Raw genomic sequence first — 56,090 nt, 5'->3', positions numbered from 1 at the left:
CATCGGTACCCGCTCCTGAACCAACCGTAGTTGAAACTCCAAAACAGGAAGAACGAGCCACAGCCGCAAAACCGCGTTATACCCCTGAAATTCCAGTTCCCTCACGTGCGGAACGAGCCAAATATCAACGAACAATCGAACCAGCCCGTCCTCTCCGGAAATCCGGCAAATGGATCGGTGTCCTTTTCCTCCTCGCTTTACTCATAGGGGGCGGCTATATCGGGTATCCATATGTAATGGACTTGTTGGAACCAAAACAAGAAGCCAAAGTCGTCGAGGAAACACCGAAGCCGGATCCTGAACCGGTCGTTCAAGAGCCGGAGACAAACTACGTTTGGCTCGCCTTGAAAAACGTTAATCTCGTTTCAGAGCCAAACGGCACGACGGTCACCTATATAGGAGATATCGGCGACCGCTACGAGATTTTAAAGGAACAAGATGAACATGTTGAAGTAAATTTGGATGGGACGACAGCATGGGTTCCGCTCGATTCGGTCACGACCGACTGGCCGACACGCGACTTGACCGATAGCGCCCTACTCGACTGGGTGAACACGAACTTGAACAACGATTGGCTTGGCGAATCGATTCCTGACTTCTTTGCTATGAACGAAGCGGCACTCACGGAGACGATCGGCGCGCCTTACGGTCGTGAGACGGACGCGTTGAACGCCTATGCGTTCTATAACGGCGGGTTCTTCGTCATTCAAGACGACAAAGTACACGCCATTGATTGGACGAACACACAAACGACACGCGAAGCATTCGGTCCGCTCGGCGAACCCGTCCTCGAGACGGACGATGCAGTAGTTTACGAGAGTGAGACGTATTCACTCCGCTTATTTGAAGGCACAAACGGACAGACCCGGGTGCGCTTAACTGAGAAGTAATCGATAGAGGAATTTTGGAAGGGGACATTCATATGAACACGATTCTTGTCACAGGCGGTGCCGGTTATATCGGTACCCATACTGTCTTACAGTTGCTTGAAACCGATCACGACGTCATCGTTCTGGACAACTTATCGAATAGCCGCCGCGAGGCGCTCGATCGCGTCGAAGCACTGACCGGGAAATCGGTCACGTTCTATCTCGGCGACATCCTCGACCGCGAACTGCTCGAACAAATCTTTTTGACACATACGATTGACGCCGTCATCCACTTCGCCGGGCTGAAAGCCGTCGGCGAGTCGGTATCAGAGCCGCTCCGCTACTATGAAAACAACGTCGTCGGCACGACCGTCCTCCTCGAAGTGATGAACGCGTTCGACGTGAAACGAATCGTCTTCAGCTCGTCGGCGACCGTGTACGGCATGCCGGAACGGACACCGATCGACGAGTCGTTCCCGCTCAGCGCGACGAATCCGTACGGTCGGACAAAACTGATGATTGAAGACATCATGCGCGACCTCGCCGTTGCCGACCCATCATGGAGTATCGCACTCCTACGTTACTTCAACCCGATCGGTGCCCATGAGTCGGGGCAAATCGGTGAAGACCCGTTCGATATCCCGAACAACTTGATGCCATACATCACGCAAGTCGCCGTCGGTCGCTTGAACGAATTGAGCGTGTTCGGTGACGATTACGACACACCAGACGGGACTGGCGTTCGTGACTATATCCACGTCGTCGACTTGGCCGAGGGTCACTTGAAGGCGCTCGAATACGTCATGGACCACACCGGTGCCGAGGCCTTCAACTTAGGGACTGGGACTGGCTATAGTGTCCTCGACCTCGTCCATGCATTCGAGACCGAGAGTGGAAAAGCTGTTCCATACCAAGTGACCCCACGCCGTCCGGGCGACATCGCCATGTGCTTTGCTGACCCATCGAAGTCGAAACGTGTGCTCGGCTGGGAAGTGAAACACGACGTCCGTGCCATGTGCCGCGACGCTTGGAACTGGCAATCGAAAAATCCGAATGGTTACCGGACATAAGAAAAACCCCTTACCGAAGAACATCACTGTTCTTCGGTAAGGGGTTTTGTCATGTCGACTTCAATGATTTCTGGTTCTTTACCCGGTGTGACGAGCACTCCGAAGTCGAGAACGGCGATCACGATGGCGATGCCAGCGAGTGCCCACGCTGCGTCGAACGTGAACTCGCCGACGATTAATCCGAACAAGACGAACGCTGCGAACATCAAGTAGTAAAACTTGCGCCAAATCGTCCGGTGCTCGATTGCAAACTCACGGTCCCACATATAGAAAAATACGAAGCCCGCTAATGCGATGAACAACGTCGCGAACATCCAATACGAAAATGAATGGAACGTAAGGCTTAAGAAATGCATGAATAGTGACTGATTCATCGGAATTCGCTCCTTAGGTGTATGTAGGATTTTGTCATGGAAATTCCTTCTATATCCATTCTCCTACCAAATGAATCATGAGTCAATACACCTAAATCACACAATTTAAATTTGAATCAAAAGTCCTATTCAGATTTCACCCAAACAAACCCATACGCATCGAGGTCAATCGTCTCGACCGGCTCACCTGTGAACAGATTCATCCCGCTCGTCCGCACGGTCACCGGCTCATTACTGACGTTCGTATACAACATGAGTGTCTCTCCTTCACTCTTCCGTTCGACCGTGAAGACGCGTTTGTCGGACGTGTCGATGCGCTGCTCGGCGTAAGGTGAGAACGCCGAGCGTGTCCGTTTGACGTTCAATTGGCTGATGATGCCAGAGAATACCTGCAAGCGATACGGATCGGTCTTCAGCTCTTGAATCAACGCGTCATGGTCAACCGGTGTCTGGACACCGAGTAGCGTCCGGTAATCAACGGTCGGTATGCCTTGGAGCGAGAACAAGATGCTGTGAGCCGCGAGAATCATGTCGACGCTCGGATCGATCAAGTTCTTCTCGAACGGGTCGCGTTCGTGGATCGACAAGAAGTTGAAGTACGTCTTTCCTTCTCCTGGCGCCTCGATTCGATTCGCCCAGTCGGACAACTTCTTGGCATCTCCTTGCGCGAAGGCCAGCATCGTGTGCGACGCAAGATCGAAGTGACAAATCGCATCGGCGACGCTGACGTATGAGCCCAGTGCTTGGACGTCTCCTTCATAAGCGAGAATCAATTGTCCATGCGGTTTATAGTGATGGAGCACCGCGTTCCACAGTTCGATGACGCGTTGGATGCTCTCTTCCGGCATGCCGCGGAACGACTGGACGTGGACGCGCAGCTTCGTCGCGCCTTGAGCGAGCCGCTCGATGAAGGCGTCCGTCTCCTCGAGCAGATTGAACTGTAACTCGTTATAGACGTCGGGCTCGGTATCGTACATGAGCTCGAACTCGTGCTTGAAGCGTCCGAGATCCTCATATAACCGGATGCGCGGATTGATGGCCGTATCGGTCGGCTTGGCCGGATATGGGAACAGCGAGACAAGATATAAGTCGCTGATCGACGCCTGGACGTGTTCCTTCAACAGGTCATGGAGCGCGTCCAAGTCCGGACTCCCATCCTTCGTGACGGCGTTCGCGTCCATCATGAGCACGCTCGTCTTTTCGCTCACACCTTCCCCGTCGTGCCAATGATGACCGTCCCACTTGGCGAACAGCTCCTGCCAGTCCTCCGATGTATGGTCGTCCTCTAATCGATTGATGATCGGTTCAACAGTTTCCCAAAGCATGTGATCCCTCCTCAGTGTCTCTTTATCACTCCCACCGATAAACGATTTTCAAACGCAAAAAAAACCATCCCATGAGGAATGGCTTAGTTCATCAAGCGTTGCAGCTCGGCTTGGACGTCGGCGAGCGAGGCCGAATCCGGATTCCAGTAATAGATGCCGTCCGACTCGAGACCACCTGAGCCTTCGATGCGGAGCGTACTGGCGTTACGGAACGCCTTCATATAGTCTGTCGACAACGTCACGAGCTCATTGAACTCGATGTTCGTCTTGGCCCGGTTGCCGGCGACGTCGAGCAGCTTCGTCACTTTGTCGACCGAGAAATCAGAACGTCCCTTCTCGACGATAGCCGCGACGACTGCGCGTTGCCGCTCTTGGCGACCGAAGTCCCCGTTCGGATCGTCATAACGCATGCGGGCGTATGACAATGCCGAGGCGCCGTTCAAATCGACCTGTCCGACCGGATACGAGTAGCCGTCCGATGAGAACGCGAAGTTGTTCGTCACCGTGATGCCGCCGAGTGCGTCGACGACCTCGGTGAACGCCTCCATGTCCGCCTCGACGACGTAATCGATTGGGATATCGAGTAATCCTTCGACCGTGTTCATCGCCATCTCGGCCCCACCAAACGCGTAGGCATGGTTGATTTTATCGTTCACGCCTTTGCCAACGATTTCGGTCTTCGTATCGCGCGGGATGCTGAGCATCGCCCCTTCGTCCGTCGTCGGGTTGAGCGTCATGACGATGATTGAATCGCTCCGTCCCTGCTCCCCGTCACGGCGGTCAATCCCGAGTAATAACACCGATACCGATTCCTTCTGTTCAATCGTCTCGACTTGTTTCCGTTCCGGACTGATTTCGAGATTGTCGTTCACTTTCGTCACCGTCTCGTTGACGTCTCGGTACATCGACCAGACGAACAAGCCCCCGGCGACGAGGAAAATCGTCAGGACGCCGAGCGTGATCGCCAACACCTTTTTCCAGCGTGATTTCTTCTTATGTCTCGCCATGCGTGCACCTGCTTTCAAAATCGTTAGATATGGATATAATTCCCGCTTCACGTGTTGTATTATAGCACGTTGTCAAAAAATGCTAACCATATCTTTTCAATTTTTATGGGAAATGCGTCTTATAACGCGTGCGTCGCATGTGGTATGGCCAGGCCGCATTGATTTCAGCACCGAGCAACATCGTCGCCGCCGTCAAGTAGAGCCAGATTTGCAGCAAGATGACGATGCCGATTGTCCCGTACGTATCGCCGAACATCGAGAACTGGTCGACGTAGATGCTATAGCCCGTCGACAGCATCTGCCAGGAGATCACGGCGAAGATGGCACCCGGGAGCGTCTCGATGAAGCGGACGCGTTGCTGTGGGGCAATCTTATAGAACATGGAGAACGCGAAGATGAGGATGACCGTCGACACCGTATACCGGGTGAGTGTCGCTAATCGGTCGAAGTCCTCGAGCTGTGGGAACCACGTATACATGAGCTCGACGAACTCACGGCCAAAGATATGGAAAACAATCAAGATGACGGCACCGACGCTGAAGGCGAGGAGCGTCAGCAACCCAATCAACCGACGGACGACGTAGCTCCGCGCTTCCGTCTCCCCGTAGGCGAACACGGTCAGCTTGACGAGGCGGGCCGTCCCGTTCGACGCTGACCAGACGGCGATGATGGCCCCAATCGAGACGAGGCCGGCGTTGATGTTGCCGCTGACATCATAGACGATCGAAAGCATGTCACGCACACTCGAGCCCGGGATGAGAATCTCGATCTGTTCGATCAACAAGGCGTCGTCGATGCCGAACCACGCCATGACGGCGAACAAGAGGACGAATGTCGGGAAGATGGCGAGAAACCAAAAGAAGGCGAGCGTCGCGCTATAGTCGTTGATATGATGGTCCTTGAACCGATGGCGGACGTCGATGACGAGGCGGATCAGGCGGTCGAGCACTCGGGTCACTCCTTTTCTATTTATTATCGCACATATTAAAACGCCCCATCCGAATTTTGGATGAGGCGAACCGTCACTGTTCCATCAATTGTCCGAGATACGACTTCACGTCTTCGAGTGAAGTGGCGTCCGGATTCCAGTAATAGATGCCGTCGCTTTCTTTCCCGCCCGTTCCTTCGAGGCGAAGGACGTCCTGGTTTTTGAAAGCAGCCATATAGTCGCTCGAGAGCGTCCGGATGTCTTTGAACGTCATGTTCGTCTTGGCATTGTTGCCGAGCACGTCGAGCATGTTGTTGAATTTCGAGATTGAGAAGTCGTCTTTGCCTTTATTGACGAGCGCCGTGATAACGTCACGTTGGCGCTCCTGGCGACCGAAATCTCCGCTCGGGTCATCATAGCGCATGCGCGTGTAAGCGAGCGCCTCTGAACCGTTGAGCGTGAGTGCGCCCGGTTCGAACGTGTGCTCACCTGACGTGAACGCCAAGTTGTTCGTCACGTTGACGCCACCAAGCAGGTCGACCGTGTCTTGGAAGCCCTTCATGTCGACTTCAGCCACGTAATCGATTGGGATGTCGAGCAAGTTCTCGACCGTGTCGAGTGCCATCTCGGCTCCACCGAACGCGTAAGCGTGATTGATCTTATCAGACGTCTCTTTGCCGACGATTTCCGTCTTCGTGTCACGCGGGATGCTGAGCATCGCGCTTTGATCCGTGTTCGGATTGAGCGTCATGACGATAATCGAGTCGCTGCGCCCTTGCTCGTCGGCATGACGATCGACACCGAGGAGAAGGACCGAGATCGGCTTCTTGTCCTTGATGGCTTCTGTCGTCATACGTTCTGGGCTAAGGCCCGTCGACTCGTTCAACCGTTCGACGGTCGAATCGACTTGATTATATAGATATGTAGCTACCCCGACTCCGATGAGCAGGAACAACCCTACTACGATTCCCGCGATGATCGCGATGCGTTTAGCGGGCGAACTCTTTCTACGGCGTTTCTTGACTCTCTTTTTCTTTTGCTCTTCCATGACATAACACCTTTCCTCGAACCCTTGAATGAAATAGACCAGGTTTTAGTTTAGCACGCAAAACATTGCGGCTTTTTAAATTATTTGTAAAAAAGGTAAATGATTGCCGAATGATGTCGAAATATTCGTTCGTTTTTAAGTATCGGATTTCCCTCATCAAAAGTTTAGGGTTTCGTCGACATTCCTTTGTAAGAGTACCACGCTTCTGTAAAGGTGAAACCGTTATCACATTTCAGTCATACGCATAAGGTCCTGCTTTTGGATTAGGACCTGTATGAAATCGTGTCAATATTTAGTCGAATGTGCTGTTTTTTAGGTATGTTTCCTTATATTCAAAAACCTTTATGGGACAAATGGATGATTTTTTGTAATAATTGTATTGTTCGTAATGAAAATGTAAATTTAAATCCATTCATTGGTTGGAGGAATCGGCAGATGCGTTATGTCGTCACGTGCTTTTTAGAGAAAGAAGAGCCTTGTTCGTTCATCGTGTACGGGGGGTCAAAACATGAGGCTGCGTTCACGTTTGAGAAAACGTTGAAAGAGGCGAGCCCGCTCAATGACTATGTCGAATTGAGTGACGGCAAGCAAGTGAAGGTCGGTTCGATTCTCGCCTATCGAATCGATGACATCCCGCCCCTCTTTTGAAGTCCATCCATATCGGGTAACTCTTATAAGGAAACCAAATCAACGAATGGGGTGAACCGATATGGAATTAGGGATGATCGGACTTGGGAAGATGGGGTTGAACTTGGCGCTCAATTTAACGGACGGCGGGCACCGCGTCCTCGGCTACGACCCGGGCAATGTGTCGACGAGTCAGTTCGAGACGAAACAGTCACTCGAAGAAGTCGTCGACGGGCTCAAAGCGCCGCGCGTCGTCTGGGTGATGGTGCCCGCCGGTGACGTGACCGAGCATGTCTTGAACGACCTACATGCATTGTTGTCACCTGGGGATATCGTCATCGACGGCGGCAACTCGAACTATAAGGAATCGATGCGGCGGGCCGAGCACTTCAAGGACAAGCTCATCTACTTCTTTGACGTCGGGACGAGTGGCGGCATGGAAGGGGCACGACACGGCGCCTGCACGATGATCGGCGGAGATTTGGAGGCGTTCGGCAAAATCGAGGAACTTTTCCACGACGTGTCGACGGACAACGGCTATTTGTACGCCGGACCGAGTGGCAGTGGCCACTTCTTGAAGATGATTCATAACGGTATCGAGTATGGGATGATGCAAGCCATCGCCGAAGGGTTCGAGATTCTCGAGAAGAGCCCGTTCGAGTATGACCACGAGCAAGTCGCCCGCGTCTGGAATCACGGCTCGGTCGTCCGCTCGTGGCTGATGGAACTGACCGAGAGCGCGTTCCATAAAGATGCGAAGCTCGACGAGATTAAAGGGGTCATGCATGCGTCGGGTGAAGGCAAATGGACGGTCGAGACGGCGCTCGAGTACGGGGTGCCGGCACCGGTCATCGCCATGTCGCTCATGATGCGGCAGCGCTCGCTCGAAGAGGACACGTTCTCCGGGAAAGTCGTCGCTGCGTTGCGGAATGAATTTGGTGGGCATGCGGTGGAGAAAAAGTAAGGATTAGCGTCAACCCGAAGCTGGTTGACGTTTTTTATATGTCTAAGTTTGTCAACGTCCACCCATAACCTTTTTTTACGAGGCAGTTTACCTCATAATGGATATAATAAAATAAACTATTTCATTGAAGCGAGGCGATTGGATGTCAAATGCATGGGATTCAAGTTATAAGGTACGCGCAGTGTTAGATGAACAAAAACAATATCGATACCTATTTGAGTGTACGTGGGGTTTAAAAGAGCGTTACGTCACATTCATCATGTTAAATCCGAGTGTTGGAAATCAAGACCGACCTGATCCGACTTTAAAACGCTGTATCAATTTTGCTAAGGATTGGGGATATGACGGCATTAGGGTCGTTAATTTGTTTGCGGGGATTTCCACTAAGCCTCAGAACTTAAGTTCCATGCCTGATCCAATCGGTCCAGAAAATGATTACTATATCTCAACATATACAAAGGACTCAGAAATGGTCGTCCTCGCCTGGGGTCAAGCTATCACATCAAACCTTGCCCGTAGCCGTATGGAGGAAACACTATTCTTATTGCGCGACAAACCTCTATACTGTCTTGCTAAAACGAATTGTGGCACTTATCCAAAACATCCTCTGTTTTTAAGAAGAGACTTAACCCCTATCCCTTTTGTTAATCATTGAACATCCGTATTATTATTCTGCAGACCTTACTCATCTTGTTGTCTAAAACCGATTTTTTAAAGTCGGTTTTTTATTGTAGTATTTGTCACTCTTGCTCTTCATCAAAGAAACGTTGGTACCGATGGAAATCGCGTACATTTTTCCCTACAAATGTACTAATTTTTGTAAAACTCTTTTCGTTTCAGCAGACGTATGATGAAAGAGCAGCATATCTTGTGACACAGAAGGAGCCGGCATGATGCGTAAACTTCACGACTATAACGTCTACATCCCGAAAGAGCTTTATGAGCCAGGAGACAGGCCCGTGTTCCGGAGACGGAATCATAACTGGCAGGACATGGAGGCATGCTTTGACAAACTCGTCGCCCAAGCGTTCTATGCGTTCGAGCATGGCGGGTACTTCTTATGTGAGGCATACGCTCTGGTCCACACCCGCATTCACATGCTCAAGCTGAAACGAACGTGTGAGGATGGCCGCGGCGTCGAGATGCACGTGACTTATTTGCATGAAATGAAAGATATCTACGTCATGTTTTATATTGACGGTGTAGCGACCCGGGCGCGAACGGCCTGGCTGTCGAACGGGATTCTGATTCTCCAGCCGGACTCGTATTCGAATTGGCTCCACTTTGAACCATGCTGGGTCGGGGATCATTTCATCGACGACATCTCGATTTTATTGCTGAAAGAGTTCCGCAAGGTCGAGCTCCGAGCAAGGTTCTAATGTGAACAGCCCCTAGATGTCTAGGGGCTGTCGCGCTGTCCGTCACTCCATGACGTTGCCTTCCGCCGGGATTGGCGTCTGCTTCAATAGGTTCGCGAAATGGTAGAGGTTGTACGCCATGACGCGACCGTTCTTTCTCGTGAAGGCGTTGTCGCGACCGGCCTCGATATAGGAGTCACCCGGACCGGCCTCGCCGACCCAATACGTGTCGACGTTCGGCGGGACAGTGAAGCCGATATGGGATAGCCCGTACAAGATGGACGCACAGGCATGTTTCGCCCCGTCCTCGTTCCCTGTCACGACGACACCGCCGACTTTGTTGTAATAGATGGCCTGGCCTTTATCGTTCGTTAAGGCGCTTCCTCCGTATAGCCGCTCGATGACTTGCGTCGCGACGCTGCTCTTCTCACCGAGCCAAAGCGGTGTCCCGATGATGATGATATCGGCCGCCTTCACTTTCTCGAAAATTTGCGGCCACTCGTCACCGCCCCCTTCATCTTCTGTTACTCCGAACGCGACGTTGTAGTCGACGACACGGACAATCTCCGAGTCGACCCCGAGTTTGTCGAAGTGCGGGATGATATCTTTCATGAGCCCTTCCGTGTGCGAGGTCGTACCCTCGCCTTTCAATGAGCAGTTCAAGAATAAGGCTTTCATCGAATCCCTCCTTAGATGATCAACAGTTAGGTGTTCCCGGTGAGTAGGAAGCTTAATCTTGTCGACATGCCTGCCTTCACATGGGAAAATTAGGATAAACTAGCTGCAGGAGGCTTTGCTAATGACACGCTTCATCCATATTGCCGATTTACATCATGCAAGACATACTGGGAACGCCATCACCGCCGAACGGACGAGTTTTGACATTCAAGCCGATAAGCTCGCCCAGCTAGCGGAAGTCATTCGCCGAGAAAACATCAAGGCGGTGCTCATCGCCGGCGACATCGAAGTGAGCGACCCCGAAGATTTCGTCCCGTATTTGAAGACGTGGACTGCTCTCGGTGCATCCGTCTATTTGGTATATGGGGACCATGATCTCAATCGGCTCGCTTACGACGACTGTTGGCGTCAGATTGAGCACGTACATAGCTTCCTTCACCCGGGTTATCTCTACGATGAAACGCTAGGAGCCGGAATTTATGGATTAAGCTGTGAAACGAACCAAGCCGGACTGAAGGAACAATTCGCGCTTACCCCGGTCCGGGACGACCCGTATCCGAACATTTTTCTCAGCCATGGAGACCGAAAACAGTTCTTCACATCTGTCGTCACCGAACTCGGATTCAATTATTATGCCCTCGGCCACCATCATCGCTATGAATCGATCCATCGAGGTGAAGCCAATCTCGTCTATCCCGGTCACATCTTCTCCGTCTGGGACGGATGCGGCAAGGCGTGGTCGACCGGTTATATCATCGGCGAAGTCACGCCTTCTGGTATCACCCACGAGTTCCGCACGTTCGAAGGACCGGAGACGCGACGAATCAGTTTCAACTCGTTTCTCCGAGACGGCTCGCGCCTCTTGCTCACGCGCGACAATCTCGAGGGCCCGTCGGAACAATGGATTGAAGAGGACGAAACGCTGTTGCGCAAGCTCATCCGCTCCACGTTGGCCGCCTATCCCGATGACTACTTCGTCACACCGAGCCAATCGAAAGGTTACCCGACACGACGCCTCTCGATGACCGGAAGATTGCTGCTTGAAGATGACAATCGATTCGAAGAATTTTTCGCCCGTAGCTTCAAAGCGACGAAGACGACCCAATAAAAATGACCCCCGATGGTTCCATCGGGGGTCATTTTACAAACGTACGTTCGTTTTATGGTACAACGCAAACAAGCGCCTATATATTCGCTTTTTCTATTTTTAGCTTAGCAAATCCCGCAACATAAGTCTATTCTTTCTCAGCTAGACTCCCTAAAGTAGAGATAGACTCTCGAAAGGAGCACAACGATGGAATCATACCGCTGGGACCTCAATCTGAAGGTCCGCTTGTTCGGTGAAGGCCTGTTCAACCTGTTGTTTTGGATGTACTTCCCGTTCATCACCGTCTATTTTGCCCAGACGCTCGGCGTCGAGCTGGCCGGTCTGCTCATGGCCGTGCCTCCGCTGTTCCTTTTGATCGGCAGTTTGATCGGCGGTTCGCTCGCTGACGAGATCGGACGCCGGCCCGTCATGCTCGTCGGGACGTTCGCGCAAGGGGTCTTATTCCTCGCGTTCGCCTTCTCGACGAACGCCTACGTCGACTATGTCACCTATATCGGCATCGGTTTCATGGGCGCCATCTATAAACCAGCCAGCTCGGCCATGGTCGCCGACCTCGTGCCAACCGAACATTTACGGGATGTGTTCGCGACGTTCATGGCGTCGAACAATATCGGCGCCGTGCTCGGTCCGATCCTTGGGGCGGTCCTCTTCTTCGAGCATCGCCAAGCGCTCCTATTAGGCTGTGCCTTCGTCCTGTTCGGATACGGAGTGCTGCTCGCGGCGCTCACCCGTGAGACACGGCCGGACTTACCTGAGAAGACGGTCGCCAAAACATTCCGCACCCAAGGGCGTTCGTATGCGACGATTTTGCGCGATCCGTTGTTCCGCCTCTATTTGATTGCCGGCGTATTCGCCTTGATCCCCATCATGCAACTCGACGTGTATGTACCGGTCTATTTGATTGAACAGGCCCCGGCCACGTTCGACGTCTCGAACACCGTCCTGTTCGGCTGGCTCGTCGCCTATAACGGGCTCTTGTTCGTCGTCTTCATCATTCCTGTTACGCGCGTGTTCCGAGCGTGGGACGAACGACGTGTCTTCCTGTTGTCGACGTTCCTCGCCGGCTTCGGGACGTTCCTCGTCGCCTTCTCGTCGAACATCTGGTATTTGCTCGTCGTCACGACCGTGTTCACATTCGGCGAGTTGATCCGCTCCCCGGTCAGCCAGAGCTTCGTCAGCCGCTACGCCCCGACCGAATCACGCGGACAATACCTCGCGGCCGACACGCTCCAAAACACGATCGGCAAGTTCCTTGCGCCGGTGACGGTGCTCGCCTCGGGCTTCGTGTCCCCGATTGCCGTCTTTACACTCATCTTGCTGTCGGCGCTCATCGGGATGGGGCTCTATGCCAAACTGTTCCAACAGCTCACACAACAAGACGGATGACCGCGGTCATCCGTCTTTCGCCTGTCCATCGAATAATTCCTCGCCCCGCTTCACCCGACCGTCGGGATACTTGTAAGCGACATGCTCGAGCGACAGCTTCGTCGGCGTATCGAGGCCGGCCGCGGCCGTCATGTTATAGAGCCCTTCGCGGAGCGAGATGATATAGTTCGTCACGCGGTAACTTTTCTCGTCGACGACGAGGGCGTGCTGCAGTTTCGGGTCCGTCGTCGCCACGCCGACCGGGCATCGGTTCGTATGGCACACTTGCGCCTGGATGCAGCCGACGTTGAACATGAGGCCCCGAGCGATATTGATGCAGTCGGCCCCTAGTGCGAGCGCGACGGCAATTTTGTCTGCCGTGACGAGCTTGCCGGAGGCGAACAAGGTGATACGGTCACGAATCCCATATTGCAAGAGTAGTTGATGCACATACGGGAGCGCCGCCTTCAACGGCAGTCCGACCGAATCGGCGAGCTCTTGGTATGTCGCCCCGGTCCCGCCTTCCCCGCCGTCGACCGTGATGAAATCGGGATGCTGTCCGGAAGAAGCCATCTCTTGAACGAGCGCCTCGACGTCCGCGAGGCGTCCGATGACGAGCTTGATGCCGACGGGTTTGCCGCCGATGTCTCGCAGCCGTTCGATGAAGCTGAGCAGTTCTCGGTCCGTCTTGAACTCAGAGAACCGGTTCGGGCTGTCGATCGTCACACCGACCTTGACGTTCCGGATACGGGCGATCTCTTCGGTCACTTTCGCGCCATCGATATGGCCACCCCTCGTCTTCGCACCTTGGGCGAGCTTCAACTCAAAGGCACGCACTTGCGGAATCTCACTCTTCGCTTTGAACGCCGCGTCCGAGAACGAACCGTCCTCGGTCCGGACGCCGAACAGCGCCGGTCCGATTTGACAGATGAGGTCGACCCCGCCTTTCAAATGATGGTCCGACAGTCCACCCTCGCCGGTATTCATCCACGTCCCTTTGGCCCGACCGAGTCCAATCGACAGCGCCGTGATGGCGTTCTCGCCGAGCGAACCAAAACTCATCGCCGACTGACCGACGAGACCGCGGACATAGAACGGCTCCCGACACGTCTGTTTCCCGATGACGATGCTGTCCTCTTCTGTCAATAAGTACGGTCCGACGTCGCGTTCGACAATCCGCTCTTTCCGCGTGAACAGGTTGTCCTCCTCGACTTGATAGAGATGCGTCGTCACGGTCTCGCTGTTATCGATGCGGAGCTCGTTCCGGTTCGTCGGATAGAGCACGTTCTGCAGATAGAACCCGCCCCGCTCGAAGTCTCGCTCCGAGCCGAACCCGATAATGCGCGACTTATATTTCCCGGAAATAACGGCCGCCTCATAGTCGTTTCGCGAGAACGGTTTCGCCTCGTTGTCGTTCAAGAACAAGTATTGGCGCATCTCGGGCCCGACCTTCTCCAAGATGTAGCGCACCTTGCCGAGAATCGGGAAGTTCCGGAGGACGGAGTGCTCACGCTGATGGCGGTCCTTGCGCCATAGATAGAAGACGAACAGAAACGGGGCGGCAATCGTCGACACCATCAGGACGAGCACGATGGCGAGCATCGTCGTATTTACAGACATGGGTGTCTCCTCCCTCACGTATAGTCCTTATCCGATACCACGGGCCACCATTCCTGAAACGAAAAAAGACCGACGTTTCCGTCGGCCATCACTTCTTGATCAATTTGCTCGCTTTGTCGACTTTTTCTTTGTCGTGCTTCAACTGCTTTTCGATATCGTACGCCATATACATGTCGTTTTTAATCATATAGTCGGCAATCTCGGCATGATCTTCAATCGCTTGATTCAATTGCTGGATGAGCACTTTCCGGACTTCTGGTGACGCCGTCTCGGTCACAGCCACCGCATAGGCCCGAACGGCCGACTTCGCCGTGATGAGTAAATCGGTCGCAATCAGTTCGTCCCGCTGCTTACTGGCACGTTTCAAATTTTCGGTGATTCCCATATGTGTCTCCTCCTTACGCCTTATTCGGCAACAATTGTTTCAGTTCACTGATCGCTTGTTCGGTGTTCTTCAAATGCTTCCGGGCGATCTTCTGAAGCTTTTCGTCCTTGATGAGCGGTTCGCTCACATACCCTTTGACGAGCCCTGCTTGTTTCAAGGTCAACATCTCATGAATCTCTAGCACCTCATGAATCGCGAGTTTGTTTTTAGCCATCTTCCTTCCTCCTTTTCATCGTGTCGAATGGACATGCGCTTCTTCTCGTTTATGCTTGAGCAGCCATCCGTGGAAGATAAACTCGACGACGGCGGTCACAAGAGCCGTGTAAAGCGAAAGCAATACGAAACTCGTCTCGGTCCCGATATCGAAGTCGAGAATCCACAGGAAGAACCACGTCAAAAAGAAGACGAGGCCGAAATCGGCCGCTGTCGCAATCAAGTTACCGAATTTCCGTAATACGAACATGTCGCCCACCCCATAGGCGATCAGTCCGACCGCAATCGAGATCCAGGCGGCGTGGTACCACGGCACGTCAAACCCGAGCGTCAAGACCGCGATAAACACGATGAGTAATCCCCCTAGTTTGAGACTCAGTGCCTTTCCATGATTCACTTGCATCGACGTTCACCCTTTCCCCGTGATGGCGTTCGTACATGGACCATGTTTCCATTCGTCCTCCCGTTCAAACAAAAAATTTAGCGATCATTATCGGACGAACATGATGAGAGTCAAACCATCACAATGGAAAAGTGGACTGTTAAATGCTGGACCTCAAGTCGGCTTCGGTAATGACTTGACCTCATGATTTTCTAGAAATATTTACAAATTGATTTCATGCCTTGTCCGGAAGGGATTTGACGGCCGGTCCTTCAATGACTTCCCCGTTCGGTTTGAAACGCGAGCCATGACACGGACAGTCCCACGAGCGCTCGGCTTGGTTCCAATTGACCGTACAGCCCATGTGCGTACAGGCCGACCCGACCATCGAGACGTGTCCCTCGGGATCCCGGTAGGCAGCGACTTGTTCGCCATTATGTTTGACGATGGCACCTTCATCGAGACCGAGCTCATCCACTCGTTTGTCCGTCGGCTTCAATTTTCCTTTGACGAGTTCTTTGGCCACATCGGCATTCGTCTTGATGAATCGGGCCGCGTCCGCAAGCTTCCATTTCGAACGTGTCGGATCATACAGCTCCTCATAGCGGTTCGGTTGATTCGTGACCAAGTCGGCAATGAGTCGGGCCGCCACGATCCCTTGGCTCATTCCCCATTTCGAGAATCCGGCCGCGACAAAGACGTGCGGCGTATCGTTCGTCATTCGGCCGATGTACGGCACTTTGTCGAGCGTAATCAAATCTTGGGCCGACCAATGGTGGCTGAACGTCTCGGCACCGAAATGGCGGGTCCCGAACTCACCGAGCTTCTCGTAACAGGCGAGCGTCTCTTCCTTATGACCCGTCAAATGGTTCTCGCCCCCGAACATGGCCATCTTTTTGCCATTGTCGAGTTTGACGTGCCGCAGTGAACGGCTTGGTTTATCGACGCTGATGAACATGCCTTCCGGGAACGTCTCGACCTCGGCCGAGACGACGTACGAGCGCTCGACTTCCATCTTCGCAAAATAGAGACCTTTGAAGTCGTTGAACGGGAAATGGGTCGCGACGACGACATCTTGCGCCTCGATCGAGTGACCTGTGATCGTCTCGAGTCGATGTGGCGTCCCGTACTCGATTCCCGTCACCCGCGTCATCTCATAGAGCGTCCCGCCAAGTTCGAGGAAGCGGTCCATCAACCCTTGTAAGTATTTGACCGGATGGAATTGAAGCTGGTCGCGCATGACGGTCGCCTTCTTGACGTCGTATGGCAAGAGACCGTTCACTTCGTCCGTGGCGTCACCACCGTCGATTCCGAGTTTTTCATATGCCTCTTCTTCTTTCTCGAGCAGTTTCGCCGAGCTCGAGGACGAGTGGGCGTACATATAGGCGTGCTGGCGCTCGAGGTCACAGTCAATATTGAGCGTGTCGACTTGCTCCTCGAGGAAACGGAGCGCGTCCATATTGGCCTCATAATAGAGCCGCGCTTTGTCCTCCCCGAGCGATTTGACCAGTTCGGTATAGACGACGCCATGCTGGGCCGAGACTTTAGCCGTCGTATAACCGGTCGTACCGGTCGCGAAACGTGCCGCTTCCACTAAAACGACCTGCTTCCCACGTTCGACCAACTGCAAGGCGGCGAGTACGCCGACGATGCCGGCCCCGACTACGACGACCTCGGTGTTGATGTCTTCGTTGAGCGGGTTGACCGTCTTCACGACGACATCGCGCCAATACGATTTCGGAAAATCTTGTAACATACGTGTCCCTCCTTCAGGAAAATCCAACGGTTTCGAATGCATGGATGAATTACCCTTCATTTGGGAACGAGAAACAAAAAAAAGAGACCTGCTTCAGGTCTCTTGGTCGCTCGGGATGACCACCTCATCGAATTGTTGATCGCGACAGAGCGTGATCGCCTGCATCGCGAGCTGGTAATCCGGTTCAGGTAACGTAATCAGCTCGGTCGGGAGCACCCATTCTTTGTTGTTATACAAATGGATGACGAGTTTGACGAGGATGAAATCCTGCTTCTCGAACGTGTTGTCGTCGATGATGGTCGCCGTGCTGATTTTCCCTTGCTCAAGGTCCATGTACGGCAAGAGGAGGTTCCGCACCCGCTCATTCCCGGCAATCACGTATAGGGCGGAGAAATACTCTTTCTTGACGTCACCGGGATTATGGAGGCGCTGGGCCAACCGTTTGAACACGTCGTAGTGTTCGGTCGTCAAGAATTCAAGGTTGTTCATAGCTGTCGTTCCTCTCTGTATAGACGAAAATCAATCTGTTACTACTAATTCCACGATTTAATCAATTGTAACCCTCAGACGATACCCATACCCCTACTTGTATATGTAAATTTTTTTCAAATTCCAGGTTTTTATACATATTGATAGTGGAACTATACCTTTGTCGTGCATTTACCAGTTGTTCAAACAAAGGAGGAGTTCTATGTTTCGCCATCAGAAGGAATTACAGTTCGAAGTGAACGTCGACCGTCCGGATCCGCAGCTCGCCCGTCAAATCCAAGAAGTGCTCGGCGGTCAATTCGGGGAAATGACCGTCATGATGCAGTACTTGTTCCAAGGCTTCAACTGTCGCGGGGAAGAGAAGTATAAGGACATGCTTATGGATATCGGGACCGAGGAAATCGGCCACGTCGAGATGCTCTGTGCCCTCATCTCGCAACTGCTCGACGGGGCGTCACCGGACGACCAGGCCGAGGCGGCTAAAGACCCGGCGACGGCAGCCATCCTTGGCGGGATGAACCCCCAGCATTTGATTGTCAGCGGGCTCGGCGGACTGCCGACGAACTCGAACGGGGTGCCGTGGAACGGGTCGTATATCGTCGCGAGTGGGAACTTGCTCGCCGACATGCGCTCGAACTTGCATGCCGAGACGCAAGGACGACTCCAAGTCGCCCGTCTCTATCATATGACGAAAGATGAAGGGGTCCGGAAAGTATTCCGCAAGATGCTCGCCCGTGATCGCTATCACCAATATCAATGGATGGCGGCCATCGATGAGCTCGAACAGAAGAACGGCGTCATCGTACCAGCAACCTTCTCTGCCAAGGATGAGTTAGAGGCTGAGCCACACGGTCTCGAGTTTTGGGACTTGTCGGAAGGCAATGAGTCGAGCCAAGGCAAATGGGCGACCGGCAGCGCGCCGGATGGTGCCGGCGACTTCGTCTATTTGAGCGACCCGGCCCCGCAAGGCCAGAAGCCGGTCATGGAAATTCCGGACAAATCGCTCTATCATGACTTGGATGCCCCGGGTGGTGTCGAGAAAGTTGTCAAAAAAGTCGCCGACCAAATCAAACGGAAAATCGAGTAGGAGGGAGTGATTAACTCCCGACCTCTCACACCACCGTACGTACCGTTCGGTATACGGCGGTTCAATTAAGATGTATGACGCAAAGTTTCATAACGTGATACCAGACTTTTGAGCCCTCGGGAACTCCAGTAGGAGTTCCCGAGGGCTTTGTGCAGTATCGGACTTTTTGAAATCCGCCAGTAACCCTTCCGTGAGTTGCCCCATTCATGGGCCTTCCCTTTCGGGATGCCCAGTCCGGTGAGCTTTCTCACTTTTGTGCTCGGCTTCTTCCAACTCTTCCACACGCACATGCGTAGCCTTCTTCGAATCCACGACTCGAGGGTCTTGAACACACTCGGTGTGTCTGCCAACGCAAAGTATCCGCACCATCCCATCAGGTATTGGTTCAGCTTTTGGATACGGACCTCCATCGAGTATGGTCTCTTTCGCGATGTGATGTCGCGGATTTTATCTTTCATCCGGTTCACACTGGCTTTGGCAATCCGTATTTTCGGTTCTCTGTGCTTCGTGAAGCTGAACCCAAGGAACTTTCGTCTCCATGGGCGGTCTACGGCGGACTTGTTGCCGTTCACTTTCAGCTTCAGCTTCCCTTCGATATAGGAGGTCACCGACCTCATGACCCGATTTCCCGCTTTTGGTGTTTTCACATAGATGTTGCAGTCATCGGCGTAGCGGACGAACTGATGTCCACGTTTCTCGAGTTCCTTGTCCAGTTCGTCTAGGACGATGTTCGAGAGCAGTGGGCTGAGTGGGCCTCCTTGCGGAGTGCCTTCCTCGTTGTCCGTCACGACTCCGTTTATCATGATTCCGGTTTTCAGATACTTGTGGATGAGCTTGAGCAGACACTTGTCCTCGATTCGCTTCGCCAGAAGCCCCATGAGCTTGTCATGGTTCACCCGGTCGAAGAATTTCTCCAGGTCGATATCGACCACCCAGCGATTTCCCTCTGCGATGTACCCTTTTGCTTTCTTGACCGCCCCGTGGGCACTCCGATTCGGTCGGAATCCATAGCTGTGGTCAGAGAACGTGGGGTCGTAGATAGACGACAACACCTGGGCGATCGCCTGTTGAATGAAGCGATCCATCACGGTAGGGATGCCGAGCAGTCTCACACCGCCGTCAGGTTTCGGGATTTCGACCCTGCGGACCGGTTGCGGCTGGTAGGTTCCCGACAGAAGCTCCACCTTCATGGTGTCCCAGTGTTCGATGACATGCGCTCGCAGGTTTTGTACGGGCATTCCGTCGACACCGTGGCTTCCTTTGTTCCGAACCACTCGGTTCAGGGCACGTATTAAATTTTCCCGTGACAGAATCTGTTCCATTAACATTCGTTATGCCTCTTTCCGTGAACAACGCTTCTTCTTTATCCAGTCCCTGCTCCACCCTCTTGATGTCCCCAGTGGAATTCACCACGTCCTCCATTCAAGCAAGCCCTGACGGGTTGTCTGTGTTCATCACAGCGACTGCCTGCCAAGATGTTGTTCTCTCTTAATTGTTCGGCCCTTCCCACTCGTCTCGAGACAAGGTGGTACTATGGCCTCTGCTGACTTCTGATTGTTCAGCCGCCCATCACTGGGCGGGTTACCAAGGGTACTTGGCGTTCCAATCAGAGCTCCCCGGGTAAGGACGCAATCTTTCCCTCCATCTATCTGCTCCATTTACTGCATGCGACCTTCGGCAGAAAGGGCTTTGCCTTGTTCAGCAGGCTCACCCAGTCGCACATAGCCTCGTATGAAGTTCGTGTACCTCAGACCGGAGGTTTGCCGCCCGCTTCCTTCAGATTCCACGTCGCCGTGGACACCCTTGCGCTTGGCTAACTATTACTTCTGCCTTCACAGTTCGGGACTTGCACCCTATAGATTACGCCCATGCCGGGCACACTGAAAGAAGGCTGGCCCAAAAATGGGTCAGCCTTTTCACATGCGCCGAAGCGAGATAGCCTCGCGCATTTTTTGAAGCGATTCTCGGCCTTCTTCCCCGCGCCGCATCATGACGACGGTGAACAAGGCGTCAATCAGGCTGAGCTCGGCGATGCGCGAGGCGAGCGCCTCGGAACGGAACTCTGTCTCTTGCGACACGGTATAGAGGGCGACGTCACAGAGTTTTGAGAGCGGTGACTTCGCATAGTTCGTGATGGCGATCGTCGGGACGCCGCGCTCGTTCAACACTTTCGCGACGTCGAGCGTGTCTTTCGAGGCGCCCGAGTGCGAGATGAGGACGGCGACGTCGTCGGTCGTCAGCTGTGACGCCGACATGAGCTGCATATGCGATTCCAAGTTCGCCGTGACGAACAATCCGCTCCGGACGAACTTATGATACGCGTCGAGCGCGATGACGGCCGAGCCCCCGCTGCCAAAGAACTCGATGCGACGGGCCGACAACAGTAGCGCCACCGACTTATCGAGTGAGGCCCCGTCCAAGATTTGTCGTGTCGCCTCGAGCGTCTTCACGTTCGACGTGAAGATTTTCTCCGCAATCTCAAGTGGCGTGTCTTCTTGCGAGATGTCCTCATGAATGTCTTGGAGCGGTGCGACGACGTCGGTGGCGAGCGCGATTTTCAGCGCCTGATAGCCTTTGAAGCCGACGCGCTGACAGAAACGGAACACGGTCGACTCGGCGACGTCGAGGTCGTCGGCGACTTGATTGATCGTATGGTGGATGATGCGTTCAGGCTGCTTCAAGATATAATCGGCGATCCGTTGCTCTTTCTTGCCGAGTGTCGTATAGGCGCCACGGATGCGGGCCAGGCCGTTCATCGATTCCATATGTCTCACCCTTTTTCTTTTTACGATACCGTTTCGAAAAAAATTCCGCAATCAAAAGAGGAACGTTTCATGCGAACGCTCCTCTCTGAATCATTTAATCACTTTAATCGTTTTGTCTTGCGTCTTGTACCCATTCTGAGTCATTCTCACCTTGATGACTGTTCCTGGCTTTTGTTTCGGAATTGTTAAACGATACGCACCTTTTGTATTGACTGTACTCGGCTTACTGATTGCCTTGCTGCCTACGTAAGCTTGTACTTTGGCGCCACGATTCCCTTTACCTGATACCGACGTGTGACTCGATTTAACCGTCGAAATTTGGAACGTTTTGAAGACATATAACACTTTAGTTTTAACCGTCCGATCTAGATATCCGGTTTGTGACATCCTCACCTGTAGTTCTTTCCCACCAACTTGTGAAGATATGGTCAGCTTGAACGTACCATTGCTTCCAATTTTAATCGCCTTACTGACTGGACTAGTACCACTATAGGCACGTACGGTTGCACCAGGCTTTCCTTTACCGCTCAGGGTTTTGTCCGTGGCCGCTGGTGCGATAACCATGAAGGCAGGTAGTTCTTTTTTAACATAGACTTTTTGCACCCTTACTTCGTACATAGGATGCGGATAAAATTTTATTGTCAACAGTGTTCCTGCTGGTTGTTTAGGAATCACAACTTTGTAAGATCCATTTATGAGTTTCGTCAGTTGACCAAGTCGCTGTAATCCTTTGTATACTTCGACATGTCCATTTGGTTCAAGCGCCTTGCCCGTCACAACAGTACTATTTTCTGCAATAGGATTGACTTCCCATGTACCTGTATAAGGAAGCTTCAATCGAACCGAAACAACATCGCTAACCTCGCTCAACAAACCGCCCGTGTCATCTAATTTTAAATGACCAACAATTTTATATTGATAATCTTTGCGATGATCGAGTCGTGTATCAGTCCAAGCTTCTGTATTCACAGTAGCAACTTGTTTGAATATGCCATTGTCCTCTGCACGATACACATAAAAATGATTATAGTTTTGTCGATTCCATGAGAGCTTGACGGATGTTGATGTGACATCTGATATTTTGATTCCATCAATTTTTTTGAGAAGGGAATCCCGAAATACGGTACTTGAAGAACCTTCCCAATCTTGATTTTCAAGTGTAAGTATCGGTTTTACTCGAATATAATGAATACCTTTTGGCGCGAGGTACAAATTATAATTTCGTTCGTTTACCTTATAACGCGTAAAGCTTGCAAAGTCGGAATCGTTCGAGACATCGAGGAAATAGAATGTGGTGCCAACCGTTCCGTTCCACGTTAAGGTGGCTTCTCCACCTTTTGAGACAACCTTCAGATTCGTAACTTCTGGTACAGGTATAAAACGAGCATACAAATCCATTGATTCCGTCACATCTTGATTCAGATCGATTTTCTCAGTAAAAGCTTGATCCTTGTACCAACCAATGAAGAAATGATTTGATTTCGTAGGCTCTTGAATTTTCAATGAAAGACGTTCACCGTGGGAAAATGATACAGTATCAATAAGCTGATCCCCGTCTTGCAACTGTATATTGTACGTGTTCTTTGTGTAAATCGGTTTATAGACTTGATCCTTGTTCATAGGCTCAAATTCCGGTGTCCAATGTTGTAACGTATACCCTTCTCGATCCGGAATCATAGTCGGTTGAGCCTTTTGACCAGGTTCGACATATTGGACATCTATTAGAGCATTTTGATGATTCATAAACATCGCTTGATAGCGAGGTGTCACTTGGACTTGCGCTGTGCTAGAGAGACCTGAGATTTGAAACCATACAGATTGTTCTCCTGCATTTTCAAGTATGTGATTCTGCTCCAACATGCTCTTATTCAACGGAACGGATGTTTCTTTTCCAGTGTTGTTCACAACCAGAGCTTGTCCATCTGTCAAATCGATTTCTTCATATTGGCGATACGTAGCCTTTTTTAAATTAATTTGTTTCACTCCGATTGGATATTGCTGTTTTCCTGTCGGTCTCTCCAAGTCCTTTAATACTGGATAATGCTCCGACGAAAACTCCCAAACGGCCGACGAGAAGTGAGGCATGAGTTCGGATACGACTGTTGCAGTAGGCGAAATGATTTGTCCTTGTGCTTCCCCTTCACCAATTAAACGAGATTGCGTGACGCCATAGACGCCCTGCATGGTCCCTTCGTATTTCCCTGCCAATGCCCCATGTAGATAGGATCTTCTTACGAAGCCACTATTATACGATGACTCGATTCTTGAATCTTGGTACGCATAGCCTACTAGACCACCTGATGTCACACTTCCTTGTATTTTCCCGATATTGAAACTGTTTTGAATAACTGAATTACTAATTGCGCTGCTTATCCCGCCTCCAGTAGAACCTGACAAGTCTCCCTCATTATATGTTTGCTGAATCAACGATTGATAAACTTCTCCGACGATTCCACCAATCGAACTATCTGATGTGACAATGTCACTCTGATTCATCCCATTACGAATGATACTTTCTTGGCCGGCATCCCCTACCAAACCGCCAATATCAGTCTGGCTTCCTTTTCCAGAGAAACTACCTGTGTTCTTTGCGTCCGTCAAGTTGGTCTTCCTCATGAACCCGATAATGCCCCCTATATCACTCCAACTTCCACTCGATTGAACAAAACCTTTATTCAATGCTTTTTCAACGATCGAGTAGGAAGCGTTGCCGACAATTCCTCCGCTCGATTGGGTGGATTTGATGTCCCCATCGTTTTCTGCCTGGAAAAGCTTACTTTGAGACAGATAACCAACGATTCCTCCCGCTGAATCTCCCCCCTTGATGACGCCATAGTTTTTAGCAGACTCAATCGTCGTGTAAGAAGCGCTTCCCAGTATTCCACCAATCCGATATTTCCCACTGATCGTCCCTTCATTCGAAACGTTGAGTAAAGAAGACGGCTTCAAACTTGTCCCTTTGATTTCCCCAGCAATACCGCCCACTGTTGATTTAAACAACGGTTCGATGATTACAGAAACAGATGAATCGATTTGAATATTCTCCATCATGACCGATTCTCCATAACCAAGAAGAGCACCACCAAAAAATTCTAGATTGGCATCGCTCCCAATCGTTAATTGTGTATCCGTAATGAAAAGATTACGGAATGTTGCATTTTTAGCATGACCAAACAATCCGATATGCGTCATGGAATCGGTTCGTTGTACTTGGTAGTTTGAGACAGCGAAACCATTCCCATCAAAAACACCGGTAAACGGTTTATCCTTCGTTCCGATTGGCAGCTGTTCTGCCCCCTTAAAATCCAAGTTATTCATTAGTCGATAATGCCCGTTCAGCTGATTCGAAATTTGATTAAAATCATCCATCGAATAAATATAGTAGATGTCCGTACTGGCTTGCACATCTCGTACTCCAAACGTTGCCCACATTAAGATGAACAAAATAAATAGATTGACGGTCTTCTTCATAGGTCGATTCTCACTCTCTTCTAGTTAGATAGTTCTATTGTAAATCCGAAAGTACCGTTTCACCTTTTGTTCAAAAATATTCCAAATCGTTTTTATCTTAATTTCACTGAGTTCAATGTGCCAAACTATTGACCCACTGTGGAAAAGATTCCCTTCACGTCAAGACAAATATGCTAAGCTAGGAAAGCTCATTTTTGAGAACCTGTCAGCTTTCATCCGTTTGTCCCGACTTTAATGAAGAAAGGGTTGGTCCCCATCGAACACCACCTCCATAGTACGTACAGTCTTCCCCTCGTCTTTTTATCCATCGCCGTCGCCGTCTTCTCGGCCTTTGTCTCGCTCGATATTAGCAGTCGGCTCAAATATGCCGAACGGGTGTCGCGCCTCCGTTGGGTGAGCGCCGGCGCCCTTAGTCTCGGGCTCGGCATTTGGGCGATGCATTTCATCGGGATGTTGGCCTTTCATTTGGAGGCCGACGTATCCTACCATATCGGCATCGTCATCGCCTCGATCATTCCAGCCATCGTCTCGTCCGGGTTCGCCTTCTACATCGTCAGCCGACAGACGGCACGACCGCGCGATCTCGTCATCAGCGCCGTCTTCATCAGCATCGGCATCGTCTCGATGCATTACGTCGGCATGGAAGCGATGCAGATGAACGCCGTATTGACGTACGACCCGGTCATGTGGCTGTTATCGGCCGTCGTCGCGTTCGTCGCCTCGCTCGTCGGGCTGTATCTGTTGTTCTCGCTCCCGGACGTGTCACGATTCCATTGGCGGAGACTCGTCTGCTCTCTCTTGATCGGGCTCGCCGTCTCGGGGATGCACTATATCGGCATGGGTGCGGCCGAATTTACGCCGCTCGCGACGCCACAACCTTTGACCGGCTTCTCGATGGACAGCACGCTCCTCGCCTTCTGGATCGGCGGCAGTGTCACGACGCTGTTCGTGCTCATGCTGATCTCGCTACGCAATGAGAAGCAGCTCGAGCGTCAGTCCATCGAACTCGAAACGAAGTTCCAATCCGTCATCGAGTCGGCGAACGATGCCATCATCGTCGCGGGCGCAGAACGTCGCATCGTGCAATGGAACCACGGGGCCGAGCGACTGTTCGGTTATGCCGCAAGCGAGGTGCTCGGGGAATCGATCACGCTCATCATGCCCGAGCGCTTTAAGGTCGCACACGAACAAGGCATGAAACGCTATCGTCAGACGCGTGAAGCGAACGTCATCGGCCGCACGGTCGAGCTCGTCGGACTGCGCAAGGACGGCATCGAGTTCCCGTTCGAGATGTCACTCGGCACATGGGAGACGGAGAAGGGTCTCTTCTTCAGCAGTATCATCCGCGATATCAGTGAACGGAAACAAATCGAGGAACAAATCAACGACCTCGTCTATTTGGACACGTTGACCGGCCTACCGAACCGCCGCCTGTTCAACGACCGGCTCGACGCCTTGCTTGCCCAAGGCAGCGAGTCGACATTCTCGTTGTTTTACATTGACCTCGACAACTTCAAGGTCATCAACGACCGATTCGGCCACTCATCAGGCGACGTCTTCTTGCGCCAAGTGACGGACCGGCTGTTGACGACGATTACTAAGAGCGACACGCTCGCCCGTCTCGGCGGGGATGAATTCGTCATCCTGTCGCCGAACACCGGCAGCAACTTAGCCGCCCACCGCGCCCAACAGATTACGAACGCGTTGAACCAACCGTTCTTGCTCGAAAGTGAGGACGTGTTCACGAGCCTATCGATTGGCATTAGCCTCTATCCGTCCGACGGGCGGACGGCCGATGACTTGTTGAAGAACGCCGACATCGCCATGTATCGGGCGAAAGAGGACGGCAAGAACGGCTTCCAGTTCTTCACGAAAGACATGAACGAGTCTGTCGCGCGCAAGTCACAGCTTGCGATGGCGCTCCGGAAAGGCATCGGCCGCGGCGAGTTCTCGATTCATTATCAGCCACAAGTGCATCTCGAGACCGAGGTGCTCATCGGTGTCGAGGCGCTCGTGCGTTGGACACATCCCGAGCTCGGCATGATTTCCCCGGCCGAGTTCATCCCGATCGCCGAGGAAACCGGCAGCATTCATCGTCTCGGCGAGTACGTCTTGAATGAGGCGTGCCGGCAGAACAAGGCGTGGCAGGATGCGGGCGTCGAACCGTTCCGCGTCGCCGTCAACATCTCGGCGCTCCAGTTCGCGCAAAAAGATTTGCCGGACATTGTCAGCCAGGCGCTCGAGGCGAGCGGGCTCGCACCGGAATACCTCGAGCTCGAGTTGACCGAGACCGTCATCCAGAGCGCGCAAAGTGCCATCGAGACGATGGAGGAACTCGTCGCCCTTGGCGTCCACTTGTCGATTGACGACTTTGGCACCGGCTACTCGTCGCTCAGTTATTTGAAGCTGTTCCCGATCGACACGCTGAAAATCGACCAACACTTCACGAAAAACATCGAGACGGATTCGAAGGACGCCGCCCTCGTCAAGACGATCATCCGAATGGCGCACGAGCTCGGTCTGAACGTCATCGCCGAAGGTGTCGAGACGAAAGCACAAGTCGCCTTCCTCAAGGCCGAGGATTGCAACCAGGCGCAAGGCTACTATTACAACAAGCCGATGCCCGCCGAAGAGCTCGACTCGTTCCTGTATCCATATAAGAAAAGTGTCTGACCCTCGTCCCGCCTACTCGTTAGGTCGGGACGCTTTTTTTGTTATTCGAAAAAAATTCCGTCATTCGACTTGTAAATCGAATTTAATTTGATATTATAGTGGAGAGATGGAAAAAAATTCGATTTAGAGGTGACGATATGCAAATCGGTTTGATTGGATTAGGCAAGATGGGATACAACTTGGCGCTCAACTTGAGCGACCACGGTCACAACGTCGTCGGGACGGACGCCGGGAACGTCGAGGCGACATCGAAGTTTGAGATCGTGCCGAAGCTTGAGGACGTCGTCAACTCGCTCGAGACACCACGCGTCGTCTGGGCGATGGTGCCGGCCGGTGACATCACTGAGGCCGTACTGGCGGAACTACTTGAGAAACTCGAGCCGGGTGACATCGTCATCGATGGTGGGAACTCGAACTACAAGCTGTCGGTCGCACGCGCCGAACAGTTCAGTGCCAAAGGCATCGCCTTCTTCGACTGCGGGACGAGCGGCGGCACGGAAGGTGCCCGCAACGGCGCCTGCACGATGGTCGGTGGTGACGCCGACGCCTGGCCGACGATCGAGCCGATCTTCAAGGACCTCTCGGTCGAGAATGGCTACCTGTATACGGGACCGGCCGGCAGTGGCCACTTCTTGAAGATGATCCACAACGGCATCGAATACGGCATGATGCAGGCGATTGCCGAAGGGTTCGACATTTTGGAAAAGAGCCCGTTCGATTACGATTACGAACAGGTCGCCCGCGTCTGGAACCACGGATCGGTCGTCCGCTCATGGTTGATGGAGTTGACCGAGAACGCGTTCTCGAAAGACGCGAAGCTCGACGACATCCGCGGCGTCATGCATTCCTCAGGGGAAGGAAAATGGACGGTCGAGACGGCGCTCGAGCTACAGGCGGCGGCCCCGGTCATCGCCATGTCGCTCATGATGCGCTACCGCTCGCTCGAGGACGACACGTTCTCAGGGAAAGTCGTCGCCGCGCTCCGAAACGAGTTCGGGGGCCACGCGGTCGTCAAGAAATAACCGCAAGGAAAAGGTCAGGGGTGGCCTTTTCCTTTGTAAATATTTGTAAACGGTTACACATACGGTAAAGGGGGAAATACATATGTCGGGTTCGACACTCATTTTAATCGCAGTCGCAGGGATTTTCTTGCTCTTATTCTTAGTCATGCGGACGAAGCTTCACGCTTTCGTCTCACTTCTCCTCGTCAGTCTACTCGTCGGCGTCGCGGCCGGTATGCCGCTCGGGGACGTCATCGCCTCGATCCAGAACGGAATGGGCGGCACGCTCGGCTTCGTCGCCGTCGTCGTCGGTCTCGGTGCTATGTTCGGGAAGATGTTAGAAGTCTCGGGTGGTGCGGAACGCCTCGCCCAGACGCTCGTCAATAAGTTTGGAGAAGACAAGGCGCAATGGGCGCTCGCCCTCACCGGCTTTATCGTCGCCGTCCCGGTCTTCTTCGACGTCGGCTTTATCATTCTCGTTCCAATCGTTTACGGCCTCGCCAAAAAGACGGGCCGCTCGCTCTTGTACTACGGGATTCCGCTCCTCGCGGGTCTCGCCGTCACGCACAGCTTCATCCCGCCGACGCCGGGTCCGATTGCCGTTGCCAACTTGATTGGGGCCGAGCTCGGATGGGTCATCTTGTTCGGGGTCATCGCAGGGATTCCGGCAACGATTCTCGCCGGTCCGATTTTTGCGAAGTATATCGCCAAGAAAATTCACGTCACTATCCCGGACTATATGGAGTTCGAAGAGATTGATACGTCGAAAGAACTGCCGAGCTTCAAGATGATCGTCTCGCTCATCTCGATTCCGCTCGTGTTGATTCTCGCCAACACGTTGTCCGCCGTCTTATTAGAAGAAGGCAACGGCATCCGCACGTTCTTCACGTTCATGGGTCACCCGTTCGTCGCCTTGACGCTCGCGACGCTGCTCACGTTCATCTTCCTCGGCACACGCCGTGGCTATACGCGTGACGAGGTGCAAGAGATTGCGACGAAAGCGCTCGAACCGGCCGGGATTATCATCCTTGTCACGGGTGCCGGTGGCGTGTTCAAACAAGTGTTGATCGACTCGGGTGTCGGTGACGTGCTCGGAGAAATGATGGCCGGGTCAGCACTCCCGGCGATTGTGCTCGCCTTCTTGATTGCGGCCGTCGTCCGTGTCGCCCAAGGTTCGGCGACCGTCTCGATGGTCACAGCGGCAGGACTCATCACGCCGCTTCTCGAACTTCAAAATATCACCGGTGCCGCGCTCGGCCTCATCGTTATCTCGATCGCCTCGGGTGCGACGGTACTCTCGCATGTCAACGACTCAGGTTTTTGGCTCGTCAACCGCTACTTCGGGCTAGACGTGAAAGACACGCTCAAGTCGTGGACCGTCATGGAAACGATTATCGGATTGACCGGCTTCGCGGTCGTCTTCTTGATCAGCTTGTTTATCATTTAAGTTAGGAAGTGATGTGTGTGTACACGATTGGCGTCGATATCGGGACGACGAGCACGAAAGCCGTCCTGTTCCATAACCAGCAACAACTCGCGGTACATAACGTGTTGTACCCGCTCCTCACCCCAGACACGGAGACGGCCGAGCAAGACCCGGTCGTCATCTACGGGGCCGTGCTCGAGGCGATTTCCGCCGTCCGCGCCAAAGCCGACGGTCCGGTCCGTTTTGCCTCGTTCAGTTCGGCGATGCACAGCCTGATCGCGCTCGATGCGTCAGGTCGTCCGCTCACCCACAGCATCACGTGGGCCGACAGCCGGGCCAACCCGTATACGCAAGAGATCAAACGGAACTTCGATGCGAGTGCGCTCCATATGCGTACCGGCACACCGGTCCATCCGATGGCGCCACTCTCGAAGCTGCGTTGGCTGAAACATGAGCATCCGGACGTGTTCAACCAAGCGGCCAAGTTCGTCTCCATCAAAGAGTACGTCTTCTATCGCCTGACCGGTCGTTTCGTCATCGACCACTCGATCGCCTCGGCGACAGGCCTGTTCAACTTGAAGAACTGTGACTGGGATGCCGAGGCGCTCGACGTCGCTGGAGTCACGCCCGAGCAACTATCCGAGCTCGTGCCGACGACCGAGATTTTAACGCTTAAATCGGATGTTGTTGAGACGCTCGGCTGGGACTTCCCGCTCGTCATCGGGGCGAGCGACGGGGTGTTGTCAAACCTCGGGGTCGGGGCGTTCGAACAAGGCGTCGTCGCCGTCACGATCGGGACGAGCGGTGCCATCCGCACAGTCGTCCGCGAACCGGTCGAGGACCCGAAAGGCCGCATCTTCTGTTACGCCTTGACCGACAAGCATTGGGTCATCGGTGGGCCGGTCAATAACGGCGGCATCATCTTGCGCTGGCTCCGCGACGAGTTCGCGGCGAGCGAGGTCGAGACGGCGAAACGGCTCGGGATGGACGCGTATGATGTGTTGACGCGCATCGCTGAGACGGTCAAGCCGGGCTCGGACGGTTTGTTGTTCCACCCGTACTTGATGGGGGAACGGGCCCCGCTCTGGGACTCGAACGCACGCGGTTCGTTCTTCGGCTTGAGTATCCACCATAAGCGCGAGCACTTCATCCGCTCGGTGTTAGAAGGTGTCATCTTCAACTTGTATACGGTCATGCTGGCGCTCGACGAGTTGACGGGCGCACCGAATCGGATTCATGCGACGGGTGGTTTCGCCCAGTCGAGCCTGTGGCGCCAGATGATGGCCGATATTTTCGATACGCCTGTCGTCGTTCCGGAGAGCCATGAAAGCTCATGTCTTGGGGCGGTCATGCTCGGCGAGTATGCGTTCGGGGACATCGACGACTTCACGACCGTGCCGCAAGTGACGCATGAACATACGCCCAATCATGAAGCGACTACGATTTACCGGGAGTTGCTGCCGATTTATATCCGGCTCTCCCGCCATCTCGCAGAAGAGTATGAAGCGATTGCCGCGTTTCAAAGAAAGCATGTATGAGAAAAGACCAAGTTCATTGCGAACTTGGTCTTTCGTCATTTGAGGGGTGGCCTTTCCTTCCTGATTCTCGAGGACGGCCCGTACCTTGAAATCGCCCGTGTACTGGATTAGTCGCTCCTAGACCGACTCGAAGTTCGGATTTGACTCGAGCTGCCTAATCTGATGTTCGTTGAGGATGATTTTACTCATGGATGTGTTCCGCCGTCTGAATAAATAGGCTCGTTATATAAATTCGATTGCACGCAAAAAAAACCTGAATGCGCACTTTTTATCAAGTGTCTATCATTCAGGCTTCAGTTCAAAAAAACGAATTAGCACCTATTGAACTAGCATTATTTTGAGTAAAGGGAAATGTAGCGGACACGGTAGTTCGAATCATAGAATACATACATCGGTAATTTGTTGTTGATTTTATATTCAGCTACTTCTTCAATATAATATCCGCTTAATTTTTTCCCTGCTTTTGTAAATTTAAAAGTTTCCCAATAGTCCCCATTAGAATTCCGTGGTTTTCCGAACACTTTCTGAAACTCGTACTTCGTAATATCGCGTTTTTGAAGAGACGGCGACATGGTGATAATGTTAATTTTTTGAGGTTTGGAGCTTGAAGTGAACATGAACTCCCCTTGGTGACGACCTTTATATCCAAAGCCCCAATCGCTTTCAAACGTTCCAGCTGAACCTTTCACCTTTGCATAATCACCATACAGTTTATGAGGACTTCCAACGAAAGTCCCTCTCACCATCTGAGCTTTCTGTGATAATAGCCAACTATAATCAGATGGACGCGGATCCGGTAACACAGTAACCGTGCGTTTAGCCGTTAGTCCTTCGTAAGTGGCTTTTAACGTAACGGTTCCTTTACTTTTTGCAACAATTTTTCCGTCTTTAACGTAAGCGATTTGAGGCTTGTCCGTGGTCCAGACAACTCCTTTTTTCACACTAGTTGTTTTTCCAGATGCTACTTTAACCATGAGCGACGTATTATACGTAGTCCCTGCTGTCAATTTCTGAAGAGTAGATGGAATATAAGCTGATATTGAACGTTCCATGAATCCATTTGCCAAGTACACATATGTATAGTCCCAATCTGTCGCTAACACATATTTTGCGCTCGCGGTTAAATCAATTGATTTGCCTCCAAAGTCTGTATTCATGTAAATCTTTTTTAAATCAAACGTATAGGGTGTGTTATTGATGGTGACGAATTGTCCGCTCGATTCAATATCTGCAATCGTTGCTTGTACTTGTAACGAATGAATAGGTTTGTCATATGAATTTGCTCCGAAACTGCTGACCATTTTGTCTCCAACGACGACAACTTTGTCACTTTGACTTATTGAGATGTCATTGACATCGGTCCATTCATGGACGAATTCGCCTTCATGCGTGTATAATCGACCACTGTTTTGATTTTCAACAAGGATGTAATGCTCTGAGGTCGTTACGTTGCCGGACTCGGCTCCACGCATCCATTTTACTTCATTTGTTGTCATGTCGTAGGCCGTTAACTTTTCATCACCAGATAGAATCAATACGGAACTGTTCGGAAGAAAATCTCCGCCGCCTTCAAAACTTTCCATCATTGACGGGCCAAATTCAATTTTTTCAATTTCCTCTTTTACTTCACCAAACGTATTAAACGATCGAATACCGTATGACCACATCAATACGACATGAGACTCGTCATCAGATACGGCCAACTTTGAGTATGAGCTATACGTTTCATAATCACGTAACAGTGTTCCAGTCTTTAAATCATACAAAACAAGTCCATCTCTATCACCAATACCATAAAGTTTGTCACCCACCACTTTGAACTCGTCAGTGATTGCCTGTGATAATTTGCTAACATTTGGTGTTGTCACTGCTGCGTCGACTTGCATCAATCCACTGATTGACATTAAAACCCCTAGAATAAATGCTAATATTTCCTTCATAAATACCCTCTTTTCTACAAATTCCCAACATTGTCCATCATATAATGTTTTTTAGTAGGGAGGTGGTGTTTTTTTTAACAAAGGGGTAATTATTTCAAATTGATGCTCGACGAATTGACGGGCACACCGAACCGGATTCACGCGACGGGCGGGTTCGCCCAGTCGAGTCTATGGCGTCAGATGATGGCCGACATTTTCGATACGCCGGTCGTCGTGCCGGAGAGCCACGAGAGCTCGTGTCTCGGAGCGGTCATGCTCGGAGAGTACGCGTTCGGCGACATCGACGACTTCACGGCTGTGCCGCAAGTGACGCACGAACATGCACCAAATCATGAAGCGACCACGATTTACCGGGAGTTGCTACCGATTTACATCCGGCTCTCTCGTCATCTCGCGGAAGAGTATGAAGCGATTTCCGCGTTCCAAAGGAAGCATGTATGAGACAAGGCCGAGTTCGTCGTGAACTCGGCCTTTCGTTTACGCCCATTGGAGGCGCATAAATTTAGGATAAACATTCTCTAAACAATTCAACAATAGAATATAATGTTGAATTACTTTACCAGGATTAAAGTATCCATCATCAATGATGTACGAGTAATTCACACTTACTTGCCCTTCATTTTCGATAAATCTTGCGAAACGGTAATCTTGGTTTAATGTGTTGAGAAGATACAACAAGTCCTCTTTTTTCATTGGATTCGTTATGTCTGCAAGCCCCCATACGTTAATATCAACAATCGTTTCGTCTGCATTGAATATGATACCAAATAGGACATTTCCTCCGCCTTTAATTGTTTCTTGCATACGGAATCCTGTATCTCCGTTCTCTAATTTCACTTCTTCCATAAAAACTTCTAACTCATTAATATGATTTCGAAAAGCTTCCACATTAGACATACGTACCCTCCTAATAAATGTATTCAGAATCTGTACAATGTATTTATTAGAGGTCGAGTATTTCTTTTCCTGTTTCTATTGTTTGAATTTTATTATTAATATTTACGCTCATCTAACACTTGTTTTTTGTACGTCACCATGACGAACTGTCCGGACGCGCGTTGGCTCGTCAGTCTCAACTTCGTCTCTTTCGTGCCTTCCGGGAAGAGCGGAATCCCTTCGCCTAATACGACCGGGGCGATAGCAATCTCATAGCTGTCGATCAAGTCGTGCTCCATCGCCGCCTTGATGACCTCGCCTCCCCCAACGAGCCAGATGTCCCCGTCGACGTCTTGCTTCAATCGTCCGATAAGCTGTTCGATTGGCTCGTCCGTGAATGTGACGTGCTCGGCTTCCCGGTCCGGGCTGCGTGTCAAAATGTAGTTCGGAATCTTGTCATACGGATAACCGTCCGGCTCAAGCACGAGCACTTCCTCGTACGTCTTCCGCCCCATGATGACGGCACCGACCCTCTGAAAGAAGTCGGCGTAGCCGTTGTCCCCCTCCCCCTCGACCGCGAACAACCAATCGAGTTGGTCGTTCGGGCGGGCAATTTTTCCATCTAAACTCGTCGCGATATATAAGACGACGTTTGCCATGATGAATTCCTCCTTGATTCGTGATACATTCAGCTTACTCGACAAACACGACAAAACATGACGGGAATGGATAAAATGAAAAAACGACATCTGCACTTGATTCGATTGTTGAATCGCGGGCAACGGTTCACAGCGGATGAACTCGCTCTTGAGACAGGTGCCTCGGTTCGGACGATTCAACGCGACATGCTGACGCTCGAGGAACTCGGCTATCCGATTTGGAGCGTCCCCGGAACAGGTGGTGGCTATGAGATGTTACCGAATCGGCTCTTGCCCCCGCTCCAGCTCCGAGAACAGGAAGCGGTTGCGCTCTACCTCACCCTCAAATGGATGGAACAGATTCCGGACGTGCCGTTCGGGGACGTGCGGGATACACTGTCCGATTGGTACGTAAACGAGTTGCCCCACGACCTCGAGATGAAAATCGCCCGGCTCGAAAAGAACATCCTTTGGCTCGGAAACAAGACCGTTCCACCGGCCCCATTCACGAAAGACGTGTTTCAAGCGGTCGAGCAACGGCGGAATATCGAGATGACATACGCGACGACGAAAGGATCACGCACGTTCACCGTCGCTCCGGTCGGGATGGCGCTACTCGATCTGAAATGGTACGTGTACGGCCTCTCGGAGTACGGACTGCGCCAATATCGCATCGACCGGATCGAAGCGATGCGCCTACTTGATGAGACGTTCGAAGCGGACGACTTGGCGATGCTCCTCGAGGCGAGTAATGAACGAATCGGTGTGACCGTTCGGCTCACCATCACCCCGCTTGGCCGTCGTCTACTTGAAGACGTATTACCCGATATCGGCGAAAAGAATGAGTGGGACGTACCGGAAGCCGAGCTCCCGTTCTTGTCGCGACAATTGCTAGCGGCCGGGGCGGAAGTCGAGGTCTTAGAGCCGACTGAACTGAGAGAGATGATGCGGGAGCACGCCGAAAGGTTATGGGATATGTATGAATAAAAAATGGGCTCATACCAACAAAGGTTTGAGTCCATTTATGAGTAGTGATAACGGCATTGTAAAATCTCTACATATTGATTCGTAACTCGATAGACGATTCTGTGCTCTGAATCAATTCTACGACTATAGAAACCTTGTAAGTTCCCTTTTAATGCTTCTGGTTTACCAATCCCATTCAAATTTCCGTTTCTTCTAACATCCTCGATTAACAAATTGATTCGCTTCAATTTCTTTTTATCTTCTTTTTGCCAATACAAATAATCTTCCCACCCATTGTCAGTGAAAAATAAAGATTTACTCATTCATTAATTCTCTTTCTGTAGCTTCATTATGTTCAATCTGTTTAATAGATTCTAATAGCCGCTCTGCATTCTTCGGGCTTCTTAACAAATAAATGGTTTCCATTAAGCTCTCGTATTCTTGTTCCGACATAATGACCGCATTTTCACTATTCTTTCGTGAGATGACAATCGCTTCACTATTTTCGTGAACTTGATCTAATACTTTTTTGAAGTTTTTACGTGCATCACTATAGGTAATTGTAGACATTATAACCACTCCTTCCATGTTCCAATTGTACTTTTTTTTGTACAATAAAACAACTGACCGATACTACTTAAATATGAACAAATAAAAAAGGTGTTTTCTAATATGTACTCTTAAAATGAATAAGAAGCTAATTCCTTTGACTCATATTACGAATGTAATTTAATGGTAAAATCGATATGTAGCTATCATAAAAAAGGAGTCTTGTTATGAATTATAAACTATCATTCTCCACGCTATTCATCTCAATCAGTGTCATCTCATTGTTCGCTATCATGGTGTACCTTAACGTCTCGACGCTCGAGCTGAACGAGACGATTGGTTCTGGGCTGTTCTACTTGAAAGGCTATTATGAGGAAGGCAACATGATTGTCACCGAGCAAGGAATCGGCGTCATCACGTTGCCGCTCGCCATCGGTCTCGTCGCTTCGACACTTATCAAAGGTGCTCAATTTTATCGTGCCTCGTCGGTTATGAACTAACCTTCTCATCTCGGACAAAGAGCCCAACCGTAAATCGGTTGAGCTCTTTTTTCAATTCGCTTGGTCCATCTCTTTATGCAGTTTGAGCAACTCATTCTTGTACAAATCCGAGCGTCCTCCAAAGATGGCCTGGATGTTATTTTTCACTTTCACGACCCCGGCTGCCCCGAGTGCCTTCAACTCGTCCTCATCGATTTGGGACACATCTTTCAATTCGACACGGAGACGTGTGAAACAGGCATCGATATCGATGATGTTGTCACGGCCACCGAGCGCCTCTTGAATGGCAAGTCCCGTCGTTTGGATTGATGTCTTTCCTGATTTCTTTTCATTGTAGTCTTTGCGGGTAAACAGTTTCGTCTCTTGTCCCCCTCGGCCCGGCGTCGCCAAGTTCCATTTTTTAATCGCGAACGTGAAGATGCCGTAATAGACGAAGAAGAATCCGGCCCCAACGACGAGGTTCATCCACCAGCGCGGCGTCCCTGGCAACACATTCACCAAGACATAGTCAATCAATCCCGAGTCACCGACCCAGCCGATATGGGCGTCAAGAGCGTACATGAGCGCAAACGACACCCCTGTCAACACACTATGCACGACGTAAAGAAATGGTGCAATGAATAAGAACGTGAACTCGATCGGTTCGGTGATCCCGGTCAAGAACGCCGTCCCTGCCGCTGCGAGCAAGAGGCCACGCACGACGGGACGCTTGTCCGGGTCGGCCTGACGGTACATGGCGAACGCCGCTCCAAGAAGACCGAACATGACGATCGGGAACTTGCCGGCCATAAAGCGTCCGGCCGTCACGTCGACACCTTCTGCGATTTGAGCGAGGAAAATATATTGGTCCCCGCTCACAATCGAACCGTCAACCGTCGCCGTGCCGCCAAGTGACGTCCATAAGAAAGGTGCGTACCAGATGTGATGTAATCCGGTCGGAATCAATAACCGTTCGAGCATTCCGTATAACCCGACGTAAGCCGGATTCGTCGCATCACTCGCGATGACATTCGCCATCGCTGTGAGGCCGGTCTGAATCGGCGGCCAAATGAGCATCATAAAGAAACCGAGCAAGATGGAGAAGAATACCATGACGATACCGACCGAACGATCTCCGGCGAAAAAGCCGAGCATCTCTGGTGGGTTGAACGTGTGGAATTTTTTATACACCCAGACCGCAAGCAAGCCGACCGCGATTCCACCGAGCACACCCGTCTCAAGTGACGGGATACCGAGCAACATGCCGTACTCCCCGCTCTCAGCCGCCATTTCCGGTGTGATCCCAAGGGCAATCGAAATCGTCGTGTTCATGATGACGTAGCCGACGAGTGCGGCAAGTGCCGCAATTCCCGACCCGCCGGACAGACCAACCGCGACGCCAATCGCAAAGATGATTGGCAAGTTGGCGAAGATACTCAACCCGATTTGAAGCATCCCGGCACTGATCGCTTCGACCGTCCCGTTCTGTAAAAACGTCCAACTTTCTGCAAGCGGACCTGTTAGCGCCGCGCCGAGACCAAGTAAAATACCGGCCGCCGGCAAGAGCGCGACTGGTACCATGAGCGCCTTCCCGAATTTTTGAAATACCCCGAACCATTGACTCATTTGATTCACTCTTCATATGTAAGCGTTATCAATTCACAAAACGAACAAAGGGGAATAACTCCCCTTCGTCTTTAGCGTGCGATCGTCTCCCGTTGTTTGAGGGTCGGCCAATAGTTTTCGTTCTCGTTAATCAAATCGTCAAGGATTTGACGGGCGACCGGCGCATCGACGACGGTCCGGTTGAGCGTGAGTGCCTGGAGTGCCTTTTCATAGCTGTTCTCGAAATAGGCGTCGACGACGAGCTGTTCGTAGGCGAGCTGTCCTTCAATCATCCCTTTGTAGAAGCGAGGAATGTGTCCGAGAGCGAACGGCTTCGGTCCACGGTTCGTGAGCATCGCCGGCACTTCGACCATCGCATCATCCGGCAAGTTAGCGATGATGCCGTCGTTCTTCACCATGACGATGAAGATGTCGCCATTGTTGTAAGCGAGTGACGCTGCGACGCGAATCATGTAGCAACCGTGGATGTCGACTTCAAGATGCACGTTCTCTAGCGAGTCGTCAGCGATGATTTGATCGCACGTCGAGAAGACACGTTGTTGGCGGCCGTTGATGACTTGACGGGCCCGCGTGTTCTCTACGTCTTCCTTCTCCGCCATGTCGAACGGATACAAATAATACTGAAGGTACGTGTTCGGCAAGTATTCCGGGAAGTCGGTGAGCATCTTCTCGACTTGCTTGAACGTCTTGATCCAAGATGGGTCGTTTGCGATCTCTGAGTCTTCTGGGATAAACCCGTCCTCTAAGATGGTGCGCTTGATGTCTTCCGTCAATTCGTTGCCTTCTTTGTCATAGATGCCTGTGAACCAACCGAAGTGGTTGAGGCCGAAGTATTCCGGCACGAGATCCCAAATTTCTTTGCCAAGAATCTTCGCGTAGCTCACCATGATTGCGGCCGGCATGTCACAGATATTCAAAATCTTTTTGTCATTCGGGTAGGCACGCTTCAACGCCTCGGCGACGATTGCGGCCGGGTTCGTATAATTTAAGATCCAACCGTCCGGTGAGCCTTGGCGGATGTCTGCGACGAGATCAATCATGTCCCCAATCGACCGCATCCCGTACGACATCCCACCCGGTCCACACGTCTCTTGTCCAACCACGCCGTGACGGAGCGGAATCTGTTCATCTTTCTCGCGCATCTCCAGGCCGCCCGTTCGAATTTGAACGAAGAAGAAGTCCTTGTCGCGGAAGGCGTATTCTTTGTCCGTCGTATACTCGAACAGCTCGAGCTCTGGGTAATGCTCACGCAAGATGATTTCAGTCGCTTTGGCGACACGCTCCTGGCGCTCACCATCCGTATCGTAAAACGTGATTGAACGTAGTGGGAAGTGAGCCTTCTCTTCGATCAAGCTCATAATCATACCGATTGTGTACGTGCTGCCGCCACCGACGACGACGAGGCGTTGTCCTTGTTTCATGTGTGCGTTCCCCTTTCGAATACATATCTTATTGATTACAATACAAATTTAATACATATTATTTTAAACGTCAACACTATTTTTGAAAACGTTTTGCTTTGTGTATACTAGAAGTATGAATTCAGGTCGAAATCGGAGGGTCAGTCATGAAAGCAAAATCACCGCTCTACCAACAAGTCGCCCACAAAATGCGCACGTTTATCGAGTCCGGCACGTGGGCGCCCGGTGAGGCGATTCCGACCGAGGCTCAACTCGTCGAAGAGTTCAGTGTCAGTCGAGTGACTGTCCGGCAGGCGGTCAAATTGCTCCAAGAGGAAGGTCTCTTATGGAAACGACAGGGCAGCGGCACATACGTCCAGTCCGAAAAGATTGAACACAACATGTACGAATTAAAAAGCTTCACGGAAGACATGAAACGAGAAGGGAAAGAAGTGACGAACAAAGTACTCACCTTCACGTTGCAGCCACCGAGTGAGAAAGTGCGAGAGGCACTCGAACTCGAAGATGGCGAGCTCGTCTTCTACGTGAGGCGCCAACGATTCGCAGACGGCGAACCGCTCATCGTCGAGGACACATACTTGCCGCTAAAGCTGTTCCCCGACTTGACGTACGAAGTGATGTCGCAATCGAAGTACGCCTATATCGAAGAAGTCAAACAGTTCAAGATTGCGGACAGCGTCCAAGAGTTCATCCCGGTGCTTCCGACAAAAGAGATTGCCGAGATGCTCGGAGTGAGTGAACGAACGCCCGTACTCAAAGTCGAACTCTATTCGTTTCTTATGGATGGCAGTCGGTTTGAGTTCACTGAGACGTATTTCAAGAGTGAAGAATACCGCTTCATCATCCGCGCTGGACGAAGGCATTAAAAAAGAACCTGTGAATCACTTGATTCACAGGTTCTTCGTCAGTTAATGACGAGCGACAACTTCTAATTGACGTATTCGCTGAGCCCATCCAAAAAGGCGTTCAGTTCTTGGTTCGACGGGAATCGGCACTCCAGGACGTAACAGCCGTCCCCGCTCACCTTGTAGTTATTGCGGACGTGCGGACCGTGAGTACAGTTTGATATGACCAAGACGAGCCAAGCGCATCAGCCAAAAGTCATCCCTGTCAAACAAAGGATTTTTTGTTTTAATCAGGAGTCGTCGATCGGAGCACCCTACCTTCTCCTCGGCATCCTGTGTAAACTTAATATACGCTTAACAGGAGGTAAAATATCTAGTGAAACTAATGACAACCCGCTGCCTCATCCGACCGTTCGAGCAACGTGACATCGAACCGTTCATGACATATCGCAACGACTTGGAATGGATGCAACACCAATCCTTCAAAGGATTGACTTACGAAGAATATGAACGCTCTTTACTCGGCAACCCTTCCATTACTCAAGGCATGCAACTCGCCATCATCAATCAGGAAACGAATGAATTGATTGGCGATTTGTATGTGCAACAAGACGGGACGACGTATTGGATCGGCTATACGATTTCACCCCGACACGCGCGCCAAGGCTATGCGTCCGAGGTCGTATCCGGATTGATTCGTCATTTGTCCGACCAAGGGGCCGAGACAATCAAAGCCTGTGCACTTACAACGAACGAGGCGTCAATCGCCCTCTTAAAAAAGTTGAACTTTGAGTACCTTGTGACTGAGGACGACGAACAGATTTATGCATTTGATGTAGCGAAATGAACCGACTCACACCCCCGTCCCTGATTTTCAATTTCAGGGGCATTTTTTTGCTTCATCTTTGACTCCTTTTTATGGTAATCTATGCTTCATACCGATATCATGTCACCTGTTTTGTTGCCTCGAGGGAGTTTTGATAGGATGAAGAAACGTGTCATTTTGCTCATGTCTATTTTTTTGTTAATCAGCTCCCTGTCACAGGCGGCGATTCCGAAACCGAAAGCCTATAACGACCGCAGCCTCATCTATTTGACACTCGATGACGGGCCGAACCGAAAGACCGGAGCGCTGCTTGACGTCTTGAAGAAGCATCGGGTCAAAGCGACCTTCTTCATCCTCGGGAAAAATATCAAGGGAAATGAGCATCTCATCCGACGCATCGTCGCCGAAGGCCATCTCATCGCCTTGCATGGGATGACACATGTGCGTGAGGAGTTTTATGAGTCGCCGATGACGGCCGTGCGTCAAATGAAGGACGTGCAACGCCTCATCTACGAAATGACGGGGATTCATACAAACATGGCCCGCACGATTTATGGTAGTGACGCCGGGATGACGCCGGCGCACTGGCAAGCGATGGACGAGGCCGGTTTCGAGATTTGGGACTGGAACGTCGGCAGTCTCGACCATATCTATAAGAAAGACAACGCGCCAATCGAGCAGCGTGTGTTCAACCGGCTCGAGGCGAACTATGAGATGAATATCGCCTCGATCATATTGGCACACGATCACTCGATGACACCGCAAGCGCTCGATACGATTATCCGTTATGCGAAAGAACGCGACTATGAGTTCCGGACGTTAGAAGGGGTGCACCCCGCGTACAACTTTTTCAACCCGTGGGAACCGAATGAATGACACATGCTGAGTCCATCTGGGCTCAGCTTTTTGTTGCTCGAAACTTTACTTTCTTGAGGCCGTATACAATAGGAACAACCAGCAAAGGTGGAACCTACATGCAACTCAACGTCCGAACGTTTCCTAAATCATTTCTCGATGGTCAATTCGATTCAATCTATAACCAGACGACCGACTCATTCAAACAACAGACCTCGCTCGACACGTTCTACCGGCTCGCCACTTCATTCAATGAAGGTGTTCGCCGCTATCGGGTCGTGAATGACATGAAATTGAATGGAAGCCGTCATCTCGTCTGGATAGATGACCGGAAGGAACGCGTGCTCAGTGTCATGTTCAATCAGGACGACCTCATCGAGGAACTACTCATGACGCCACATCAACCCGATTCGAGGGGCGACCGTCGCTTCACGAAACATACATACCACCTCCCGTTCACGGATGACTGGCTCGTCGTATCAGGCGGTACACATCCTGGTGAAAATCGGCATTATCCGGAACGCGCGCAACGATACGCCTACGATTTCATTAAAGTGAACAACAACTGGTCATACAACAAGACAAAGTCCGGGAACCACTCGTTTTATGCGTTCGGGGAACGCGTCATCACACCGTTGGATGGGACGGTTGTGGTGGTTGTCGATGATGTACCGGACGTTCCAGATTCGAGTCGCCCTTTCGGCAATCACGTCATCTTGGAGCACGCCGGCGGGGAGTATAGTCTCCTCGCCCACCTCGAGGATGGCTCAATCGCCGTCAACGTCGTGGACCATGTCAAGACACGCCAATTGATTGGTCGTTGTGGCAACTCGGGTAATTCGTCTGAACCGCACCTTCACTTCCAAGTGATGGACAGTCCCGACTTGGCATCCGCCACCTCACTTCGGATTCGTCTAAAAGGAAGAAAGAAGCCGGTCCGTGGTCAAATCGTCAGACCGAAACCATCCAACTTACCGAATCGCACGGACTTAGCCGCTGACTTTTTATTCGAACTCGCGCTCGCCGTTCCGCGACTCTTGTTTAATTTTTGGCGGTAATCGTTAGCTACAAAAAATGTCCCCGCATCGATGGATGTGGGGACATTGCTGTTACATTTCGAGTTCTGTGAACGCGAGCGGGACGAGCTCTTCAAGCGTCACTTCTTTCACGTCGGCGTTGCCGTTCGTGAGCAACACTTTGAAGTCCGGGTCGCCGAACTCGACGAGCACTTGGCGGCAGATACTGCATGGCGGCAAGAAGTCGACCGTGTCGCCTGACACCGCGACGGCTTCGAAGTCCCCTTTTTTATACCCTTGCGCGACCGCTGTGAAGATGGCCGTACGCTCGGCACAGTTCGTCGCACCGAACGAGACGTTCTCGACGTTGACACCGTCGATGACCGTACCGTCCTTCATGAGAAGCGCTGCTCCGACGCGGAAGTTCGAATACGGCGAGTAGGCGTTCTCTTTCACTTGGCGGGCACGCTCGACTAATTGTTGTTGGTTCATGGGATCATTGTCCTCTCTGACTCGAAATGAACTGATGCCAGTTCCCGGCCTCTCTTTTTTGGGCAGGATTTTTAGCATACACCTCATGCGATAGAGAAGTCAATGAATTTTTGAAAGCGGTCACACTGTTGTGTCAGTTTTGAAACGTCAGCTCGACCGTCCCGCTCCCGAGTAGCGGTGCAAGCGTGGAGAAGTCCTCGACCCGACCGATGCGCGTATACGCATAGCTCGTCTCGACGTTTTTATAAAACAAGACGAGACAGTCATCCCCATACAGCATGACATCCCCAGCCCGAATCGAGCTGACACGTTCCGGGTTCGTCGGGAACGGTTCGTCGAAATAGAAATACTTCTCGTTCTGATGCAAGTCCTGCATCGACAACGTGAGTGGCAGACGGGCTTGAAGCGCTTCGGCTGTCGGGTTGGTTTCGAAACGTATTGAGACGTTTAGTTCTTCCACTTGTGACGTCACTCCTTCCTGATTCTCCGGCTTCCTCACCGTGTCGTCCCCACACCCAGCGAGAAACAACATGGAAGCGACCAATCCGAGGCGGATGACGTTCATGACGTCTGAACGATACGGGCCGGTGTCCCGGCGACCGTCACGTTGTCCGGGACGTCTTTTGTCACCGTCGCGTCAGCTGCGACGATGGCGTTCTCGCCGATGGTGACACCCGGCAAAATCGTCGCCCCGGCCCCAATCCAGGCGTTACGTTTCACGCGAATCGGCTTCGTGATCAAGCCGCGCCGTTCGGTCGGGTCGGTCGGATGATTGACCGTCAGCAACTTGGCGAACGGGCCGATCAAGACGTGGTCCTCGATGTCGATGCCGCCGAGATCGGTGAACATGACACCGCGGTTGATGAAGATGTCTGTCCCGAGCGTGATGTGTTTCCCGAAATCGGTATAGAGCGGCGGCAGCACCGTGACCGAGTCCGCGACGTCTTGCCCGAGCAGCTCCGAGAGCGTCCGCTGGAACTCGTCTTTCGGCAAGTACTGATAATTCAGGCGCATGAGTATCGGCTCGATGGCTCGTTGAATGTGATGAATCTCTTCAAAGACGGCTTCACCCGCAGCGATCGTTCGGCCAGACACGCGTTCTCTCAATCCGCTACCCATCATCACACCTGTTGTTTCGTCGGACGGATGATGAGGTTGCTGACAGAGACCCGGTCCGGCGTATCGATGGCATAGACGACCGCTTCAGCCACGTCCTCACTCGTCAATCCCCACTCGGTTTGCGCCTCATGGAGCGCCTGGGCGGCTTGTTTGTCGCTGATCGTGTTGTACAGCTCGGTCTGGACGGCTCCCGGCGAGATAATCGACGATTTGACGTTGTTCTCGCGCTGTTCTTGGCGCAAGCCTTCCATGATGGCGCGGACCGCGAACTTCGTCCCGCAGTAGACGGCCGACTCCGGATAGACAACGTGGCCGGCCACCGAATCGGTCGCGATGATATGACCCGACTGTTGACGTTCCATGATTGGAAGCACGGCGGCAATCCCGTTCAACACCCCGGTCACGTTCACATCGAGCATGGCCTGCCATTCGTCACGGCGCCCGTCGACGAGCGGCGCGGTCGGCATGATGCCAGCGTTATTGAACAAGACATCGATGGTCCCGAACGTGTCGAGTGCCGTCTTCACCACCGCGTCGACAGCTGCGTAGTCCGTGACATCGGCTTGCTGGATGACGATGTCAGCCTCGGGATGCTTCGCTTGGATGGCTTCCAACCGGTCGAGACGACGGGCGGCGAGCACGAGTTTCGCGCCCCGTTCGGCCAATAGATGGGCCGTCGCTTCGCCGATCCCGCTCGACGCCCCCATGATGATGACAACTTTGTTGATGGTCATAATCCATTCCTCCTTTGAATGACTCTAGTATAGGAACGGACAAGCGTCATGTCTAATGCTACTATTTGATTAAGAACCATAACGAAAACGCATGGAGGGATGACATGGAGCTACAACAACTACGGTACTTCCTCGCCGTCGCGAGCGAAAAGAACATCACGCGCGCGGCCGAACATTTACGACTGTCGCAACCCGCACTGTCCCGGCAAATCCATCAGCTCGAGGACAGTCTCGGCGGACCGTTGTTCGAGCGGAGCCAAGGCGGCGTCACGCTGACGGAACGAGGCTACTATTTGGCCGAACACGCCAAAGAGATGGTCCGTCTGGCCGATAAGATCTCCATCAACTTGAACACGGCGACACCCGTCAGCGGAGAACTGTACATCGGCGGTGGCGAGACGGAGACGCTCACCTCGGTCGTCGAGACGTTCCGACAGATGAAACAGCTTCATCCCGACGTCAAGTTACGCCTGTATAGCGGCAACGGGGACGACGTCATCGACAAGTTGGACCGGGGCATCCTCGACTTCGGGGTCGTCATCGAACCGATCAATCTGGCCACGTACGCCTCCCGCGAGCTCCCTCATGTCGACCGTTGGGGTATCTTGACCCGCCGTGACAGTCCAGTCGGACAAAAGAATGCCATCGAGACCGGGGATCTTCTCGACTTGCCGCTCATTTTGTCAGAGCAATCGCTCGTCGACCGGCATTTGTCGGCCCGGCTCGGCGTCGATTTGACTGAAACGGACGTCGTCGCGACGTACAACCTGCTCTATAACGCCTCGCTCCTCGTCCGGGAAGGCATCGGCCACGCGCTCTGCCTCGACGGGATCATCAACACGCAAGGGACCGAGTTGGTGTTCGTCCCGCTCCATCCCCCGCTCACGTCTTCCGTCCATTTGATTTGGAAGAGCGGGAGTCGCCTGTCGAACGTCGCCTCAACATTTTTAGAGCTGTTCGATGAACGGGAAACGGCCACCTAAACACGGCGGCCGGAATCGAGGCGCAATATGTGCGCCAACTGCTCGTTCATCTCGTCCGGGGTGGCCGCGAAGTCGCGTTCGGCCCAATGGATGATCATCCCGACGATGGCGTTCGCTTGATACGAACAGAACAACGCATGGTCAATCTCGTCTTGCTTGTGCGCCGCCGTGTCGCGGAGGAGCAACTTGCGCACTTCGTCGAACAACATGTAATAGTACGCGAGCGGTACGTTTTTCGAGAAGACGATGCGATAGAAGTCGACGTACGTCTGGACGTGGTGAAAGATGCGGATCGTCGACGGTTCGAGTTCACGCGGATTGAGCAGCTTCACATGTCGATACGGCTCCTCATACGACTTGGCGAGGTCGGCCGTGATTTCTTGGAAATACTCCTCGAATACGTCCTCGACCCGTGCGTAATGCAGATAAAACGTGCCCCGATTGACATTTGCCACACGACAAAGTGCTGAAATCGTCACTTGTTCGAGCGAATGATTCTTCAATAATTCGACGAGCGCCTCATGGAGCGCTCGCTTTGTTTTGACGACACGCAAGTCCGGCTTCATAGTTTGCACATTCCCCTCAACAGTTATGGCTGGAAGTGTTGATTATTCAACAGAACGTCTCTTTTTTGATGATTGTAAGCGCTTTCTAACATTCATTATAATAGTTATTGAACACATGTTCAATTAAAGGAGGAGACAGTCATGCGGTTATCGGGGAAAGTGGCGATTGTCACAGGTGCAGCATCAGGAATGGGAAAAGCGATCGCGGAGCTTTACGCGAAAGAAGGAGCTCGCGTCGTCGTCTCGGATATGAATCTCGACGGGGCGCAGGCGGTCGTCGAAGGAATCTCAGGCGAAGCGTTCGCCATCCAGACGGACGTCACGTCTGAAGAGGCGTTGCAGCAGTTGTTCGATGAGACGGTGAAGACGTTCGGTCAAGTCGACATCCTCGTCAACAACGCCGGCATTATGGACGGGATGGAACCGGTCGGTGAGATCTCGAACGAGCGCTGGGAGAAAATCTTTGCTGTCAACACGGTGTCGGTCATGAAATCGATGCGGATTGCCGTCGACTTGTTCACGAAGCAAGGTCACGGCGTCATCGTCAACAATATCTCGGCCGGCGGCTTGTACGGCGCTCGGGCCGGCGCGGCCTATACGGCGTCAAAACACGCCGTCGTCGGATTGACGAAGAACACGGCGTTCATGTACGCCGACCAAAACATCCGTTGTAACGGAATCGCACCGGGCGCGGTCGCGACGAACATCGGCTCGACGATGACGAACATGAGTCAGGCCGGGTTCGGTCGCCAGCAACTTGGGATGGCCATCAACCCACGCATCGGACAACCAGAAGAGATTGCTCAGCTCGCCCTCTTCCTCGGCTCGGACGAATCGAGTTTCATCAATGGTCAAGTCGTCGCCATCGACGGCGGTTGGACCGCGTACTAAACCAAAAAATGAGCCACATCCAAACGCGGGATGTGGCTCATTTCTCGTTATAGCTCCCCTCTCCGGTTCATCCGGATTAAGAGATAAATCAAATACGGCGCTCCGACCATGCCGGTGATGACACCGACCGGGTAGCGGGCCGTGAAGGCGAACTGACCGATGAGATCGGCTGCGAGTACCAAGATGACCCCGACGAGTGCCGCCGGGATGATCGTCGAACGCCCGTCCCCGACGAGCCGCTTCGCAATCGGTGCCGCCAGGAACGCGACGAACGCGATCGGTCCGGTCGTCGCCGTCGCGAGCGCCAGCATGAGCACCGAGGCGACAATGAGCAGGACGCGCGTCTGGTTCGTCTTGACGCCGAGCGACGTCGCCGTCATCTCCCCGAGCTCTAAAATCTGGAGCTGTCGACTGAGCCGGAGGATGACCGGCAGACAGAACGCAACCGCAATCATGAGCGGCGGGAGCGTCTCCATCTTCACCCCGTTCAAGCTACCGCTCAACCAGCGCATCGCCGTCCCGACATCGTTTTGGCGGCTGATGAGCAGCAGATAGTTGATGACCGCCGTCAGCATCGCCTGAATCCCGATGCCGACTAAGACGAGCCGGCCGATTGAGAAGGCGGCGCCTTTCGACAAGAAGTAGATGGCGAGGACGGTCAACAGCCCGCCGATGATCGAGATGATGGAGACGAACGTATCGCTCGCCTGCAAGACGACGATGCCGAACACGGCCGCCGCACTCGAACCGGTCGTGATGCCGATGACGTTCGGGTTGGCGAGCGGGTTGCGGAGCATCGTCTGGAACACCGTCCCGGCGATGCCGAACGCAAGTCCGGCGAAGACGCCGGCGAGCATGCGCGGCAGACGGATCGTGCCGACTGCGAACGAGGCGCCCGGTACTTGTTCCCCGAACAAGACACGGATGACGTCCGTGACCGGGTAAATTGTGTTGCCGAGCATGAGCATCGTCGCGCTCAACGTAAGGGCGAGCGCGAACAAAATGAGCGTCACGAAGACGGTCCGTTGCCGGCGCTTGCGACTGTTATGGATAATCGGTTGAATGGATTGGTTCATACGCCACGCACCTTCACTTTCATCGTCAAGGCAATCAAAATCGGGGCCCCGACGAACGCCGTGACGATGCCGACTTCGAGTTCTCCCGGACTGCCGAGCAGACGCCCGGCCACATCGGCGAACGTCAATAAAATCGCGCCGGTCAGTGCCGACATCGGGATGATATACCGTTCATCTGCCCCGATGACCAAGCGGACGAGGTGCGGCGCGAGTAGACCGATAAAACCAATAGGTCCGGCCAGTGCCGTCGCCGCCCCGCACAAGATGACACCTGCGAACGAGGCGATCAGTTTCAACGTGCCGATGCGGACACCGAGACCTGTGGCGAGTTCTTCCCCGAGCGCCAAGATGTTGAGGGACGGTGCCGCCAAGATGGCGATGACGATGCCGCCGATAAAGAACGGCAGGAACGTCATAATCGAGTCCATCGTCCCGGCCCCGACGCTACCGACTTGCCAGAACCGGAACTGGTCCATGACGTTCGAGCGTGGAATCATGATGGCCATGACGAGTGACGACAACGCCGCACTCGTCGCCGCACCGGCCAAGACGAGCTTGAGCGGCGTCGAACCGCCCCGCCCGAGCGACCCGATGCCGAACACGAACGCCGCGGTTAAGAGCGCCCCGACGAGTGCGAACCAAATATAGTCGCCCGCGGTCGAGATGTTGAAGAAGGCGATTCCGACGACGACGAACAGCGCCGCCCCCGTGTTGACCCCGAGAATGCTTGGGTCGGCGATCGGGTTACGTGTCACCGACTGCATGAGCGCGCCCGAGACACCGAGTGCCGCCCCGCACATGAAACTGAACACCGTCCGAACGACCCGCTGCCGGACGATGTCCGCTTCATACGACTGAACAGCCGGACGGAATAAACCGTCAAGCAGTTCATCCCATCCGATTGTCCGTGAGCCGAAAGCAAGCGAAGCGAGCATACAGACGACGAGCAGGACGAGCGACCCTACGAGGAGGAGCCCGAACCGTTTCGGCGTGTGTAACTTCTTCGGCATATTCATTTGATTACTCGACTTTCGCGAGTGCTTCTGACACGAGTTTCACGTAGTCGTCAATCGTATATTCGATTGAGAGTGGTGATGGTGTCCCAGCAGCCGCGAGCGGCGTGTTGTCTTCGATCATGACGACCGAACCGCGTTTGATGGCCGGCACTTTGCTGTAGAGCGGGTCAGCTTGAAGTGCTTTCAACGTCTCTTCGTTCCCGTAGGCGACGAAGATGTCGACGTCGTTCAAGATGTCAGCGTTCTCTGAGCTGAGCTCGAGGTAGAAACTGTTCTCATCTTTGATTTGGCTCGTGATGTTCTCCGGGTACTCCATTCCGAGCTCTTCGATGAAGGCACCACGCGGGTCACCTGTCGTGTAGATATAGAACTTCGACAGGTCGTCTGGGCTGAGCGCGACGAATGCCGCTTTCTTCCCTTTCATCTCCGGTACTTCGGCTGCCTTGTCAGCGATGAGTTTCTCTGTGTCTTCAATCAACTGTTTGCCTTCTTCTTCCATGCCCATGGCCATTGAGTCGTAACGAACCGTGTCCTGCCATGATGACACCCAAGGCGTCTCTTGGTATGCGACGACCGGTGCGATTTCTGTCAACGTGTCGTAATCTTCTTGCGTGATGCCTGAGTAGGCGGCAAGAATGACGTCCGGCTGTGAATCAGCGATCGCTTCGAAGTCGAGACCGTCCGTATCTTGATAGATGTTCGGGTTTTCTTCACCGAGATCTTTCAACTTGTCAGCCGTCCACGGCAACATGCCGCTGCCGTCTTGGACTCCGTAGTTCGCAGCCGAGAAACCGACTGGTACGACATCAAGCGCGAGCGCGACGTCTTGGTTCGACCAACCGACCGTTGCGACGCGTTCCGGCTTCTTGTCGATGACCGTCTCGCCTAACGCGTGTTTGATGGTAATCGGATAGCCTTCTGCCGTTTCGGCAGACTCATCTGTCGTGGCTGCATCTTCATTGTTCGCGCCGCATCCTGCGAGCACGAGCACGAAGGCAGACATGATGATGAACATATGTAGCAATTTCTTGTAGCTGTTCATGTCCTAGTCCCCTTTTTCTGTATGACAACGTTTTACGCCGACATTGATAATCATTATCAGTTATGAGTATAGGATGAATCGAGTAGCGCTGTCAATCTGAACTTCAAGATATCTTTCGGAAAATAGAAACAGCCCGCCTTTCTCAACTGGTGAGACGCGGGCTTTCGTCATAACGTTTGATTGGCCAAGTTGATCAGTTGTTGGACCGGTAAGCGGGTCTCGTCGTCAAGTTCGATGGAGTTGCCATCGATGTAGTAGATGATTCGGGCAGTGAATCCGTTTTTGTTGATCCACCATAACCCTTGGGACGTCGATTCCGCCTCATCATAGAAAGCAGATGTCCCGTCCGCAAGTACATATTGGTCTCCGTATGACGAAATATCTTCCATGTCATCAGGTTCATCGACGACTTTATGGACGATGTAGCGCAACTCCTGTGTCGTCTCCTCGTTCACATAGTGAAACACGAATTGATGCATGTGGTGCGGTTTTGCGATATCAATCTCACTATAGCGCCGAGTGATTTCAAAAGGAAACGCAATCGGTTCTTCAAACGCGTGTTCAATCGGTGGATTCGGTGGGTCTGGCCAATCCGTCGCCAGTTCAACCAAAGCCAAAATCACAATTAGCCAACCTAGCAACCTCATCAACCGTTTCTTGTTCATCTGTCTTCGCTCGCTTCATCATTGAATTTGATTCCACGATTGATGATACGCCTCACTGCTTCCCTTGGGTAGACGAGAATCGAACGTCCGGTCAATGAATCGAAATTATCGTTGCCTACGCATCACATCCGCGATCGGACACCCTTCCCGCTCGAGCTCCGAGACGATACGTGTATAATCCATTTCGTTTCGATTCTGACTCAGCTTGAACGCCGCCTGCATGTCCGAAATGTCGATGCGGAACCCGACGACGCCATATTTCTGCTGCTGCACCGGCTCGGACAGTTCCTCCCAGACGACGGCGTGCTCCCGGTCCCCTTCATGGTCTTGAAGCAGTCCGGCCAAGTCTTCATCGAGTTGGTCCGCATTTAAAATGGTGGCCTGTCCGTATGCATGGACGGCCTGATAGTTCCACGTCGATACGTCCTCATGTCCGTACCACGACGCCGACACATAGGCATCCGGACCTTGGACGATCAAGAGGACGGTCTGGTCTTCAATCGTTTGCCACTGTGGATTGTTTTTGGCGATGTGTGTGGTGAACCAGACGCGGCCCTCTTCCTCATGGAAACGGAGTGGCACGTGCGTCGCGATCGGTTTTTGGCCATCATACGTGACGATGGTGCCGAACGGATGCGCCTTCAAGAAATCGTGCACTTCTCTCGGATCGTTCACGGCGTAAAGTTTTGGGACGTACATCGTATTCCTCCTGTCTGGTTCGTTGATCAACTGACTGGCCCTCCCGTATAATTCATGCCAACTAGGGTAAAGAGTAGATGACGCGATTCAACTAAGGAGGGATCTCTATGAAACCGACGATTAAAGCATTCGTGTTCGATGTATATGGGACCTTGTTCGACGTCCATTCCGTCAAGACGGCGTGTGACGAACAGTTCCCCGGAAAAGGTGACCAAATCAGCCAGGCGTGGCGGACGAAACAGCTCGACTACTTCTTTACCCGCCACATCATGGGGCGCTACGAGGACTTCTCCGTCGTCACGCGCGACGCGCTCCGGTATGCATTGTCAGCGGCCGAAGTGACGTGGACGATCGAGACGGAGGACGCATTGATTGCCACTTACGCCGACCTGTCGCCATATGAAGAGGTTGAAGACGTCTTGCACCAACTTCATCATAAACAGACCATCGTTCTCTCGAACGGGACGGACGCGATGCTCGCGGAACTCATCCAAAACGCCGGTTTCACCGACCTGTTCGACGAACTCGTCAGCATCGACGGCATCAAACAAGCCAAGCCGTCACCGGCCGCCTACATGCACTGGTTCAAGAACAGCGGGTTGAAGCGGGACGAGGTGCTGTTCCTGTCCTCGAACGGTTGGGACATTGCCGGTGCGAAGAACTTCGGATTCCATACCGCCTGGATCAACCGCGACGGCAAACCGGTCGATATGCCCGACCTGGCCCCTGACGCCGTCTACGAGGACTTGTCAGGCATACTGGAATGGGTCACGGACGAAGCGGCTTGGCCATAATCAAATCGACTTGAGCGTCGTCACCCATATAAAACGTGTGCGCCCCGGTCTGAACGAAGCCGTGCTTTCGGTAAAAGGCGAGTGCCTTATGGTTATGTTCCCACACACCGAGCCAGATTTCACGCTTATTCAGCTCGTTCGCGCATGTGATGGCCTGGGCGTACAACGCCTTGCCGACGCCACTACCTTGGAACTTCCGTCGCACATAAATCCGTTCGAGTTCGAACGCCTCTTCGCCCATGGCCTCGGTCTGGGCGTTGTTGGCGTTCACTTTTAAGTAACCAGCCACTTCCCCGTCGAGTATGGCGAAGAAGAACTGTGAGTCCGGATTCGAAAGCTCTTTTTTAAGTTGCGCTACGTTATACGCCCGCTCGAGATACGCGGCCAGATGCGCCGGGTCATTCTCGGCTTCGAACGTTTCCGTGAACGTCTCGATGCTGATGGTGCGAAGTGCGTCAACGTCTTCGATTGTACAAGCTTTGATGGTGATCATGATTATTCCCCCTAGTAGTCTCGTTTCTTCCCTTTTTTCACGGCATCCCAGTCCCCTTCGATATTGTGGCGGACCCGCTTCAACAGCCGAAGCAGCTGCTCGGCTTCCTGGTCGCTCAGCCCGGCGAGCGCGACATCCGTCGAATGCTCATGCTCGCGGATGATGACCGGGTACAGCGCCTTGCCCCGTTCAGTCGGGACGAGCCGCTTGATTTTCTTGTTGTGCGGGTCGTCCTGCTTCGTGATTAACCCGTTCGTCTCCAACTTTTGAACCGCCCGCGCCGCCGTCGTCCGATCGACTTTGATCAATTCGGCGAGCTTTTCTTGAATGATGCCCGGCTCCTCACAAATCCGGACCAAATATAAATATTGCCCTTTCGTCAGCTCGAGCTCTTTGAACTCGATATTGCTGATTGAGTCGAGGGAACGGGCAATCATCCCGATTTCACGCAACTGGTCTCTCATACAATCCTCCTGATTGTTGTATTTACAATACGTTACGTTCAGTATAATCCATTTAGTTGCATTTGCAACAAAAAGTATTTTGGATATGGGCTTTGATTATGTGAGAAAATGAAGGTATCATTCCACGAAACGAGGGGATTTCATGGCACACCGTATTTACACGACGAGCTTTGCGAGCGTCTATCCGCTTTACGTCGCGAAAGCCGAACGGAAAGGCCGGACGAAAGACGAAGTCGATACGATTATTCGCTGGTTGACCGGTTATGACGAGTCTGGGCTCGAGCGCCAACTCGCTGCCGAGGTCGATTTTGACACGTTCTTTGCCACGGCACCCAAGATGAACGAAGACCGCGCCTTGATCAAAGGCGTCGTCTGCGGCGTCCGCGTCGAGAATGTCGAGGAGCCGCTCATGCGCGAAATCCGTTACTTGGACAAACTCGTCGATGAACTGGCCAAAGGCAAGGCGATGGCGAAGATTTTACGAGGAGGCGAACAGTAATGGACTATACGACACTCGTCGACGACAAGCGGCTCGACGCTTTCATCCGTTTAATTGACGTCATCGATGCGAACTTACCGGCCGGGTTCGAGAAGACGACCGACGGGAACGGCATCCATTATGTCGTCCCGCTATCGACGTATCCGTCCGGGTATCACGTCACGCCGGGCACCCCGCTCCCGTTCTTGAGCGTCATCGCCCAGAAGAACCATGTCGCCGTGTATCATATGGGCGTCTATAGCGACCCGGAACTGCTCCGCTGGTTCGAGGAGTCATACGCCGCCCAAGTGCCGACGAAATTGAACATGGGCAAGAGCTGTATCCGCTTCAAAAACGTGAAGCATATCCCATATGAGTTGATGGGTGAATTCGTCTCGAAGATGACACCAGAACAATGGATTGCTGCGTACGAGTTACGTTAAAAAAGGCAGGTCGATTGTCGACCTGCCTGTTTGGCATTCCTTATTTTCCCCGCTTCCCCCATAGTCGGAAACGGATTGAGTCCGTCCTCATTGCGGCCTTGCCAGATATACTGCTACAACTAGGAGAGCTACCCCTAAGACAATCAACAATTTGTAAAACATGTTTTGTTTTCTACGAACCACACCAATCACGGTAAAGAAGATACCGAATAGGAAGGACAAGACCATTGCGATGAATCCCATTTTATTCGCTCCTTTTCAGCTTAATGATTCGCTCGTGACGATTGGCCACGTCCAAATCATGTGTCACGGTAATCACTGTCGTATTGAACTCGCGATTCATCTCAAACAACAAATCGATGATGCGCTCTTTGTTTTCCGGGTCTAGTGACGCAGTCGGCTCATCGGATAAAATGATTTGGGGATTCATAATGACAGCCCTCGCAAAAACAGCTCGCGACCGTTGTCCGCCCGAACATTCCAACGGTTTCTTCTTCAAAATGGACTCGATTCCAATCTTACTCACAATCCGCTTGAAGTGTTCCTGGGCGCGTGGGTCTTTTTCAAGATT

General features: G+C 52.3%; 59 protein-coding genes and 2 pseudogenes (2 of these 61 cut by a window edge). 25 read left to right on the top strand and 36 right to left on the bottom strand.

Annotation, left to right across the window (positions count from 1 at the left end):
* Positions 1-890 carry the 3' portion of a flagellar basal body-associated FliL family protein gene (locus KNP68_RS04410; protein WP_214798826.1) on the top strand. It extends 343 nt beyond the left edge of the window, so only the last 890 of its 1,233 coding nucleotides appear in the window; the start codon falls outside the window, past its left edge; the stop codon is at positions 888-890.
* Between the two features lie 32 nt (positions 891-922).
* Complete coding sequence (galE, locus tag KNP68_RS04405; protein WP_214798824.1) at positions 923-1,939, top strand: UDP-glucose 4-epimerase GalE; 1,017 nt, start codon at positions 923-925, stop codon at positions 1,937-1,939.
* A 23-nt stretch (positions 1,940-1,962) separates the two neighbouring features.
* Here galE and KNP68_RS04400 read toward each other — a convergent pair whose 3' ends face one another.
* From KNP68_RS04400 to KNP68_RS04380, 5 genes are all read right to left on the bottom strand, one after another.
* Complete coding sequence (locus tag KNP68_RS04400) at positions 1,963-2,313, bottom strand: hypothetical protein (protein ID WP_214798822.1); 351 nt, start codon at positions 2,311-2,313, stop codon at positions 1,963-1,965.
* 125 nt (positions 2,314-2,438) lie between these two features.
* Positions 2,439-3,638 (bottom strand): alpha-amylase family glycosyl hydrolase, encoded by a 1,200-nt coding sequence (locus tag KNP68_RS04395; protein ID WP_214798819.1) that lies wholly within the window; start codon positions 3,636-3,638, stop codon positions 2,439-2,441.
* Positions 3,639-3,721: 83 nt separating this feature from the next.
* Positions 3,722-4,645 (bottom strand): LCP family glycopolymer transferase, encoded by a 924-nt coding sequence (locus tag KNP68_RS04390; protein ID WP_214798816.1) that lies wholly within the window; start codon positions 4,643-4,645, stop codon positions 3,722-3,724.
* 103 nt (positions 4,646-4,748) lie between these two features.
* Positions 4,749-5,594: a YihY/virulence factor BrkB family protein gene (locus KNP68_RS04385; protein ID WP_214798813.1), complete on the bottom strand. Its 846-nt coding sequence runs from the start codon at positions 5,592-5,594 to the stop codon at positions 4,749-4,751.
* Between the two features lie 73 nt (positions 5,595-5,667).
* The gene (locus KNP68_RS04380) at positions 5,668-6,621 is read right to left on the bottom strand and encodes an LCP family glycopolymer transferase (protein WP_214798810.1); all 954 of its coding nucleotides are present in this window, start codon (positions 6,619-6,621) and stop codon (positions 5,668-5,670) included.
* 435 nt (positions 6,622-7,056) lie between these two features.
* Between KNP68_RS04380 and KNP68_RS04375 the strand changes: the two genes are divergently transcribed.
* The 4 genes from KNP68_RS04375 to KNP68_RS04360 all read left to right on the top strand — a co-directional run bounded on the left by KNP68_RS04375 (position 7,057) and on the right by KNP68_RS04360 (position 9,591).
* Positions 7,057-7,269 carry a hypothetical protein gene (locus KNP68_RS04375; protein WP_029594793.1) on the top strand — a complete coding sequence of 71 codons (213 nt, stop codon included), beginning with the start codon at positions 7,057-7,059 and terminating at the stop codon, positions 7,267-7,269.
* 61 nt (positions 7,270-7,330) lie between these two features.
* Positions 7,331-8,212, top strand: coding sequence for a phosphogluconate dehydrogenase (NAD(+)-dependent, decarboxylating) (gene gnd, locus KNP68_RS04370; protein ID WP_214798807.1), 882 nt, complete (start codon positions 7,331-7,333; stop codon positions 8,210-8,212).
* Positions 8,213-8,354: 142 nt separating this feature from the next.
* Positions 8,355-8,867 carry a DUF1643 domain-containing protein gene (locus tag KNP68_RS04365; RefSeq protein ID WP_214751264.1) on the top strand — a complete coding sequence of 171 codons (513 nt, stop codon included), beginning with the start codon at positions 8,355-8,357 and terminating at the stop codon, positions 8,865-8,867.
* A 238-nt stretch (positions 8,868-9,105) separates the two neighbouring features.
* Positions 9,106-9,591: a hypothetical protein gene (locus KNP68_RS04360; protein WP_214798804.1), complete on the top strand. Its 486-nt coding sequence runs from the start codon at positions 9,106-9,108 to the stop codon at positions 9,589-9,591.
* 42 nt (positions 9,592-9,633) lie between these two features.
* On the opposite strand, the gene KNP68_RS04355 is transcribed toward KNP68_RS04360, so the two are convergent.
* Positions 9,634-10,248, bottom strand: coding sequence for a flavodoxin family protein (locus tag KNP68_RS04355; RefSeq protein ID WP_214798801.1), 615 nt, complete (start codon positions 10,246-10,248; stop codon positions 9,634-9,636).
* Between the two features lie 121 nt (positions 10,249-10,369).
* On the opposite strand from KNP68_RS04355, the gene KNP68_RS04350 reads away from it, so the two are divergent.
* Positions 10,370-11,356 carry a metallophosphoesterase family protein gene (locus tag KNP68_RS04350; protein ID WP_214798798.1) on the top strand — a complete coding sequence of 329 codons (987 nt, stop codon included), beginning with the start codon at positions 10,370-10,372 and terminating at the stop codon, positions 11,354-11,356.
* 186 nt (positions 11,357-11,542) lie between these two features.
* Positions 11,543-12,742, top strand: a complete 1,200-nt coding sequence (locus tag KNP68_RS04345; RefSeq protein WP_214798795.1) for an MDR family MFS transporter — start codon at positions 11,543-11,545, stop codon at positions 12,740-12,742.
* A 6-nt stretch (positions 12,743-12,748) separates the two neighbouring features.
* Here KNP68_RS04345 and KNP68_RS04340 read toward each other — a convergent pair whose 3' ends face one another.
* From KNP68_RS04340 to KNP68_RS04315, 6 genes are all read right to left on the bottom strand, one after another.
* Entirely contained in the window at positions 12,749-14,341 is a 1,593-nt protein-coding gene (locus tag KNP68_RS04340) for an FMN-binding glutamate synthase family protein (protein ID WP_214798791.1), read from the bottom strand.
* 88 nt (positions 14,342-14,429) lie between these two features.
* Positions 14,430-14,726 (bottom strand): spore coat protein, encoded by a 297-nt coding sequence (locus tag KNP68_RS04335; protein WP_058764647.1) that lies wholly within the window; start codon positions 14,724-14,726, stop codon positions 14,430-14,432.
* 13 nt (positions 14,727-14,739) lie between these two features.
* Positions 14,740-14,940, bottom strand: a complete 201-nt coding sequence (locus KNP68_RS04330; RefSeq protein ID WP_029594786.1) for a hypothetical protein — start codon at positions 14,938-14,940, stop codon at positions 14,740-14,742.
* A 15-nt stretch (positions 14,941-14,955) separates the two neighbouring features.
* The gene (locus KNP68_RS04325) at positions 14,956-15,342 is read right to left on the bottom strand and encodes a DUF2512 family protein (RefSeq protein WP_214798788.1); all 387 of its coding nucleotides are present in this window, start codon (positions 15,340-15,342) and stop codon (positions 14,956-14,958) included.
* 214 nt (positions 15,343-15,556) lie between these two features.
* Positions 15,557-17,077 (bottom strand): FAD-dependent oxidoreductase, encoded by a 1,521-nt coding sequence (locus tag KNP68_RS04320; protein WP_214798785.1) that lies wholly within the window; start codon positions 17,075-17,077, stop codon positions 15,557-15,559.
* A 93-nt stretch (positions 17,078-17,170) separates the two neighbouring features.
* Positions 17,171-17,566 carry a hypothetical protein gene (locus tag KNP68_RS04315; protein ID WP_029594782.1) on the bottom strand — a complete coding sequence of 132 codons (396 nt, stop codon included), beginning with the start codon at positions 17,564-17,566 and terminating at the stop codon, positions 17,171-17,173.
* A gap of 202 nt (positions 17,567-17,768) precedes the next feature.
* Here KNP68_RS04315 and KNP68_RS04310 point away from each other — a divergent pair, with 202 nt between their 5' ends.
* Positions 17,769-18,653, top strand: coding sequence for a manganese catalase (locus tag KNP68_RS04310; protein ID WP_214798782.1), 885 nt, complete (start codon positions 17,769-17,771; stop codon positions 18,651-18,653).
* Positions 18,654-18,718: 65 nt separating this feature from the next.
* On the opposite strand, the gene ltrA is transcribed toward KNP68_RS04310, so the two are convergent.
* The 3 genes from ltrA to KNP68_RS04295 form a co-directional block, all read right to left on the bottom strand.
* A complete protein-coding gene (ltrA, locus tag KNP68_RS04305) occupies positions 18,719-19,981 on the bottom strand; it encodes a group II intron reverse transcriptase/maturase (protein ID WP_214798647.1) in 1,263 nt (420 codons plus the stop codon).
* 588 nt (positions 19,982-20,569) lie between these two features.
* The gene (locus tag KNP68_RS04300; protein ID WP_029594780.1) at positions 20,570-21,418 is read right to left on the bottom strand and encodes a MurR/RpiR family transcriptional regulator; all 849 of its coding nucleotides are present in this window, start codon (positions 21,416-21,418) and stop codon (positions 20,570-20,572) included.
* Positions 21,419-21,508: 90 nt separating this feature from the next.
* On the bottom strand, positions 21,509-24,889 hold the full coding sequence (locus KNP68_RS04295) for an InlB B-repeat-containing protein (RefSeq protein WP_214798779.1): 3,381 nt from the start codon (positions 24,887-24,889) through the stop codon (positions 21,509-21,511).
* 246 nt (positions 24,890-25,135) lie between these two features.
* Here KNP68_RS04295 and KNP68_RS04290 point away from each other — a divergent pair, with 246 nt between their 5' ends.
* The 4 genes from KNP68_RS04290 to gntK all read left to right on the top strand — a co-directional run bounded on the left by KNP68_RS04290 (position 25,136) and on the right by gntK (position 31,527).
* Complete coding sequence (locus KNP68_RS04290; RefSeq protein ID WP_251131451.1) at positions 25,136-27,562, top strand: bifunctional diguanylate cyclase/phosphodiesterase; 2,427 nt, start codon at positions 25,136-25,138, stop codon at positions 27,560-27,562.
* Positions 27,563-27,699: 137 nt separating this feature from the next.
* On the top strand, positions 27,700-28,584 hold the full coding sequence (gnd, locus tag KNP68_RS04285) for a phosphogluconate dehydrogenase (NAD(+)-dependent, decarboxylating) (RefSeq protein ID WP_214798772.1): 885 nt from the start codon (positions 27,700-27,702) through the stop codon (positions 28,582-28,584).
* 82 nt (positions 28,585-28,666) lie between these two features.
* A complete protein-coding gene (locus KNP68_RS04280) occupies positions 28,667-30,010 on the top strand; it encodes a GntT/GntP/DsdX family permease (protein ID WP_214720306.1) in 1,344 nt (447 codons plus the stop codon).
* A 17-nt stretch (positions 30,011-30,027) separates the two neighbouring features.
* Complete coding sequence (gntK, locus tag KNP68_RS04275) at positions 30,028-31,527, top strand: gluconokinase (protein ID WP_371819325.1); 1,500 nt, start codon at positions 30,028-30,030, stop codon at positions 31,525-31,527.
* Between the two features lie 332 nt (positions 31,528-31,859).
* On the opposite strand, the gene KNP68_RS04270 is transcribed toward gntK, so the two are convergent.
* On the bottom strand, positions 31,860-33,467 hold the full coding sequence (locus tag KNP68_RS04270; RefSeq protein WP_214798766.1) for a hypothetical protein: 1,608 nt from the start codon (positions 33,465-33,467) through the stop codon (positions 31,860-31,862).
* 99 nt (positions 33,468-33,566) lie between these two features.
* Between KNP68_RS04270 and KNP68_RS04265 the strand changes: the two are divergent.
* Positions 33,567-33,908, top strand: a pseudogene (locus KNP68_RS04265) (FGGY-family carbohydrate kinase); the annotation flags it as partial.
* Between the two features lie 36 nt (positions 33,909-33,944).
* Here the strand turns inward: KNP68_RS04265 and KNP68_RS04260 are convergent.
* Both KNP68_RS04260 and KNP68_RS04255 read right to left on the bottom strand, forming a co-directional pair.
* Positions 33,945-34,364, bottom strand: coding sequence for a hypothetical protein (locus KNP68_RS04260; protein WP_214764303.1), 420 nt, complete (start codon positions 34,362-34,364; stop codon positions 33,945-33,947).
* Between the two features lie 95 nt (positions 34,365-34,459).
* Positions 34,460-35,002: a dihydrofolate reductase family protein gene (locus tag KNP68_RS04255; RefSeq protein WP_214798763.1), complete on the bottom strand. Its 543-nt coding sequence runs from the start codon at positions 35,000-35,002 to the stop codon at positions 34,460-34,462.
* Between the two features lie 75 nt (positions 35,003-35,077).
* Here KNP68_RS04255 and KNP68_RS04250 point away from each other — a divergent pair, with 75 nt between their 5' ends.
* Entirely contained in the window at positions 35,078-35,968 is an 891-nt protein-coding gene (locus KNP68_RS04250) for a helix-turn-helix transcriptional regulator (RefSeq protein ID WP_214798760.1), read from the top strand.
* A 35-nt stretch (positions 35,969-36,003) separates the two neighbouring features.
* On the opposite strand, the gene KNP68_RS04245 is transcribed toward KNP68_RS04250, so the two are convergent.
* Both KNP68_RS04245 and KNP68_RS04240 read right to left on the bottom strand, forming a co-directional pair.
* Positions 36,004-36,270 carry a Txe/YoeB family addiction module toxin gene (locus KNP68_RS04245; RefSeq protein ID WP_214708933.1) on the bottom strand — a complete coding sequence of 89 codons (267 nt, stop codon included), beginning with the start codon at positions 36,268-36,270 and terminating at the stop codon, positions 36,004-36,006.
* On the bottom strand, positions 36,263-36,517 hold the full coding sequence (locus KNP68_RS04240) for a type II toxin-antitoxin system Phd/YefM family antitoxin (RefSeq protein ID WP_128123417.1): 255 nt from the start codon (positions 36,515-36,517) through the stop codon (positions 36,263-36,265). The genes KNP68_RS04245 and KNP68_RS04240 overlap by 8 nt, the downstream gene beginning before the upstream one ends.
* A 206-nt stretch (positions 36,518-36,723) precedes the next feature.
* Between KNP68_RS04240 and KNP68_RS04235 the strand changes: the two genes are divergently transcribed.
* Complete coding sequence (locus tag KNP68_RS04235) at positions 36,724-36,996, top strand: hypothetical protein (protein WP_214708929.1); 273 nt, start codon at positions 36,724-36,726, stop codon at positions 36,994-36,996.
* Between the two features lie 51 nt (positions 36,997-37,047).
* Here the strand turns inward: KNP68_RS04235 and KNP68_RS04230 are convergent, their stop codons facing one another.
* Positions 37,048-38,601 carry a PTS transporter subunit EIIC gene (locus KNP68_RS04230; protein WP_214798757.1) on the bottom strand — a complete coding sequence of 518 codons (1,554 nt, stop codon included), beginning with the start codon at positions 38,599-38,601 and terminating at the stop codon, positions 37,048-37,050.
* Positions 38,602-38,672: 71 nt separating this feature from the next.
* Entirely contained in the window at positions 38,673-40,022 is a 1,350-nt protein-coding gene (locus KNP68_RS04225) for a 6-phospho-alpha-glucosidase (protein ID WP_214798755.1), read from the bottom strand.
* A gap of 146 nt (positions 40,023-40,168) precedes the next feature.
* Between KNP68_RS04225 and KNP68_RS04220 the strand changes: the two genes are divergently transcribed.
* Complete coding sequence (locus KNP68_RS04220; protein WP_029594765.1) at positions 40,169-40,888, top strand: GntR family transcriptional regulator; 720 nt, start codon at positions 40,169-40,171, stop codon at positions 40,886-40,888.
* Between the two features lie 62 nt (positions 40,889-40,950).
* Here KNP68_RS04220 and KNP68_RS04215 read toward each other — a convergent pair.
* Positions 40,951-41,067: pseudogene (locus KNP68_RS04215) on the bottom strand (Lrp/AsnC ligand binding domain-containing protein); the annotation flags it as partial.
* Between the two features lie 185 nt (positions 41,068-41,252).
* On the opposite strand from KNP68_RS04215, the gene KNP68_RS04210 reads away from it, so the two are divergent.
* The 3 genes from KNP68_RS04210 to KNP68_RS04200 all read left to right on the top strand — a co-directional run bounded on the left by KNP68_RS04210 (position 41,253) and on the right by KNP68_RS04200 (position 43,606).
* Positions 41,253-41,714 carry a GNAT family N-acetyltransferase gene (locus KNP68_RS04210; protein ID WP_214798885.1) on the top strand — a complete coding sequence of 154 codons (462 nt, stop codon included), beginning with the start codon at positions 41,253-41,255 and terminating at the stop codon, positions 41,712-41,714.
* A gap of 138 nt (positions 41,715-41,852) precedes the next feature.
* Positions 41,853-42,569 (top strand): polysaccharide deacetylase family protein, encoded by a 717-nt coding sequence (locus KNP68_RS04205; RefSeq protein WP_214798749.1) that lies wholly within the window; start codon positions 41,853-41,855, stop codon positions 42,567-42,569.
* A gap of 98 nt (positions 42,570-42,667) precedes the next feature.
* Positions 42,668-43,606, top strand: a complete 939-nt coding sequence (locus KNP68_RS04200; RefSeq protein WP_214798746.1) for a M23 family metallopeptidase — start codon at positions 42,668-42,670, stop codon at positions 43,604-43,606.
* Between the two features lie 51 nt (positions 43,607-43,657).
* Here the strand turns inward: KNP68_RS04200 and KNP68_RS04195 are convergent, their stop codons facing one another.
* The 4 genes from KNP68_RS04195 to KNP68_RS04180 form a co-directional block, all read right to left on the bottom strand.
* Positions 43,658-44,056: a cytidine deaminase gene (locus KNP68_RS04195; RefSeq protein WP_021066236.1), complete on the bottom strand. Its 399-nt coding sequence runs from the start codon at positions 44,054-44,056 to the stop codon at positions 43,658-43,660.
* 133 nt (positions 44,057-44,189) lie between these two features.
* Positions 44,190-44,621, bottom strand: coding sequence for a cyclophilin-like fold protein (locus KNP68_RS04190; protein WP_214798743.1), 432 nt, complete (start codon positions 44,619-44,621; stop codon positions 44,190-44,192).
* A complete protein-coding gene (locus KNP68_RS04185; RefSeq protein ID WP_214798882.1) occupies positions 44,618-45,178 on the bottom strand; it encodes a DapH/DapD/GlmU-related protein in 561 nt (186 codons plus the stop codon). The genes KNP68_RS04190 and KNP68_RS04185 overlap by 4 nt, the downstream gene beginning before the upstream one ends.
* A complete protein-coding gene (locus KNP68_RS04180) occupies positions 45,178-45,909 on the bottom strand; it encodes an SDR family oxidoreductase (protein WP_251131448.1) in 732 nt (243 codons plus the stop codon). Before KNP68_RS04180 ends, KNP68_RS04185 begins: the two co-directional genes overlap by 1 nt.
* A 104-nt stretch (positions 45,910-46,013) precedes the next feature.
* On the opposite strand from KNP68_RS04180, the gene KNP68_RS04175 reads away from it, so the two are divergent.
* Positions 46,014-46,892, top strand: a complete 879-nt coding sequence (locus KNP68_RS04175) for a LysR family transcriptional regulator (protein WP_214798741.1) — start codon at positions 46,014-46,016, stop codon at positions 46,890-46,892.
* On the opposite strand, the gene KNP68_RS04170 is transcribed toward KNP68_RS04175, so the two are convergent.
* On the bottom strand, positions 46,889-47,458 hold the full coding sequence (locus KNP68_RS04170; RefSeq protein ID WP_214798738.1) for a TetR/AcrR family transcriptional regulator: 570 nt from the start codon (positions 47,456-47,458) through the stop codon (positions 46,889-46,891). The two genes, KNP68_RS04175 and KNP68_RS04170, sit on opposite strands and share 4 nt — an antisense overlap.
* A 141-nt stretch (positions 47,459-47,599) precedes the next feature.
* On the opposite strand from KNP68_RS04170, the gene KNP68_RS04165 reads away from it, so the two are divergent.
* Positions 47,600-48,349 (top strand): SDR family oxidoreductase, encoded by a 750-nt coding sequence (locus KNP68_RS04165; protein ID WP_058764679.1) that lies wholly within the window; start codon positions 47,600-47,602, stop codon positions 48,347-48,349.
* Positions 48,350-48,396: 47 nt separating this feature from the next.
* On the opposite strand, the gene KNP68_RS04160 is transcribed toward KNP68_RS04165, so the two are convergent.
* From KNP68_RS04160 to KNP68_RS04140, 5 genes are all read right to left on the bottom strand, one after another.
* Positions 48,397-49,425, bottom strand: a complete 1,029-nt coding sequence (locus KNP68_RS04160) for a FecCD family ABC transporter permease (protein ID WP_214798735.1) — start codon at positions 49,423-49,425, stop codon at positions 48,397-48,399.
* The gene (locus KNP68_RS04155) at positions 49,422-50,435 is read right to left on the bottom strand and encodes a FecCD family ABC transporter permease (protein ID WP_371819324.1); all 1,014 of its coding nucleotides are present in this window, start codon (positions 50,433-50,435) and stop codon (positions 49,422-49,424) included. Before KNP68_RS04155 ends, KNP68_RS04160 begins: the two co-directional genes overlap by 4 nt.
* Positions 50,436-50,445: 10 nt before the next feature.
* Entirely contained in the window at positions 50,446-51,483 is a 1,038-nt protein-coding gene (locus tag KNP68_RS04150) for an iron-siderophore ABC transporter substrate-binding protein (protein ID WP_131471379.1), read from the bottom strand.
* A 167-nt stretch (positions 51,484-51,650) separates the two neighbouring features.
* Entirely contained in the window at positions 51,651-52,106 is a 456-nt protein-coding gene (locus KNP68_RS04145) for a hypothetical protein (RefSeq protein ID WP_131490819.1), read from the bottom strand.
* A 147-nt stretch (positions 52,107-52,253) separates the two neighbouring features.
* Complete coding sequence (locus tag KNP68_RS04140) at positions 52,254-52,847, bottom strand: FMN-binding negative transcriptional regulator (RefSeq protein ID WP_131471381.1); 594 nt, start codon at positions 52,845-52,847, stop codon at positions 52,254-52,256.
* Positions 52,848-52,954: 107 nt separating this feature from the next.
* Between KNP68_RS04140 and KNP68_RS04135 the strand changes: the two genes are divergently transcribed.
* Positions 52,955-53,641, top strand: a complete 687-nt coding sequence (locus KNP68_RS04135) for a haloacid dehalogenase type II (RefSeq protein WP_131471382.1) — start codon at positions 52,955-52,957, stop codon at positions 53,639-53,641.
* Here KNP68_RS04135 and paiA read toward each other — a convergent pair.
* On the bottom strand, positions 53,616-54,137 hold the full coding sequence (gene paiA, locus KNP68_RS04130) for a spermidine/spermine N(1)-acetyltransferase (protein ID WP_131471383.1): 522 nt from the start codon (positions 54,135-54,137) through the stop codon (positions 53,616-53,618). The two genes, KNP68_RS04135 and paiA, sit on opposite strands and share 26 nt — an antisense overlap.
* Before the next feature lie 8 nt (positions 54,138-54,145).
* Positions 54,146-54,598, bottom strand: coding sequence for a MarR family winged helix-turn-helix transcriptional regulator (locus KNP68_RS04125; RefSeq protein WP_214798729.1), 453 nt, complete (start codon positions 54,596-54,598; stop codon positions 54,146-54,148).
* A 142-nt stretch (positions 54,599-54,740) separates the two neighbouring features.
* Here KNP68_RS04125 and KNP68_RS04120 point away from each other — a divergent pair, with 142 nt between their 5' ends.
* Both KNP68_RS04120 and KNP68_RS04115 read left to right on the top strand, forming a co-directional pair.
* A complete protein-coding gene (locus KNP68_RS04120; RefSeq protein WP_214714401.1) occupies positions 54,741-55,097 on the top strand; it encodes a DUF2200 domain-containing protein in 357 nt (118 codons plus the stop codon).
* Positions 55,097-55,519 carry a DUF1801 domain-containing protein gene (locus KNP68_RS04115; RefSeq protein ID WP_214798726.1) on the top strand — a complete coding sequence of 141 codons (423 nt, stop codon included), beginning with the start codon at positions 55,097-55,099 and terminating at the stop codon, positions 55,517-55,519. Before KNP68_RS04120 ends, KNP68_RS04115 begins: the two co-directional genes overlap by 1 nt.
* A gap of 244 nt (positions 55,520-55,763) precedes the next feature.
* Here the strand turns inward: KNP68_RS04115 and KNP68_RS04110 are convergent, their stop codons facing one another.
* Positions 55,764-56,090 carry the final stretch of an ABC transporter ATP-binding protein gene (locus tag KNP68_RS04110; protein ID WP_029594744.1) on the bottom strand. The gene runs 336 nt beyond the window's last position, so 327 of the gene's 663 nt are visible here — the last part of the coding sequence; its start codon lies off the right edge, out of view; it ends in the stop codon at positions 55,764-55,766.

Source organism: Exiguobacterium sp. s50 (assembly GCF_018618175.1).
In the GTDB taxonomy this organism is placed as follows: Bacteria; Bacillota; Bacilli; order Exiguobacteriales; family Exiguobacteriaceae; genus Exiguobacterium; species Exiguobacterium chiriqhucha.
This window is presented reverse-complemented; position numbering and strand designations above follow the sequence as displayed.

Excerpts from the sequence above, each read along its gene's own strand:
- galE (WP_214798824.1), top strand. The coding sequence starts at position 923 with ATGAACACGATTCTTGTCACAGGCGGTGCCGGTTATATCGGTACCCAT.
- KNP68_RS04400 (WP_214798822.1), bottom strand. The coding sequence starts at position 2,313 with ATGAATCAGTCACTATTCATGCATTTCTTAAGCCTTACGTTCCATTCA.
- KNP68_RS04395 (WP_214798819.1), bottom strand. The coding sequence starts at position 3,638 with ATGCTTTGGGAAACTGTTGAACCGATCATCAATCGATTAGAGGACGAC.
- KNP68_RS04390 (WP_214798816.1), bottom strand. The coding sequence starts at position 4,645 with ATGGCGAGACATAAGAAGAAATCACGCTGGAAAAAGGTGTTGGCGATC.
- KNP68_RS04380 (WP_214798810.1), bottom strand. The coding sequence starts at position 6,621 with ATGGAAGAGCAAAAGAAAAAGAGAGTCAAGAAACGCCGTAGAAAGAGT.
- KNP68_RS04375 (WP_029594793.1), top strand. The coding sequence starts at position 7,057 with ATGCGTTATGTCGTCACGTGCTTTTTAGAGAAAGAAGAGCCTTGTTCG.
- gnd (WP_214798807.1), top strand. The coding sequence starts at position 7,331 with ATGGAATTAGGGATGATCGGACTTGGGAAGATGGGGTTGAACTTGGCG.
- KNP68_RS04365 (WP_214751264.1), top strand. The coding sequence starts at position 8,355 with ATGTCAAATGCATGGGATTCAAGTTATAAGGTACGCGCAGTGTTAGAT.
- KNP68_RS04360 (WP_214798804.1), top strand. The coding sequence starts at position 9,106 with ATGCGTAAACTTCACGACTATAACGTCTACATCCCGAAAGAGCTTTAT.
- KNP68_RS04355 (WP_214798801.1), bottom strand. The coding sequence starts at position 10,248 with ATGAAAGCCTTATTCTTGAACTGCTCATTGAAAGGCGAGGGTACGACC.
- KNP68_RS04350 (WP_214798798.1), top strand. The coding sequence starts at position 10,370 with ATGACACGCTTCATCCATATTGCCGATTTACATCATGCAAGACATACT.
- KNP68_RS04345 (WP_214798795.1), top strand. The coding sequence starts at position 11,543 with ATGGAATCATACCGCTGGGACCTCAATCTGAAGGTCCGCTTGTTCGGT.
- KNP68_RS04340 (WP_214798791.1), bottom strand. The coding sequence starts at position 14,341 with ATGTCTGTAAATACGACGATGCTCGCCATCGTGCTCGTCCTGATGGTG.
- KNP68_RS04335 (WP_058764647.1), bottom strand. The coding sequence starts at position 14,726 with ATGGGAATCACCGAAAATTTGAAACGTGCCAGTAAGCAGCGGGACGAA.
- KNP68_RS04330 (WP_029594786.1), bottom strand. The coding sequence starts at position 14,940 with ATGGCTAAAAACAAACTCGCGATTCATGAGGTGCTAGAGATTCATGAG.
- KNP68_RS04325 (WP_214798788.1), bottom strand. The coding sequence starts at position 15,342 with ATGCAAGTGAATCATGGAAAGGCACTGAGTCTCAAACTAGGGGGATTA.
- KNP68_RS04320 (WP_214798785.1), bottom strand. The coding sequence starts at position 17,077 with ATGTTACAAGATTTTCCGAAATCGTATTGGCGCGATGTCGTCGTGAAG.
- KNP68_RS04315 (WP_029594782.1), bottom strand. The coding sequence starts at position 17,566 with ATGAACAACCTTGAATTCTTGACGACCGAACACTACGACGTGTTCAAA.
- KNP68_RS04310 (WP_214798782.1), top strand. The coding sequence starts at position 17,769 with ATGTTTCGCCATCAGAAGGAATTACAGTTCGAAGTGAACGTCGACCGT.
- ltrA (WP_214798647.1), bottom strand. The coding sequence starts at position 19,981 with ATGTTAATGGAACAGATTCTGTCACGGGAAAATTTAATACGTGCCCTG.
- KNP68_RS04300 (WP_029594780.1), bottom strand. The coding sequence starts at position 21,418 with ATGGAATCGATGAACGGCCTGGCCCGCATCCGTGGCGCCTATACGACA.
- KNP68_RS04295 (WP_214798779.1), bottom strand. The coding sequence starts at position 24,889 with ATGAAGAAGACCGTCAATCTATTTATTTTGTTCATCTTAATGTGGGCA.
- gnd (WP_214798772.1), top strand. The coding sequence starts at position 27,700 with ATGCAAATCGGTTTGATTGGATTAGGCAAGATGGGATACAACTTGGCG.
- KNP68_RS04280 (WP_214720306.1), top strand. The coding sequence starts at position 28,667 with ATGTCGGGTTCGACACTCATTTTAATCGCAGTCGCAGGGATTTTCTTG.
- KNP68_RS04270 (WP_214798766.1), bottom strand. The coding sequence starts at position 33,467 with ATGAAGGAAATATTAGCATTTATTCTAGGGGTTTTAATGTCAATCAGT.
- KNP68_RS04260 (WP_214764303.1), bottom strand. The coding sequence starts at position 34,364 with ATGTCTAATGTGGAAGCTTTTCGAAATCATATTAATGAGTTAGAAGTT.
- KNP68_RS04255 (WP_214798763.1), bottom strand. The coding sequence starts at position 35,002 with ATGGCAAACGTCGTCTTATATATCGCGACGAGTTTAGATGGAAAAATT.
- KNP68_RS04250 (WP_214798760.1), top strand. The coding sequence starts at position 35,078 with ATGAAAAAACGACATCTGCACTTGATTCGATTGTTGAATCGCGGGCAA.
- KNP68_RS04245 (WP_214708933.1), bottom strand. The coding sequence starts at position 36,270 with ATGAGTAAATCTTTATTTTTCACTGACAATGGGTGGGAAGATTATTTG.
- KNP68_RS04240 (WP_128123417.1), bottom strand. The coding sequence starts at position 36,517 with ATGTCTACAATTACCTATAGTGATGCACGTAAAAACTTCAAAAAAGTA.
- KNP68_RS04235 (WP_214708929.1), top strand. The coding sequence starts at position 36,724 with ATGAATTATAAACTATCATTCTCCACGCTATTCATCTCAATCAGTGTC.
- KNP68_RS04230 (WP_214798757.1), bottom strand. The coding sequence starts at position 38,601 with ATGAGTCAATGGTTCGGGGTATTTCAAAAATTCGGGAAGGCGCTCATG.
- KNP68_RS04225 (WP_214798755.1), bottom strand. The coding sequence starts at position 40,022 with ATGAAACAAGGACAACGCCTCGTCGTCGTCGGTGGCGGCAGCACGTAC.
- KNP68_RS04220 (WP_029594765.1), top strand. The coding sequence starts at position 40,169 with ATGAAAGCAAAATCACCGCTCTACCAACAAGTCGCCCACAAAATGCGC.
- KNP68_RS04210 (WP_214798885.1), top strand. The coding sequence starts at position 41,253 with ATGACAACCCGCTGCCTCATCCGACCGTTCGAGCAACGTGACATCGAA.
- KNP68_RS04205 (WP_214798749.1), top strand. The coding sequence starts at position 41,853 with ATGAAGAAACGTGTCATTTTGCTCATGTCTATTTTTTTGTTAATCAGC.
- KNP68_RS04200 (WP_214798746.1), top strand. The coding sequence starts at position 42,668 with ATGCAACTCAACGTCCGAACGTTTCCTAAATCATTTCTCGATGGTCAA.
- KNP68_RS04195 (WP_021066236.1), bottom strand. The coding sequence starts at position 44,056 with ATGAACCAACAACAATTAGTCGAGCGTGCCCGCCAAGTGAAAGAGAAC.
- KNP68_RS04190 (WP_214798743.1), bottom strand. The coding sequence starts at position 44,621 with ATGAACGTCATCCGCCTCGGATTGGTCGCTTCCATGTTGTTTCTCGCT.
- KNP68_RS04185 (WP_214798882.1), bottom strand. The coding sequence starts at position 45,178 with ATGATGGGTAGCGGATTGAGAGAACGCGTGTCTGGCCGAACGATCGCT.
- KNP68_RS04180 (WP_251131448.1), bottom strand. The coding sequence starts at position 45,909 with ATGACCATCAACAAAGTTGTCATCATCATGGGGGCGTCGAGCGGGATC.
- KNP68_RS04175 (WP_214798741.1), top strand. The coding sequence starts at position 46,014 with ATGGAGCTACAACAACTACGGTACTTCCTCGCCGTCGCGAGCGAAAAG.
- KNP68_RS04170 (WP_214798738.1), bottom strand. The coding sequence starts at position 47,458 with ATGAAGCCGGACTTGCGTGTCGTCAAAACAAAGCGAGCGCTCCATGAG.
- KNP68_RS04165 (WP_058764679.1), top strand. The coding sequence starts at position 47,600 with ATGCGGTTATCGGGGAAAGTGGCGATTGTCACAGGTGCAGCATCAGGA.
- KNP68_RS04160 (WP_214798735.1), bottom strand. The coding sequence starts at position 49,425 with ATGAACCAATCCATTCAACCGATTATCCATAACAGTCGCAAGCGCCGG.
- KNP68_RS04155 (WP_371819324.1), bottom strand. The coding sequence starts at position 50,435 with ATGCCGAAGAAGTTACACACGCCGAAACGGTTCGGGCTCCTCCTCGTA.
- KNP68_RS04150 (WP_131471379.1), bottom strand. The coding sequence starts at position 51,483 with ATGAACAGCTACAAGAAATTGCTACATATGTTCATCATCATGTCTGCC.
- KNP68_RS04140 (WP_131471381.1), bottom strand. The coding sequence starts at position 52,847 with ATGTACGTCCCAAAACTTTACGCCGTGAACGATCCGAGAGAAGTGCAC.
- KNP68_RS04135 (WP_131471382.1), top strand. The coding sequence starts at position 52,955 with ATGAAACCGACGATTAAAGCATTCGTGTTCGATGTATATGGGACCTTG.
- KNP68_RS04125 (WP_214798729.1), bottom strand. The coding sequence starts at position 54,598 with ATGAGAGACCAGTTGCGTGAAATCGGGATGATTGCCCGTTCCCTCGAC.
- KNP68_RS04120 (WP_214714401.1), top strand. The coding sequence starts at position 54,741 with ATGGCACACCGTATTTACACGACGAGCTTTGCGAGCGTCTATCCGCTT.
- KNP68_RS04115 (WP_214798726.1), top strand. The coding sequence starts at position 55,097 with ATGGACTATACGACACTCGTCGACGACAAGCGGCTCGACGCTTTCATC.